Origin of the sequence: Mycobacterium sp., assembly GCF_035570115.1 — a bacterium.
Classification (GTDB): Bacteria; Actinomycetota; Actinomycetes; order Mycobacteriales; family Mycobacteriaceae; genus Mycobacterium.
The window spans coordinates 1-56,481 of sequence record NZ_DATMLH010000255.1 but is presented as its reverse complement, the minus strand read 5'-3'; the positions used below and the strand labels follow the sequence as shown (position 1 = coordinate 56,481).

53 protein-coding genes and 2 pseudogenes are annotated in these 56,481 nt (G+C 65.9%); 44 read left to right on the top strand and 11 right to left on the bottom strand.

The window, feature by feature from the left end:
- The first annotated feature begins 122 nt into the window (after positions 1 to 122).
- On the top strand, positions 123 to 413 hold the full coding sequence (locus tag VNW74_RS24110) for a DUF1330 domain-containing protein (RefSeq protein ID WP_325681494.1): 291 nt from the start codon (positions 123 to 125) through the stop codon (positions 411 to 413).
- Positions 410 to 1,093 carry a uracil-DNA glycosylase gene (locus tag VNW74_RS24105; RefSeq protein WP_325681492.1) on the top strand — a complete coding sequence of 228 codons (684 nt, stop codon included), beginning with the start codon at positions 410 to 412 and terminating at the stop codon, positions 1,091 to 1,093. The genes VNW74_RS24110 and VNW74_RS24105 overlap by 4 nt, the downstream gene beginning before the upstream one ends.
- Before the next feature lie 20 nt (positions 1,094 to 1,113).
- Here the strand turns inward: VNW74_RS24105 and rpmB are convergent, their stop codons facing one another.
- On the bottom strand, positions 1,114 to 1,308 hold the full coding sequence (rpmB, locus tag VNW74_RS24100; protein ID WP_325681490.1) for a 50S ribosomal protein L28: 195 nt from the start codon (positions 1,306 to 1,308) through the stop codon (positions 1,114 to 1,116).
- A gap of 252 nt (positions 1,309 to 1,560) precedes the next feature.
- On the opposite strand from rpmB, the gene VNW74_RS24095 reads away from it, so the two are divergent.
- The 3 genes from VNW74_RS24095 to VNW74_RS24085 all read left to right on the top strand — a co-directional run bounded on the left by VNW74_RS24095 (position 1,561) and on the right by VNW74_RS24085 (position 6,264).
- Positions 1,561 to 3,249: a DAK2 domain-containing protein gene (locus VNW74_RS24095; RefSeq protein ID WP_325681506.1), complete on the top strand. Its 1,689-nt coding sequence runs from the start codon at positions 1,561 to 1,563 to the stop codon at positions 3,247 to 3,249.
- A 2-nt stretch (positions 3,250 to 3,251) separates the two neighbouring features.
- On the top strand, positions 3,252 to 5,471 hold the full coding sequence (recG, locus tag VNW74_RS24090) for an ATP-dependent DNA helicase RecG (RefSeq protein WP_325681488.1): 2,220 nt from the start codon (positions 3,252 to 3,254) through the stop codon (positions 5,469 to 5,471).
- Positions 5,472 to 5,550: 79 nt separating this feature from the next.
- A complete protein-coding gene (locus VNW74_RS24085; RefSeq protein ID WP_325681486.1) occupies positions 5,551 to 6,264 on the top strand; it encodes an HNH endonuclease family protein in 714 nt (237 codons plus the stop codon).
- Positions 6,265 to 6,268: 4 nt separating this feature from the next.
- Here the strand turns inward: VNW74_RS24085 and VNW74_RS24080 are convergent, their stop codons facing one another.
- Both VNW74_RS24080 and VNW74_RS24075 read right to left on the bottom strand, forming a co-directional pair.
- Positions 6,269 to 7,114, bottom strand: coding sequence for an aldo/keto reductase (locus tag VNW74_RS24080; RefSeq protein ID WP_325681504.1), 846 nt, complete (start codon positions 7,112 to 7,114; stop codon positions 6,269 to 6,271).
- A 6-nt stretch (positions 7,115 to 7,120) separates the two neighbouring features.
- Positions 7,121 to 7,962 (bottom strand): annotated as a pseudogene (locus VNW74_RS24075) (aldo/keto reductase).
- Here VNW74_RS24075 and VNW74_RS24070 point away from each other — a divergent pair.
- The 6 genes from VNW74_RS24070 (at position 7,961) to coaD (ending at position 15,107) form a co-directional block, all read left to right on the top strand.
- Positions 7,961 to 9,079: an alpha/beta hydrolase gene (locus VNW74_RS24070; protein ID WP_325681484.1), complete on the top strand. Its 1,119-nt coding sequence runs from the start codon at positions 7,961 to 7,963 to the stop codon at positions 9,077 to 9,079. The pseudogene VNW74_RS24075 and the gene VNW74_RS24070 sit on opposite strands and share 2 nt — an antisense overlap.
- Before the next feature lie 156 nt (positions 9,080 to 9,235).
- A complete protein-coding gene (locus tag VNW74_RS24065; protein WP_325681483.1) occupies positions 9,236 to 9,994 on the top strand; it encodes a DsbA family protein in 759 nt (252 codons plus the stop codon).
- A 95-nt stretch (positions 9,995 to 10,089) separates the two neighbouring features.
- Positions 10,090 to 10,638: a vitamin K epoxide reductase family protein gene (locus tag VNW74_RS24060; RefSeq protein WP_325681481.1), complete on the top strand. Its 549-nt coding sequence runs from the start codon at positions 10,090 to 10,092 to the stop codon at positions 10,636 to 10,638.
- A 22-nt stretch (positions 10,639 to 10,660) separates the two neighbouring features.
- Positions 10,661 to 14,044 (top strand): pyruvate carboxylase, encoded by a 3,384-nt coding sequence (locus VNW74_RS24055; protein ID WP_325681479.1) that lies wholly within the window; start codon positions 10,661 to 10,663, stop codon positions 14,042 to 14,044.
- Positions 14,041 to 14,607: a 16S rRNA (guanine(966)-N(2))-methyltransferase RsmD gene (gene rsmD, locus VNW74_RS24050; RefSeq protein WP_325681502.1), complete on the top strand. Its 567-nt coding sequence runs from the start codon at positions 14,041 to 14,043 to the stop codon at positions 14,605 to 14,607. Before VNW74_RS24055 ends, rsmD begins: the two co-directional genes overlap by 4 nt.
- A gap of 11 nt (positions 14,608 to 14,618) precedes the next feature.
- Positions 14,619 to 15,107 carry a pantetheine-phosphate adenylyltransferase gene (coaD, locus tag VNW74_RS24045; protein ID WP_325681477.1) on the top strand — a complete coding sequence of 163 codons (489 nt, stop codon included), beginning with the start codon at positions 14,619 to 14,621 and terminating at the stop codon, positions 15,105 to 15,107.
- Positions 15,108 to 15,136: 29 nt separating this feature from the next.
- Here coaD and VNW74_RS24040 read toward each other — a convergent pair whose 3' ends face one another.
- The gene (locus VNW74_RS24040) at positions 15,137 to 15,748 is read right to left on the bottom strand and encodes a hypothetical protein (protein ID WP_325681476.1); all 612 of its coding nucleotides are present in this window, start codon (positions 15,746 to 15,748) and stop codon (positions 15,137 to 15,139) included.
- A 211-nt stretch (positions 15,749 to 15,959) separates the two neighbouring features.
- Between VNW74_RS24040 and VNW74_RS24035 the strand changes: the two genes are divergently transcribed.
- Entirely contained in the window at positions 15,960 to 16,436 is a 477-nt protein-coding gene (locus VNW74_RS24035; protein WP_414686760.1) for a MarR family winged helix-turn-helix transcriptional regulator, read from the top strand.
- Between the two features lie 25 nt (positions 16,437 to 16,461).
- Here the strand turns inward: VNW74_RS24035 and VNW74_RS24030 are convergent, their stop codons facing one another.
- The gene (locus VNW74_RS24030) at positions 16,462 to 17,652 is read right to left on the bottom strand and encodes a permease (RefSeq protein WP_414686759.1); all 1,191 of its coding nucleotides are present in this window, start codon (positions 17,650 to 17,652) and stop codon (positions 16,462 to 16,464) included.
- A 261-nt stretch (positions 17,653 to 17,913) separates the two neighbouring features.
- Between VNW74_RS24030 and sepIVA the strand changes: the two genes are divergently transcribed.
- Genes sepIVA through mutM form a run of 4 tightly spaced genes read left to right on the top strand, consistent with a single transcriptional unit; the run spans position 17,914 to position 20,831 of the window.
- Positions 17,914 to 18,651 carry a cell division protein SepIVA gene (gene sepIVA / locus VNW74_RS24025; RefSeq protein WP_325681470.1) on the top strand — a complete coding sequence of 246 codons (738 nt, stop codon included), beginning with the start codon at positions 17,914 to 17,916 and terminating at the stop codon, positions 18,649 to 18,651.
- Positions 18,652 to 18,703: 52 nt separating this feature from the next.
- On the top strand, positions 18,704 to 19,288 hold the full coding sequence (locus VNW74_RS24020; RefSeq protein WP_325681468.1) for a DUF177 domain-containing protein: 585 nt from the start codon (positions 18,704 to 18,706) through the stop codon (positions 19,286 to 19,288).
- Positions 19,234 to 19,974: a ribonuclease III gene (rnc, locus tag VNW74_RS24015; protein ID WP_414686761.1), complete on the top strand. Its 741-nt coding sequence runs from the start codon at positions 19,234 to 19,236 to the stop codon at positions 19,972 to 19,974. Before VNW74_RS24020 ends, rnc begins: the two co-directional genes overlap by 55 nt.
- 5 nt (positions 19,975 to 19,979) lie before the next feature.
- Complete coding sequence (gene mutM / locus VNW74_RS24010; RefSeq protein ID WP_325681464.1) at positions 19,980 to 20,831, top strand: DNA-formamidopyrimidine glycosylase; 852 nt, start codon at positions 19,980 to 19,982, stop codon at positions 20,829 to 20,831.
- 58 nt (positions 20,832 to 20,889) lie between these two features.
- On the opposite strand, the gene VNW74_RS24005 is transcribed toward mutM, so the two are convergent.
- A complete protein-coding gene (locus tag VNW74_RS24005) occupies positions 20,890 to 21,468 on the bottom strand; it encodes a hypothetical protein (RefSeq protein ID WP_325681462.1) in 579 nt (192 codons plus the stop codon).
- 345 nt (positions 21,469 to 21,813) lie between these two features.
- Between VNW74_RS24005 and VNW74_RS24000 the strand changes: the two genes are divergently transcribed.
- The 13 genes and pseudogenes from VNW74_RS24000 to VNW74_RS23945 all read left to right on the top strand — a co-directional run bounded on the left by VNW74_RS24000 (position 21,814) and on the right by VNW74_RS23945 (position 40,396).
- Entirely contained in the window at positions 21,814 to 22,227 is a 414-nt protein-coding gene (locus tag VNW74_RS24000; RefSeq protein ID WP_325681460.1) for an OsmC family protein, read from the top strand.
- Positions 22,214 to 22,510 carry an acylphosphatase gene (locus VNW74_RS23995; RefSeq protein WP_325681458.1) on the top strand — a complete coding sequence of 99 codons (297 nt, stop codon included), beginning with the start codon at positions 22,214 to 22,216 and terminating at the stop codon, positions 22,508 to 22,510. Before VNW74_RS24000 ends, VNW74_RS23995 begins: the two co-directional genes overlap by 14 nt.
- Before the next feature lie 11 nt (positions 22,511 to 22,521).
- Entirely contained in the window at positions 22,522 to 26,121 is a 3,600-nt protein-coding gene (gene smc / locus VNW74_RS23990) for a chromosome segregation protein SMC (RefSeq protein ID WP_325681456.1), read from the top strand.
- An 11-nt stretch (positions 26,122 to 26,132) separates the two neighbouring features.
- Positions 26,133 to 27,458, top strand: a complete 1,326-nt coding sequence (gene ftsY, locus VNW74_RS23985) for a signal recognition particle-docking protein FtsY (RefSeq protein ID WP_325681454.1) — start codon at positions 26,133 to 26,135, stop codon at positions 27,456 to 27,458.
- A gap of 148 nt (positions 27,459 to 27,606) precedes the next feature.
- Positions 27,607 to 28,656, top strand: coding sequence for an ABC transporter permease (locus tag VNW74_RS23980; protein ID WP_325681500.1), 1,050 nt, complete (start codon positions 27,607 to 27,609; stop codon positions 28,654 to 28,656).
- 2 nt (positions 28,657 to 28,658) lie between these two features.
- Positions 28,659 to 29,651 carry an ATP-binding cassette domain-containing protein gene (locus VNW74_RS23975; protein ID WP_325681498.1) on the top strand — a complete coding sequence of 331 codons (993 nt, stop codon included), beginning with the start codon at positions 28,659 to 28,661 and terminating at the stop codon, positions 29,649 to 29,651.
- Positions 29,652 to 29,736: 85 nt separating this feature from the next.
- Complete coding sequence (locus VNW74_RS23970) at positions 29,737 to 33,075, top strand: adenylate/guanylate cyclase domain-containing protein (RefSeq protein ID WP_325681452.1); 3,339 nt, start codon at positions 29,737 to 29,739, stop codon at positions 33,073 to 33,075.
- A gap of 44 nt (positions 33,076 to 33,119) precedes the next feature.
- Positions 33,120 to 33,245 (top strand): annotated as a pseudogene (locus VNW74_RS31975) (hypothetical protein); the annotation flags it as partial.
- Between the two features lie 137 nt (positions 33,246 to 33,382).
- Positions 33,383 to 34,825: an ammonium transporter gene (locus VNW74_RS23965; protein ID WP_325681450.1), complete on the top strand. Its 1,443-nt coding sequence runs from the start codon at positions 33,383 to 33,385 to the stop codon at positions 34,823 to 34,825.
- Entirely contained in the window at positions 34,764 to 35,102 is a 339-nt protein-coding gene (locus VNW74_RS23960) for a P-II family nitrogen regulator (protein ID WP_325681448.1), read from the top strand. The genes VNW74_RS23965 and VNW74_RS23960 overlap by 62 nt, the downstream gene beginning before the upstream one ends.
- Before the next feature lie 51 nt (positions 35,103 to 35,153).
- Positions 35,154 to 37,601: a [protein-PII] uridylyltransferase gene (locus tag VNW74_RS23955; protein ID WP_325681446.1), complete on the top strand. Its 2,448-nt coding sequence runs from the start codon at positions 35,154 to 35,156 to the stop codon at positions 37,599 to 37,601.
- Between the two features lie 138 nt (positions 37,602 to 37,739).
- A complete protein-coding gene (gene ffh, locus VNW74_RS23950; RefSeq protein WP_325681444.1) occupies positions 37,740 to 39,317 on the top strand; it encodes a signal recognition particle protein in 1,578 nt (525 codons plus the stop codon).
- 8 nt (positions 39,318 to 39,325) lie between these two features.
- Positions 39,326 to 40,396, top strand: a complete 1,071-nt coding sequence (locus tag VNW74_RS23945; protein WP_325681442.1) for an amidohydrolase family protein — start codon at positions 39,326 to 39,328, stop codon at positions 40,394 to 40,396.
- Between the two features lie 112 nt (positions 40,397 to 40,508).
- On the opposite strand, the gene VNW74_RS23940 is transcribed toward VNW74_RS23945, so the two are convergent.
- Positions 40,509 to 41,114: a muconolactone Delta-isomerase family protein gene (locus tag VNW74_RS23940; RefSeq protein ID WP_325681440.1), complete on the bottom strand. Its 606-nt coding sequence runs from the start codon at positions 41,112 to 41,114 to the stop codon at positions 40,509 to 40,511.
- Positions 41,115 to 41,774: 660 nt separating this feature from the next.
- Between VNW74_RS23940 and VNW74_RS23935 the strand changes: the two genes are divergently transcribed.
- From VNW74_RS23935 to VNW74_RS23915, 5 genes are all read left to right on the top strand, one after another.
- Positions 41,775 to 42,263, top strand: coding sequence for an NUDIX domain-containing protein (locus VNW74_RS23935; protein ID WP_325681438.1), 489 nt, complete (start codon positions 41,775 to 41,777; stop codon positions 42,261 to 42,263).
- Between the two features lie 18 nt (positions 42,264 to 42,281).
- On the top strand, positions 42,282 to 43,697 hold the full coding sequence (locus VNW74_RS23930; RefSeq protein WP_325681437.1) for an MmgE/PrpD family protein: 1,416 nt from the start codon (positions 42,282 to 42,284) through the stop codon (positions 43,695 to 43,697).
- Between the two features lie 36 nt (positions 43,698 to 43,733).
- A complete protein-coding gene (locus VNW74_RS23925; protein ID WP_325681436.1) occupies positions 43,734 to 44,312 on the top strand; it encodes a 4-carboxymuconolactone decarboxylase in 579 nt (192 codons plus the stop codon).
- Between the two features lie 71 nt (positions 44,313 to 44,383).
- Positions 44,384 to 46,192 carry an amidohydrolase family protein gene (locus tag VNW74_RS23920; protein WP_325681435.1) on the top strand — a complete coding sequence of 603 codons (1,809 nt, stop codon included), beginning with the start codon at positions 44,384 to 44,386 and terminating at the stop codon, positions 46,190 to 46,192.
- 2 nt (positions 46,193 to 46,194) lie between these two features.
- Complete coding sequence (locus tag VNW74_RS23915; protein WP_325681433.1) at positions 46,195 to 46,791, top strand: TetR/AcrR family transcriptional regulator; 597 nt, start codon at positions 46,195 to 46,197, stop codon at positions 46,789 to 46,791.
- Positions 46,792 to 46,795: 4 nt separating this feature from the next.
- Here VNW74_RS23915 and VNW74_RS23910 read toward each other — a convergent pair whose 3' ends face one another.
- Together VNW74_RS23910 and VNW74_RS23905 are read right to left on the bottom strand one after the other, a co-directional pair.
- Entirely contained in the window at positions 46,796 to 47,194 is a 399-nt protein-coding gene (locus VNW74_RS23910; RefSeq protein WP_325681431.1) for an STAS domain-containing protein, read from the bottom strand.
- A 195-nt stretch (positions 47,195 to 47,389) separates the two neighbouring features.
- Positions 47,390 to 48,259: a D-alanyl-D-alanine carboxypeptidase family protein gene (locus tag VNW74_RS23905; protein WP_325681429.1), complete on the bottom strand. Its 870-nt coding sequence runs from the start codon at positions 48,257 to 48,259 to the stop codon at positions 47,390 to 47,392.
- Positions 48,260 to 48,339: 80 nt separating this feature from the next.
- Here VNW74_RS23905 and VNW74_RS23900 point away from each other — a divergent pair, with 80 nt between their 5' ends.
- The 5 genes from VNW74_RS23900 to trmD all read left to right on the top strand — a co-directional run bounded on the left by VNW74_RS23900 (position 48,340) and on the right by trmD (position 50,974).
- Positions 48,340 to 48,759 carry a nuclear transport factor 2 family protein gene (locus VNW74_RS23900; RefSeq protein ID WP_325681427.1) on the top strand — a complete coding sequence of 140 codons (420 nt, stop codon included), beginning with the start codon at positions 48,340 to 48,342 and terminating at the stop codon, positions 48,757 to 48,759.
- Positions 48,760 to 48,949: 190 nt separating this feature from the next.
- A complete protein-coding gene (gene rpsP, locus VNW74_RS23895; RefSeq protein ID WP_325681496.1) occupies positions 48,950 to 49,468 on the top strand; it encodes a 30S ribosomal protein S16 in 519 nt (172 codons plus the stop codon).
- 19 nt (positions 49,469 to 49,487) lie between these two features.
- A complete protein-coding gene (locus tag VNW74_RS23890) occupies positions 49,488 to 49,730 on the top strand; it encodes an RNA-binding protein (RefSeq protein ID WP_325681425.1) in 243 nt (80 codons plus the stop codon).
- Between the two features lie 24 nt (positions 49,731 to 49,754).
- Positions 49,755 to 50,276, top strand: coding sequence for a ribosome maturation factor RimM (gene rimM, locus VNW74_RS23885; RefSeq protein WP_325681423.1), 522 nt, complete (start codon positions 49,755 to 49,757; stop codon positions 50,274 to 50,276).
- Between the two features lie 8 nt (positions 50,277 to 50,284).
- Positions 50,285 to 50,974, top strand: a complete 690-nt coding sequence (gene trmD, locus VNW74_RS23880; RefSeq protein WP_325681421.1) for a tRNA (guanosine(37)-N1)-methyltransferase TrmD — start codon at positions 50,285 to 50,287, stop codon at positions 50,972 to 50,974.
- Between the two features lie 53 nt (positions 50,975 to 51,027).
- Here trmD and VNW74_RS23875 read toward each other — a convergent pair whose 3' ends face one another.
- On the bottom strand, positions 51,028 to 51,954 hold the full coding sequence (locus tag VNW74_RS23875; RefSeq protein ID WP_325681419.1) for a hypothetical protein: 927 nt from the start codon (positions 51,952 to 51,954) through the stop codon (positions 51,028 to 51,030).
- 275 nt (positions 51,955 to 52,229) lie between these two features.
- Here VNW74_RS23875 and rplS point away from each other — a divergent pair, with 275 nt between their 5' ends.
- The 4 genes from rplS (at position 52,230) to VNW74_RS23855 (ending at position 54,545) form a co-directional block, all read left to right on the top strand.
- Positions 52,230 to 52,571 carry a 50S ribosomal protein L19 gene (gene rplS / locus VNW74_RS23870; protein ID WP_325681417.1) on the top strand — a complete coding sequence of 114 codons (342 nt, stop codon included), beginning with the start codon at positions 52,230 to 52,232 and terminating at the stop codon, positions 52,569 to 52,571.
- Between the two features lie 78 nt (positions 52,572 to 52,649).
- Positions 52,650 to 53,492: a signal peptidase I gene (lepB, locus tag VNW74_RS23865; protein ID WP_325681415.1), complete on the top strand. Its 843-nt coding sequence runs from the start codon at positions 52,650 to 52,652 to the stop codon at positions 53,490 to 53,492.
- A gap of 2 nt (positions 53,493 to 53,494) precedes the next feature.
- Positions 53,495 to 54,235, top strand: a complete 741-nt coding sequence (locus VNW74_RS23860; protein ID WP_325681413.1) for a ribonuclease HII — start codon at positions 53,495 to 53,497, stop codon at positions 54,233 to 54,235.
- 4 nt (positions 54,236 to 54,239) lie between these two features.
- Positions 54,240 to 54,545, top strand: coding sequence for a DUF2469 domain-containing protein (locus tag VNW74_RS23855; protein WP_219066156.1), 306 nt, complete (start codon positions 54,240 to 54,242; stop codon positions 54,543 to 54,545).
- Between the two features lie 4 nt (positions 54,546 to 54,549).
- On the opposite strand, the gene VNW74_RS23850 is transcribed toward VNW74_RS23855, so the two are convergent.
- The gene (locus VNW74_RS23850; RefSeq protein WP_414686758.1) at positions 54,550 to 55,317 is read right to left on the bottom strand and encodes a GAF and ANTAR domain-containing protein; all 768 of its coding nucleotides are present in this window, start codon (positions 55,315 to 55,317) and stop codon (positions 54,550 to 54,552) included.
- Between the two features lie 150 nt (positions 55,318 to 55,467).
- Here VNW74_RS23850 and VNW74_RS23845 point away from each other — a divergent pair.
- A partial coding sequence (locus tag VNW74_RS23845) for an APC family permease (protein ID WP_325681407.1) occupies positions 55,468 to 56,481 on the top strand: 1,014 nt, incomplete at its 3' end.

Sequence of the window (56,481 nt, the reverse complement as noted above, 5' to 3'; positions counted from 1 at the left end):
GCGCGGATACGCCGGCTGGCAGTCCTTCACGCCCGGTGACGATCCGGGCGGCTGAGCAGCCCGAGGTGGGGGCACCTCCCGCTTGCGGGGGAGAGGCGGGCACCGGGCAGTAGGGTGACCCGGTGACCGTCTACGCCATCGCCCAGTTGCGGTTCACCGACCGCGCCACCTACGACCGGTACCAGACGCGGTTCATGGATGTCTTCCGTCGTCACCGTGGCACGTTGCTGGTTGCCGACGAATCCCCGCAGGTGGTTGAGGGCCAGTGGGATCGGGACAAGGTCGTGTTGATGTCCTTTCCCGACGAGGCGGCATTCCGCGTGTGGTCGGAATCGCCTGACTATCAAGAAATTTCAAAGGATCGCCGTAAGGGCGCGGACAGCGTGGTGCTGTTGGCGAAGGGGCTGGCGTGACCGCGCGGCCGTTGCGTGAACTCGTCGAGGACGGTTGGGCCAATGCACTGGAGCCCGTCGGCGACCAGGTGGCCAAGATGGGTCAATTTCTGCGCGCGGAGATCGCAGACGGCCGAAGTTACCTGCCGGCTGGACCGAATGTGTTGCGCGCATTCACGTTTCCGTTCGAACAGGTCCGAGTGCTGATTGTGGGTCAGGACCCGTACCCGACGCCAGGGCATGCAGTTGGCCTGAGCTTCTCAGTGGCCGCCGCTGTACGGCCGCTGCCGAGAAGTCTTGAGAACATCTTCGCCGAATATGCCAGTGACTTAGGTTATCCGGCGCCATCCTGCGGCGACCTCACGCCGTGGGCAGAGCGTGGAGTGCTGCTGCTCAACCGCGTGCTCACGGTCCGGCCGGGCAACCCGGCGTCTCACCGCGGCAAGGGATGGGAGGCCGTCACCGAGTGCGCGATTCGCGCTCTGGTGGATCGCCGGCAGCCGGTGGTGGCTATTTTGTGGGGCCGCGACGCCTCGACGCTGAAGCCGATGCTGGCGGGCAGCGAGTGTGTCTCGATCGAATCGCCGCATCCCTCGCCGCTCTCGGCATCGCGAGGGTTTTTCGGCTCCCGCCCGTTTAGCCGCGCCAACGAGCTGCTGGTCGGGATGGGTGCCGAACCGATTGACTGGCGCCTGCCGTAATGCTGCAGCCGGGCTATCCGTTAGCCGCGGGTGACCTTACCGGCCTTGATGCACGACGTGCAGACGTTGACGCGGTGCTTATTGCCGCCGGGGCGGGTGGCAACGCGCACGCTCTGGATGTTGGGATCCCATCGACGGCTGGTCCGGCGATGGGAGTGCGACACCGACTTGCCGAAGCCCGGGCCCTTTCCGCAGATATCGCAGACGGCAGCCATACCTAACTCCTCAAAGCTCTGGGGCCATGGGCCGATTGCCCTGCTCCTCCTCAGGCCCGTCAGGCCTGCATCGTCGCAGCGCGCGACCTCACGGGTGGCCCGGCGACCTGCCCAGGATAGCGGCCGGCGGGCGGAACCGCCAAAACGATCAACACGCGCCGGGCGCCTTGTGACCTGTGCTGTCGGCCGCAATAGATAGGCTGGCGCCCACCGACGGCGGCGTGAGGAGGTGGGTTCTAGGTGGGGTCGGGGCTGGCTGGACCGGATCGCGCATTGGACGCATCGGCACTGCGGGACTGGGCGCACACAGCCGTTGGCGACCTGATCACCCACATCGACGAGATCAATCGGCTCAACGTGTTCCCGGTCGCCGATTCTGACACCGGCGTCAATATGCTGTTCACCATGCGTTCGGCGCTAGCCGAGGCCAACACCGTTGCTACGTCCAAGGCCGGGCCTGGCGACGTCGTCCGGGTGGCAGCCGCCCTGTCGGCGGGCGCGCTGAACGGCGCGCGCGGCAACTCCGGGGTGATTCTGTCGCAGATTCTGCGCGGTTTCGCCGACGTCACCGCCGACGCCGCCGCCAAATCCGGCGCCGAACTGCAGATCATTGACGCGGCGCTGCTCGGTGCGGCACTGCACCGCGGCGTTGACCTGGTTGTCACCTCGATGGGCGGCCAGGAGGTCTCGGGGACGATCGTCTCGGTGCTGCGGGCGGCGGCCGATGCCGTCGAGCAGCGCGCCGGGGAGGGGCTGGCCCGGGCGGTCACCGCCGCAGGCGACGCCGCGGTGGTCGCGCTGGAGAAGACCCCCGAGCAGCTTGACGTGCTGGGCGACGCCGGGGTGGTCGACGCGGGCGGGCGGGGTCTGCTGGTCCTCCTCGACGCGTTGCGCTCGACGATCACCGGCCAGGCGCCCAACCGCACGTTGTATGCGCCAGCACCGACACAGCCGCGTCGGCAAACCACAGAGCTGGCCGCGCAACCCCCGGCGCCGCAATTCGAGGTGATGTACCTGCTGGGTGGGTGCGACACCGAGGGCGCCGATCTGCTGCGCGAGCGGCTCGATGAGCTCGGTGAGTCGGTGGCCATCGCGACGTCTGGCGTGGTCGGCGGTTACTCGGTCCATGTCCACACCGACGACGCCGGGGCCGCCATCGAAGCGGGTCTGGCGTTCGGCAATCCGCGGCGGATCCAGATCTCCGCGCTAACCGGTGCCGCGAGCGGGCTGCCGCCCGGCAGCTGGACCCGGGAACGCGCGGTGTTGGCGGTCGTCGACGGCGACGGCGCCGCAGAGTTGTTCGCCGACGAGGGCGCCTGCGTGCTGCGTCCGGGCCCGCACGTCGCCGACCCGATGACGGCCATCAGCGCCCAGCAGCTGCTGCGCGCAGTCGTAGATACCGAAGCCGCGCAGGTGATGGTGTTGCCCAACGGCTACCTGGCCGCCGAGGAACTGGTGGCCGGCTGCACCGCTGCGATCGGGTGGGGCATCGACGTGGTGCCGCTGCCGACCGGATCGATGGTGCAGGGGCTGGCTGCGCTCGCGGTACACGAACCGGGCCGGCCAGCCGTCGACGACGGCTTCACGATGGCCCGCGCCGCCGGCGCCGCCAAGCATGGATCGGTGCGCATCGCGACCGAAACGGCGTTGACCTGGGCGGGTGCCTGTGAACCCGGCAACGGGCTGGGCATCGCGGGCGACGAGGTGCTGATCGTGGCCCCCGACGTCGCGTCGGCCGCAATCGGCCTGATCGATTTGCTGTTGGCCGCCGGGGGTGAACTGGTGACGGTGCTGGTGGGCGCCGATATCGACCGGCACGTCGACGCGACGGCGGTGACCGACAGGCTGCAGGCTCATGTGCACGACCGCCACCCGGGAACCGAGCTGGTGACCTACCACACCGGGCACCGCGGCGACGCGCTGCTGATCGGGGTGGAGTAGCCATGGTGACGCTGAGCGACCGCCTGGATTACATCATCGGCGCCAAAGCCGCGAACCCCCTCGACGAGGTGTTCGGCATCCGCACCGTCGACGATCTGCTTCGCCACTACCCACGCAGCTACGTCGAGGGCACCAGTGTGCGCGGCGCCGCCGACGAGCGGCCGGCCGAAGGTGAGCACGTCACGCTCGTCGACGAGATCACTGATGTTGTCGAGAAGCCGATCAGAAATCGCCCACGAGACAAGATATTGCTCGTCACCCTCGGCTCCGGGCGTGGCAAGGTCACTGCCACGTTTTTCAACCCTCGCTACCTCAAGAAGGGGCTGACCAAGGGGACCAAGGTGATGCTCTCCGGCGAGGTTGGGTTCTTCCGCGGCGCAATGCAACTGACGCATCCGGCGTTCCTTATCCTCGACTCCCCGGACGGCAGGAACCACGGCAGCGCGTCGCTGCGCAACATCGCCGACGCGTCGCGGGCTGTCAGCGGTGAGGTGCTGCAGGAGGCGTTCGAACGCCGCTTCTACCCGATCTATCCGGCTAGCACCAAACTGCAGAGCTGGGACATCTTCAACTGTGTACGTCAGGTGCTCGAGGTCCTCGACCCGGTGGCGGACCCACTGCCGAAAGCGCTGTGCGCCAAGCACAATCTGGTCTCCGAAGATGAGGCGCTGCGCGCCATCCACCTGGCCGAAAATGACGCCGACCGCCGGCGTGCCCGAGAACGGTTGACGTTCGACGAGGCCATCGGGCTGCAGTGGGCGCTGGTGAGCCGTCGCCACGGCGAACTGGCCCAGTCTGGGCCGGCGGCGTCAATGCGTTCGGACGGGCTCAAGCAAGAGCTCTTGCAGTGTTTGCCATTCGAGTTGACAGCTGGCCAGCGCGAGGTGCTGGAGGTGCTTTCCACCGAACTGGGCTCGACCCGCCCGATGAACCGGCTGCTGCAAGGCGAGGTGGGGTCGGGCAAGACGATCGTAGCGGTGCTGGCAATGCTGCAGATGGTCGATGCAGGCTACCAGTGCGCACTGTTGGCGCCGACGGAAGTACTTGCCGGACAACATCTCCAGTCGATCAACGATGTGCTTGGGCCGCTGGCGATGGCTGGGCAGCTCGGCGGTGCTGAGAACGCCACGCGAGTGGCGCTGCTCACCGGCTCGATGTCGGCGGCCCAGAAAAAACAGGTTCGCGGCGAGATCATCAGCGGCGAAGTCGGCATCGTGGTAGGCACCCACGCGCTACTGCAAGACGCGGTCGAATTTCACCAGCTCGGCATGGTCGTCGTCGACGAGCAGCATCGGTTCGGTGTCGAGCAACGAGACCAGTTGCGGGCCAAGGCCCCTGCCGGGATTACACCGCATCTGCTGGTGATGACGGCGACCCCGATACCGCGGACCGTGGCGCTCACCGTCTACGGCGACCTGGAGACATCGACGCTGCGTGAGCTTCCCCGCGGTCGGCAACCGATCACCACCAGCGCCATCTTCGTCAAGGACAAGCCGGCATGGCTGGACCGGGCCTGGCGACGCATCATCGAGGAGGTTGCCGACGGGCGTCAGGCCTACGTGGTGGCGCCGCGGATCGACGAGACCGACAGCAGCGGCGAGACCGACAACGGTGGAAGGCCATCGGCGACAGCTGAAGAGCTATTCGCCCGGCTGCGCCGAGACCAGCTCGCCGGTCTACGGCTGGGACTCATGCATGGCCGGCTGTCCGCCGAGCAGAAGGATGCCGTGATGACGGCTTTTCGCGCCGGTGAGATCGATGTGTTGGTGTGCACCACAGTCATCGAAGTCGGCGTTGACGTCCCGAACGCGACCGTGATGCTGGTCATGGACGCCGACTGGTTCGGGATCAGCCAGTTGCATCAATTACGCGGCCGCATTGGCCGGGGCGCGCATGCGAGCCTATGTCTGCTGGCGAGCTGGGTGGCGCCGCAGTCCCGGGCAGGTCGGCGACTGAATGCCGTCGCCGGGACGCTCGACGGGTTCGCTCTCGCCGACTTGGATCTCAGGGAGCGCCGAGAAGGAGATGTGCTGGGCCGCAGCCAGTCCGGTCGTAGGATCGCGCTACAACTGCTGTCGCTGATCGATCACCAGCATGTGATCGAGGCGGCCCGGGACTTCTGCGAGAAGGTCTACGACGACGAGTCCTCGCATCCCGGATTGGGCCTACTCGCGGCACCATTCACCGGAACCGAGCGCATCGCATACTTGGATAAGTCATGACCGCCGACGACGATGCAGTGGGGGCACCCCCAGCCGCTCAGCGGCGAGGGGGACGTGGCGATGCTGAGGAGCGGCGCATATGAACCGCACAACGCTGCTGTGGTTGTCGGCGATCGCGTCGCTCGCGGTGCTGGTCGCCTATCAGGTGGTTGCCACGTCGGCGGGAGACCGCGCCCGGGAGTTCGCGGCGCGAGCCGACGTTCCCACCGTGCACACCGGTGTCGACGTTCTAAGCGGAATCGTCTTGGTGCCGACCAGGATCCGTCGCTATGACTACCGTCGTCCGGCGTTTGGCGACGCCTGGACCGACGACACCGACGCGCCCGGCGGACACAACGGATGCGACACCCGCGACGATATTCTCAACCGCGACCTCGTCGACAAGACGTATGTGCGGATCAAACGGTGCCCCGACGCCATCGAAACCGGCATCCTGCGCGACCCGTACACCAATGCCACCATCAACTTTCACCGTGGCGCCGGGGTCGGTGCGTCGGTGGAGATCGACCACATCGTGCCGCTGGCGCTGGCCTGGGACATGGGGGCCTACGGCTGGTCGATTGCCGAACGGGCGCGGTTCGCCAACGATCCGGCTAACCTGCTGGCGGTGTCCGGGAAGGCAAACGAGGACAAGGCCGATTCCCAGCCGGCGTCATGGATGCCGCCCAACAAAGCGTTCTGGTGCCAGTACGCCATGCAGTACGTCGCAGTGTCGCGCGGTTACGCGCTTCCCGTCGACGGGGCTTCGGCGGATGTATTGCGTCAGGCCACTGCCACGTGCCCGGCCGGGTAAGGCCTTAGATCCCGGTGTAGGTCAGCGGATCCTCACGCACCCGGGTGCCGTCATTGAGCCCGTTGAGCGTGTCCATGTGTTCGGCGGCCAACTCGAAATCGAAGACGTCGAGGTTCTCGGCGATGCGTTCCGGTTTGGCCGATCGCGGAATCACCACATTGCCCAGCTGCAGGCTCCACCGGATCAGCACCTGCGCGGGGGTGCGGCTGTATTCGGCGGCGACGGACGCGACCGCCGGGTTATCCAGCAACCTGCCGACCGCCAGCGGGCTGTAAGCCTCGGTGACCACGTCGTGTTCGGCGTTGGTGGCGCGCAGCTCGGTCTGATTGAGCAGCGGGTGTAGCTCGATCTGGTTGACCGCTGGGGTGACGAAGGTCAGGTCGATGACGTTCGACAGGTGCTCCTCGGTGAAGTTGCACACGCCGATCGAGCGCACATGACCTGCGGCGCGTTCCTGGATCAGGCCGCCGAAGCTGTCCACGTACTTGCCCAACTGCGGTGCCGGCCAGTGGATCAGGTAAAGGTCGAGGTAGTCCAGGCCGAGCCGCTCCAGACTGGCCGCGCAGGCGTTCTGGGTGGACGTGATGCCCTGGTCGGCGTTGGCCAGCTTGGTGGTGATGAACAACTCGGCACGGGGAATCCCCGACGCCGCGATCGCGCGGCCGACCGCGGCTTCATTGCCGTAGACCGCAGCGGTATCGATCAGCCGATACCCCATCTCCAGCGCCGCCGAGACCGCGCGCTCGGTCTCGGCGTCGGACAATTCGGCGACGCCAAGGCCAAGCGCCGGCATCGTGTTCTCGTCATTGAGTGCTATGGAGGGGACCAAGGCGCCCGACTCGCCGGTCAACGTCATTCACCTGCCTGTGAAGTCGAAGGTTCGTGGATCAGGACCGAGCCGATTGCCGTCGTCGAGCGAAGAGATCGACGCCATGTCGTTGCTGCTGAGTTCGAAATCGAACACGTCGAAGTTACTCGCAATCCGCTCAGGGGTCACTGACTTGGGGATCACGATATTACCGAGCTGAATATGCCACCGAATCAGAACCTGAGCGGGCGTTCGGCCGCGGTTTTCGGCAACCCCGGTGATGGTCGGATGGGTCAGCAACGATCCCCGCCCGAGCGGTCCCCATGCCTCGGTCGCGATGCCCAGGCGGGCATGGACCTCCCGCAACGCGGTCTGCGGCAGCCGGGGTGCAGCTCGACCTGGTTGACGGCGGGCACAATCCCGGTGGCATCGATAAGGACATGGAGGTGCTCGAGTTCGAAATTGCTGACCCCGATCGACCGGATCCGGCCCTGATCGCGCAGGTGAGCGAACGCCTTGAAGGTGTCGACGAACTTGTTCCGCTGCGCCATCGGCCAATGCACGAGATAAAGGTCCAGATATTCGATCCCCAGCCGATGCATGCTGGCGTCGAATGCCGCCAGCGTGCTCTCGTAGCCCTGGTCGGCGTTCCACAACTTGGTGACCAAGTAGAGTTCGTCTCTGGGCACGCCGGACGCGGCGACCGCGCGGCCGGTTTCGCGTTCGTTGCCGTACATCGCCGCGGTGTCGACATGGCGGTAACCGGTGCGCAGCGCGGTGCCCACCGCCCGCTCGGTGTCCGCGGGCGAAATCTTGAATACGCCGAATCCGACCGCGGGAATGCCATTACCGTCGTTGAGTGGGATCAAGGGGCCTAAGGAACTAGCTATGACACGAAGTCTGCCAGGCGCGCCGGACCTGCAGCTCAAAGCGCCGAGCGGGTGGGCAGGTCGGCTGCAGAGCGTCGCCACCAACGTCGGTCTCAAGGTCCTTCCCTGGGTCCCGACCCGCGCCAAGCGGTTGCTGGCCGCGGGCCGCTCGGTCACGATCGACGGCAACACGCTGGACCCCACGTTGCAGCTGATGCTGTCCACGCAGCGAGCTGTCGGTGTCAACGGCTTGGTCGTCGACGAGGACCTAGTGGCCTCCCGGAGCCAAGCACGAGAGATCGCGCTGGCCTTCGCCGGCCCGCAGGTGCACGTCGGCGTCAGCGACCTGTCGATACCCGGGCCCGCCGGTCAGATCCCGGCTCGGCACTACCGCCCGACGACCGCCGAGCCGACACCATTGCTGGTCTTCTACCACGGCGGCGGCTGGACGATCGGCGACCTGGACACCCACGATGCGCTGTGTCGGCTGACCTGTCGCGACGCCGACATCCACGTGCTATCGATCGATTACCGTCTCGCGCCTGAGCACCCCGCGCCTGCTGCACTCGACGACGCTTACGCGGCGTTTCGGTGGGCTTACCAACACGCCGGCGACCTGGGGGCGATCCCGGGCAAGGTTGCTGTCGGCGGCGACAGCGCCGGCGGCAACCTTGCGGCCGTGGTGTCCCAGCTGGCGCGCGACGACGAAGACCCGCATGGCCCTAAGCCGGTGCTGCAGTGGCTGATCTACCCGCGGACCGACTTCACCGCGAAGACCCGATCGCAGTCCTTGTTCGCCGACGGTTTCGTGCTGACCAAGCACGACATCGAGTGGTTCGAGACCCAATACGTGGGCGGTTCCGGAATCGAGCCGACGGACCCGCGGGTGTCGCCGCTGCTGGCCGAAAGCCTGTCGGGACTTCCGCCCGCGCTGATTGCGGTCGCGGGTTTCGACCCACTGCGCGACGAAGGTGAGCAGTACGCGGCGGCGCTGCAAGCGGCCGGTACTGCCGTCGATTTACGCGCCATGGGATCGCTGACTCACGCCTTCGCCAACTTCTTCCAGCTCGGCGGCGGCAGTGCCGTCGCGACCACCGAGTTGATTTCGGCGTTGCGCGCTCACCTCAGCCGCATCTGAGTTCGATTGCCCGTCTTCTTCGCGGGCCGTAACGGCCCGTATCGTCGCCGGGCTGCCCTGGAGCTACTACACCGCCGGTACGCTTAGACGCTATCGCCGGCCGCGCCGCGGTCGGAGAGTGAAGTCGACTATCGCATAACGGAGTGTGAGCAAGCCGTGGCCGCCAAATCGAAACGTCCAGCCAGCTACGACCTGAATGCCGCCGGGCGCCGACGCGATCTACTGGTCAGAATCGGACTCACCGCGATCGTGCTGATCTTCGCCGTGGTCCTGGTCGGCTACATCGTGATCTCACATAACAAAAAGACGTCCGGTGCGGAGCGCGCCATACGTGTGACGTCGAGCAAGCTGATCACCAAAGACGGCAGCAAGGACCCCAAAGCGCTCGTGTCGTTCTACGAGGACTTCCTCTGCCCGGCCTGTGGGAACTTCGAGCGACACTTCGGAGCGACGGTGGCGAACTTGATCGACACCGGCGCGATCGCCGCGGACTACTACATGGTGGGTCTGCTCAGCAGACCGCAAAACGATGATTACTCCTCGCGGGCCGGCAGTGCGGCCTACTGCGTCGCCGACGAATCGGTCGACGCCTTCCGCCGATTCCACACCACGCTGTACCGCAGCAACCTGCAGCCCTCCGAAACCGGCACGACATTTCCCACCGATGCTCAGTTGATCGAGTATGCGCGGGTGGCCGGCGTGGTCGGCAAGGTGCCCGACTGCGTCAACAGCGGCAAGTACTTGCCGATGGTCGATGGACTGGCCCAGGCCACCGGCATTCACGCCACCCCGACGATTCGCATCAACGGCCAGGACTACCAATGGTCGACGCCTCAGGCGCTGGTGGACAAGATCAAAGAGATCGTCGGCGATGTCCCGGGCCTCGATGCGGCGGCGACCCCAGCGGCGTCGTGACCGTCGCGGCGTCAGCGCAAACTGGCGAGCCAGTTGAGGATTCGGCTTCGCTGTCTCGGCGTGCGGCGACGGTGCCGCCGGCGAGCGCATGGTGGATGCTGATAGCCGGTGTGATCGGGTTGATCGCCTCGTTCACGTTGACCGTGGAGAAGATCAAGATCTTGCTCAACCCGTCGTACGTGCCGTCGTGCAACATCAACCCGATCGTGTCTTGCGGTTCGGTGATGACGACGCCACAAGCCTCGGTGCTGGGTTTCCCCAATTCGCTCATCGGCATTGCCGGGTTCACTGTGGTAGTCGTCACGGGTGTCTTGGCTGTGGCGAAAGTGCCACTGCCGCGCTGGTATTGGGTTGGATTGACCGCCGGGATCCTGGTCGGGGCCGCGTTTGTGCATTGGCTGATCGTCCAAAGCCTTTACCGCATCGGGGCCCTGTGCCCGTATTGCATGGTGGTGTGGGTGGCGACCATCTCGCTGTTGGTGGTGGTCAGCGCGGTCGCGTTCCGGCCAACCGGTGAAAGCCATCACAGCGCAGTGATCGCTGAGCTCTACCGTTGGCGTTGGTCGATTGCCGCGCTGTGGTTCACCGCGGTCTTTCTGCTGATTCTGGCCCGGTTCTGGGACTATTGGTCGACGCTTCTATAAACAGCCGAGGTAAGGGACGCGCGTGATCTCAAAAGTGTTGGTGGCCAACCGCGGCGAGATCGCCATTCGTGCGTTCCGCGCCGCCTACGAGCTCGGTGTCGGCACCGTCGCGGTCTATCCCTACGAAGACCGGAATTCGGTGCACCGCCTCAAGGCCGACGAGTCCTACCAAATCGGGGAGATCGGCCACCCGGTGCGGGCTTATCTGTCGGTCGACGAAATCGTCGACACGGCTCGACGTTCCGGCGCCGATGCGGTTTATCCCGGGTACGGGTTCTTGTCGGAGAACCCCGAGCTGGCGGCCTCCTGCGCGGACGCGGGTATCACATTCGTCGGCCCTAGCGCCGAAGTGCTTGAGCTGACCGGCAATAAGTCCCGCGCGATCGCGGCCGCGCGCGAGGCCGGTCTACCGGTCCTCAGGTCGTCGGCACCGTCGGCATCTGTCGAGGAACTGGTGTCCGCCGCCGCGGACATGCAATTCCCGTTGTTCGTCAAGGCGGTGGCCGGCGGCGGGGGCCGCGGGATGCGGCGTGTCAGCGATCCGGCCGCGCTGCCTGAGGCCATCGAAGCCGCCAGCCGAGAAGCCGAGTCGGCGTTCGGGGATCCGACGGTCTACCTCGAGCAGGCGGTGATCAACCCACGCCATATCGAGGTGCAGATCCTCGCCGACAATCACGGGAACGTGATCCACCTCTACGAGCGAGACTGCAGTGTGCAGCGACGCCACCAGAAAGTCGTCGAACTGGCCCCCGCCCCCAACCTGGCCGAGGAGTTGCGCGCCAAAATCTGTTCCGACGCAGTGGCTTTCGCCCGCCAGATCAACTACAGCTGTGCGGGCACCGTGGAGTTCTTGCTGGACGAGCGCGGGCATCACGTCTTCATCGAGATGAATCCACGTATCCAGGTTGAGCACACCGTTACCGAGGAGATCACCGACGTCGATTTGGTTTCCAGCCAGCTGCGGATCGCGTCCGGGGAGACCCTCGAGGATTTGGGTCTGCGCCAGGAGACGGTCCGGCCGCATGGCGCTGCGCTGCAGTGCCGCATCACCACCGAAGATCCGGCCAACGGGTTCCGGCCGGACACCGGCCGGATCAGCGCCTACCGCAGCCCGGGCGGCGCGGGTATCCGGCTGGACGGCGGAACGAATCTGGGCGCTGAGATCAGCGCACACTTCGATTCCATGCTGGTCAAGCTGACTTGTCGGGGCCGCGACTTCCACACCGCTGTGAACCGGGCACGGCGCGCGATCGCCGAGTTCCGGATCCGTGGCGTGTCGACGAATATTCCGTTCTTGCAGGCGGTTCTGGACGATCCGGACTTCCAAGCCGGCCGCGTCACCACGTCCTTCATCGACGAGCGCCCGCAGCTGCTTACGGCACGATCGTCGGCCGATCGCGGTACCAAGATCCTCAACTACCTCGCCGACGTCACCGTCAACAAACCACATGGCTCACGAGCGTCGACGGTGTATCCGCAGGACAAGTTGCCCGACGTCGATCTGGAGGTCGCGCCACCGCCGGGCTCTAAGCAACGGCTGGTCGAGTTGGGACCTGAGGGTTTCGCGCGCTGGCTCAGGGAGTCGCCGGCGGTGGGCGTCACCGACACGACGTTTCGCGATGCCCACCAGTCGCTGCTGGCGACACGAGTACGCACCAGCGGTCTTGTGATGGTCGCGCCCTACATCGCCCGGACCATGCCGCAGCTGCTGTCCGTGGAGTGTTGGGGGGGTGCGACTTACGATGTGGCGCTGCGCTTCCTCAAGGAGGAGCCCTGGGAACGGCTGGCCGCACTGCGTGAGGCGATGCCCAACATCTGCCTGCAGATGCTGCTGCGGGGCCGCAATACCGTTGGCTACACACCGTATCCGGAGCTGGTTACGTCGGCGTTCGTGGACGAGGCGACGGCCACCGGTATTGACATCTTCCGGATTTTCGACGCGCTGAACAACCTAGAGTCGATGCGTCCAGCTATCGACGCGGTGCGCGAAACAGGCTCTGCGATAGCCGAAGTCGCGATGTGCTATACCGGCGACCTGTCCGACCCGGGTGAGCAGCTTTACACGCTCGACTACTACCTGAAATTGGCTGAGCAGATCGTGGACGCCGGCGCACATGTGCTCGGTATCAAAGACATGGCCGGATTGCTGCGGCCGCAGGCGGCACGGCAATTGGTCAGTGCGTTGCGCAGTCGCTTCGACCTGCCCGTGCACCTGCACACGCATGACACACCGGGCGGCCAGCTGGCCAGCTACGTGTCTGCCTGGCAGGCGGGCGCCGACGCAGTGGACGGTGCCGCCGCGCCAATGGCGGGAACGACCAGCCAGCCGGCACTGAGTTCGATCGTCGCCGCCGCCACGCACACCGAATACGACACCGGTCTGTCGTTGTCGGCGGTGTGCGCGCTGGAGCCTTACTGGGAGGCGCTGCGAAAGGTCTATGCGCCCTTCGAATCTGGGCTGCCCGGCCCAACGGGACGGGTCTATCACCATGAGATTCCGGGCGGGCAATTGTCGAATCTGCGCCAGCAGGCCATTGCGCTGGGGCTGGGGGATCGGTTCGAGGAGGTCGAAGAGGCCTACGCCGGTGCCGACCGGGTGCTGGGCCGGCTGATCAAAGTCACGCCATCGTCGAAGGTGGTCGGTGATCTGGCGCTGGCGTTGGTCGGCGCGGGTCTGAGTGCCGACGAATTCGCCGCAGATCCCGGGCGATTCGATATCCCGGAGTCAGTATTGGGATTCTTGCGGGGCGAGCTGGGTGACCCGGCAGGTGGGTGGCCCGAACCGCTGCGCACCAAGGCCCTGGCCGGCCGGGGCCCGGCCAAGCCTGTCGAGCAACTCACGCCGGAAGACGAGGCCACCCTCGCACTGCTTGGCGCGAAACGCCAAGCCACCCTCAACCGGCTGCTATTCCCAGGCCCCACAAGGGAATTCGAGGCGCACCGGGAAAGCTACGGCGACACGTCACAGCTGTCGGCGAACCAATTCTTCTACGGCCTGCGCCAAGGCGAAGAACACCGGGTGCACCTGGAGCCCGGCGTGGAACTGCTGATCGGCTTGGAGGCCATCTCCGAGCCCGACGAACGCGGCATGCGCACGGTGATGTGCATCATCAACGGTCAGCTGCGCCCGGTGGAGGTGCGTGACCGCGGCATTGCCAGCACGGTTCCGACCGCGGAGAAGGCTGACCGGGCCAACCCCAACCACGTCGCGGCACCGTTCGCCGGGGTCGTCACCGTCGGCGTCTCCGTCGGCGACCGGGTGAGCGCCGGCCAGACCATCGCGACCATCGAGGCAATGAAGATGGAAGCGCCGATCACTGCGCCCGCCAACGCCACCGTGGAGCGAGTGGCGGTGTCCGCCACCGCCCAGGTAGAGGGCGGGGATCTGCTGGTGGTGCTCACCTGACGCGCATCATCGGCGGCGTCGCCGGGGGACGGCGGATCGCGGTACCGCCGCGCGGAACCCGGCCGACCACCGATCGGGTTCGCGAATCGCTGTTCAACATCGTGGCCGCCCGGCGAAACTTCAACGGTATGTCTGTACTGGACCTATATGCCGGCTCGGGTGCGTTCGGCCTGGAGGCGCTGTCGCGCGGTGCGACGTCGGCCCTGTTCGTCGAGTCCGACCACCGCGCGGCGGCCGTGCTCGCGCGCAACATTGCCACCCTCGACCTGCCCGGCGCGACGCTGTGTCGCGGGTTGGTGACGGCCGTGCTGGCGACCGGTGCCGCAGCGCCGGTCGATCTCGTGTTGGCCGACCCGCCTTACGACGTCGAGACGGCCGACGTTCAGGCCGTTTTGGCCGCTCTGACCAGACACGGCTGGGCCCACGAAGGGACGCTCGCCGTTTTTGAACGCGGTGCCGGCAGCACGCCGCTGAGTTGGCCGAGTGGGTGGCATCCCTGGCAGCAGCGGGTTTACGGCGACACCCGTTTGGAGCTGGCCGAACGGCTGTCGGTAGGCGTGTAGCGTCTTCGCACATGAGCGGCGCGGTCTGCCCAGGGTCATTTGATCCGGTGACGTTGGGCCACATCGACGTTTTCGAACGCGCTGCGGCCCAGTTCGACGAAGTGGTGGTGGCGATTCTGGTCAACCCCGCAAAAAAGGGCATGTTCGACCTCGACGAGCGGATCGCGATGATCAAGGAGTCGACGACGCATCTGCCCAACCTGCGAGTGGAGGCCGGGGAAGGTCTGGTCGTCGACTTCGTCACCGCGCGTGGGATGACGGCCATCGTCAAGGGGCTGCGCACCGGCACCGACTTCGAATACGAGCTCCAGATGGCGCAGATGAACAATCACGTCGCCGGTGTCGACACCTTCTTCGTGGCAACCACACCGAGGTATTCGTTCGTGTCGTCATCGCTGGCGAAAGAGGTCGCGCTGCTTGGCGGTAATGTCTCCGAGCTGCTGCCCGAGGCGGTCAACCGCCGGCTGGCCGAAAAACTGCGCCAGCGCGGCCGGGCGTAAGCCACGGCCGCGCTGGCGGATTGGTTTCGTCAGCTCTCGGCGAGCGCGCTGTGCAGTGACTGCTTCGCTTCGGTGATCGCAGTCAAGACCTTGGTTCGAGCCTCGGCCAATTTGGCCTTCTGCGCGTCCGTGCCCGACCAGACGATGGTCCGCGCCAGTCCAGCAAGCTCGACGAGTCCCCAACGGATCTTGATGACGTCGCCGAACTTTGCGACCTGAGCGAGCCGGGCGTGGATGCCTTCACTCGTGACGCCCTTCCACGACAACACATTGGTGCCTTGCTCGGTCAGGGTGGCCACCCCGTCACTGACGGTCACGAAGCCGCGACCCGCGAGGTGTCCAATTGCAAGCTCGACGATCCCTTCCGGGGGAGTGAGAGCGCCGTCGGTCGCCTCGGATACGCGCTGCACAATCTGCGCGGCGTTCGCCGGCCCATCGAGCAGCAGGGCGGCGGTGCCGATCACCACCCGCTTGCGCGGCCCGCCGAAACCGTGTCCGCCGAAACCGGGCCCGCCGAAACCGGGCCCACCAAAGCCGGGCCCACCAAAGCCGGGCCCACCAAAGCCGGGTCCACCCCAGCCGTGTCCACCGAAGCCGGGTCCACCCCAGCCGTGTCCACCAGTAAATCCACCACCGAACACCCTTGTTCTCCTTCAGTTAACGGCGACTAGTCAACCGACTCAGTCGCCGAGGTTTATATCTAGTTCCTTGATACGCGGCCCGCCGATACGTGTCAAGTAACTTGATATGAAGGTTGGATGCGGACGCGGGCGCCCGTCCGATACTGACTCACCGGGCAACGCGCTGGCTAATCGGCGCCTTGGACCACGCATCCATGCCAGCATGGACGAGATGAGCGAACCCGATGATCAACCGCTGGGCTTTCTGGTGCGCCGGTTGATGGGGCGACTGCGACCCCAGGCGGCGACGGCGTTGCGACCGCTGGGGCTCGGATTGCCCGAATTCGTCTGCATGCGCATTCTCGATGCGTATCCGGGCCGTACCAGCGCCGAGCTGGCGCGGCACACCTACGTCACTGCGCAAGCGATGAATCAGGTTTTGCAAGGACTGCAAGAGATGGGCGTCGTTACCCGCCCCGCGACGGCGCCGTTAGGCCGCGCACTGCCGGCCCAGCTCACCCGCAAGGGCAGGGCGCTGCTCAAGCGCGCGGAAGCGGCCGTCGACGCGGCCGATGAACAGATGCTGGCGCATCTCAGCCCGGCCGAACAACGCCAACTCAAGCGGCTGCTCTACCGCGCCGGGAATCCGTCAACTGACGATGCCTCACCGTGCGACTCTGCCGCCGAATTACGGGTCGACCAGAAGTAGCCGCCCGCGGCTGCCGGCCACGCTACTAATGGCAGTGATCGTGATGGTCGTGCTCCGTGTCCGGAGAGCCGCCCATCATGCGCAGCATCGGGATGCCGCCCGTCGTCACGAACCGTACGACGAGCACCGTGGCCAGCGCGAGGAAGGCGATATTGAGCCAGGTGGTGTAGTTCAACGAAATCCCGGCGTGCATCACCGTTGCATTGCGTTGCGACGGAATGAGACTCGCTGCGCCGAAAACCAATTCGACGAGGTAGCCGGCCACGACCATCGCAGCGTAGAAGGTGCCCAGCAGCGTCAGCATCATCGCCGTGCCGTAGTACTTGCGGTAGATATTCAAGATCGGCAGGATCAACAGGTCGGCGAAGATGAATGCGACGACGCCGCCGAAGCTGATGCCGCCGTTCCACAACACCGCGGCCAGCGGAACGTTGCCGATCGAGCAGACGAACGAGACGATCGCGACGACGGGCCCCACGATCGGTCCCCACAGCGTCGACAAAACTGGATGGTCGACGAAAAAGAAGTGTTGCCAGAATGATTCGGGCACCCAGGCCGCGATGGCACCCGCGATCAGCAGCCCCAGAATCAGATCACGAAGGATCGCGCTCCATTCCATGACAAACACGTGGGAGACCGAGGTAAGACCTTCCCGCGAAAACAGCCGCCGCCAAAACGGGCCATCCCCTTGAATCGACATGTCCATGGCCGCATGGCCTTCCATCGACCCGGCTAACCCCCGATCGGCCTGTCGACGGGCGGCGTCGACGAGCCGCGTGCGCACGAACAGCCGGAACAACACGGCCAGAACCACGATCATCAACGGACCACCGATGAATTCCGCCGCGGTGAACTGCCAGCCCATCAGCAGAGCCAGGATGATGCCCAACTCCACCACCAGATTGGTGGAGCCGATCTCGAAGGCCATGGCGGCGGTGAAATTGGCGCCCTTGCGGAACAGCGACCGGGCCAGGGCCACCGCGGCATACGAGCACGACGACGACGCGGCGCCCAGTCCGGCCGCGATCGCCAGCGTGCGGGGCCGGTCGTCGCCCAGCAGAGCCACCACGGTCGATCGACGCACGACGGCCTGTACCACCGCCGAAAGGGCGAAGCCCAGGATCAACGCCCACAGGATCTCCCACGTCATCGACCCTGCCAGCGCCAACGCATGCCCAACCGCTCCCGCCGCTTCCTTTAGCACCAGACCCTCCACTTCGGCCGTTGTGCCTATCTTGGCCCATTCAAGGTACCCCCAGGGGGTATCTTCGCATCTTTGTGCGGTCGTCGGCCCCTTTAGGCTCGCGTCGATCCATAATTGCCGTAAATCCGCCCGAGCCGACATAATGACGCCAAGTGTGCAGGTGAGTGGGCGCAGCTCCGGTCGCATAAAGCCCGACACACCGGGCTCGCAACTCAGTCACAGGTGTAACACCAGGCACACTGGTAACAACAACGATGCCGGGAGGGTGTTGCCGTGTACCGAGTATTTGAGGCGCTCGACGAGCTGGGTGCCATTGTCGAAGAAGCTCGTGGTGTGCCGATGACCGCGGGCTGCGTGGTGCCCCGCGGCGACGTGCTCGAACTGATCGATGACATCAAGGACGCGATCCCGGGCGAGCTCGATGACGCCCAGGACGTGCTCGACGCCCGCGACTCGCTGCTGCACGAGGCCAAGGCGCATGCGGACTCCGTGATGTCCTCGGCCAATACCGAGTCCGACTCGATGCTCAACCACGCCCGAACGGAGGCCGACCGGGTCTTGGCCGAGGCGAAAGCGCAGGCCGATCGGATGGTGGGCGAGGCGCGCCAGCACAGCGAACGAATGGTTTCCGAAGCACGTGAGGAAGCGATCCGTATCGCGGCGGCGGCCAAACGCGAGTACGAGGCCACCACAGGCCGCGCCAAGACCGAATGCGACCGGCTTGTCGAAAACGGCAACATCTCCTACGAGAAAGCCGTGCAAGAGGGCATCAAGGAACAGCAGCGCCTGGTCTCCCAGACCGAGGTCGTGCAATCGGCCAACGCCGAGTCCACCCGGCTCATCGACGCGGCGCACGCCGAAGCCGACCGGCTGCGCGGTGAATGCGACATCTACGTCGACAGCAAGCTGGCCGAGTTCGAGGAGTACCTCAACAGCACCCTGCGCTCGGTCAACCGCGGCCGCCATCAACTGCGGACGGCGGCGGGCGTGCACGACTACGCGCAGCGCTAACCCTGGCACCGGCGACACTGGGCGGCTGTTGGGCGCCCGTAGGATTGCGACTATGGCCCGGCAGCACAGCCAAACGGCGCAGCCGAATCCGGCCTCGCCGCTAGCCGTCAACATCGCGCGGCTGGGACGACGCCCGGGATCGATGTTTCCCCTGCACGACGTCGTGCCCAGCCCGTCGCGCATCGGCCTGGAAATGATCGGAATCCAGGCCGACGCGCCATTGGAGCTCGATCTCCGCGTCGAATCGGTGTCCGAAGGCGTGCTGGTGACCGGGACGCTGACCGCGCCCACCACCGGCGAATGTGCCCGCTGCCTGACGCCGTTCAGCGGGCGCGTCGAAGTCGCGCTGACCGAGCTGTTCGCCTATCCGGACAGCATCACCGACGCGACGACCGAGGAGGACGAGGTCGGTCGGGTCGTCAACGACATCGTCGATCTCGAGCAGCCGATCATCGATGCAGTGGGACTGGAACTGCCGTTCTCGCCGGTGTGCCGGGCGGATTGCCCGGGGCTGTGTCCGCATTGCGGCATCCCGCTGGCAACCGCCGAGCCCGGTCATCACCACGACGAGATCGATCCGCGCTGGGCCAAGCTGGCCACCATGATGCGGACCGACGACGACGGGGGCGCGGAGTGAATGACCTCCTCGACGCGCTCGGCGTCGATCTGCCCGATGAGCTGCTGACCTTGGCGCTGACCCACCGCAGCTACGCCTACGAGCACGGCGGTCTACCCACCAACGAGCGCTTGGAGTTTCTCGGCGACGCGGTCCTCGGGCTGATCGTCACCGACGAACTGTTCCACCGGCACCCCGACCGCTCGGAGGGGGATCTGGCCAAACTGCGGGCCAGCATCGTCAACACCCAGGCGTTGGCCGAAGTCGCGCGGAATCTGACCGAGCAAGGCCTCGGCGCGCATCTGCTCCTGGGACGGGGCGAGGCCAACACCGGTGGGGCCGACAAATCCAGCATCCTGGCAGACAGCATGGAATCGCTGCTGGGAGCGATCTACCTGCACCACGGTATGGACAGCGCGCGGGGGGTGATCCTGCGGTTATTCGGTCCCCTGATGGACGCCGCGCCGACCCTGGGCGCCGGATTGGATTGGAAGACCAGCCTGCAGGAGCTGACCGCAGCCCGCGGCCTTGGCGCGCCGTCGTATCAGGTCAGCTCGACCGGACCCGACCATGACAAAGAGTTCACCGCCGTCGTGGTCGTGACCGACACCGAATACGGTTCGGGTGTGGGCCGATCGAAGAAGGAAGCCGAGCAGCATGCCGCGGCTGCCGCCTGGAAAACCCTGAGCGTGCTCGACAGCGCGTGATCTAGATGCCCGAACTACCCGAGGTTGAGGTGGTGCGGCGCGGCTTGCAGGCCCATGTGGTGGGCAGGACCATCACCGCCGTCCGAGTGCATCACCCCCGCGCAGTGCGCCGCCACGAGGCCGGCCCCGCCGACCTGACCGCGCGGCTGCTGGACGCCCGGATCACCGGCACCGATCGGCGCGGAAAGTATCTGTGGCTCCTGCTGGACGAGGGCGACTGCGCGCTCTTGGTCCACCTTGGCATGAGCGGTCAGATGCTGCTCGGGACGGTGCCGAACGTGGGCCACCTGCGGATCGCGGCGGTCCTCGACGACGGTACGACGCTGAGCTTCGTCGACCAGCGCACTTTCGGCGGGTGGCTGCTCGCCGAGATGGTGACGGTGGACGGCAGCGTGGTTCCGGCGCCCGTCGCCCACTTGGCGCGCGATCCTCTCGACCCGCGATTCGACATTGAGGCCGTGGTCAATGTGTTGCGGCGCAAGCATTCCGAAATCAAACGCCAGCTGCTCGACCAGACGGTGGTGTCGGGCATCGGCAACATCTACGCCGACGAAGCGTTGTGGCGGGCCAAAGTGAACGGCGCGCGTCTTGCCGACGCCTTGACGCGGCGGCAGCTGACCGCGGTGCTGGAGGCGGCCGCCGAGGTGATGCGTGACGCGCTGGCGCAGGGCGGCACGTCGTTCGATTCGTTGTACGTCAACGTCAACGGCCAGTCCGGCTACTTCGACCGCTCGCTCAACGTGTACGGCCGCGAAGGCAAGGCCTGCCGCCGCTGCGGCGCGGTGATCCGCCGGGAGAAGTTCATGAACCGCTCGTCGTATTACTGCCCGCGGGATCAGCCGCGGCCGCGCCGGTAAGCGCGCCGGGTGCGTGGCGGATCGCCCGCTGACTGGCGGGGCCCGCCGGTGCCGCCAGTCAGAACGCCATCATCCCGCCGCCGCCAACAAGCTCGATCAGGGGGGTGTATATGTCGGTGACCAGGAGGCCTTCGACCTCAACCCCGTCCGTTCCATTCCCGCCTCCTGGCAGGAGGCCGAGCAAGAAGTCGGTGAATTGGATGTCGGGGCCGGCGCCGGATGGATCGTGTAGGTCGTCAAACAAGGTAGTTATATGGTTGTTGAGAACCGCCTCCTCAGTGATGGGGGCCCTCGCCGCGGGCTCGGCGTCCGCCGCTGCCGCGTCTAGCATCCGCATCCCGCCGCCCCCGTCAAGAAGGTTGATCCCGTCGGTTGCAAGGTTGGCCACGGTGGTTTCGGCGTCGATCCCGAGCGTTCCGTCGGCGCCTCCCGGCAGGGAGGCATAGATGGAGTCGAGGAGTCCGTTTTCGGGGCCAGCGAGGAATTTAAGCCCTAGGTCGTCATCGAGGGCAATTACATCGCCGTTAGCAATCGACTCCGGGCTCCGACCGGTGATATCGGACACGGAGTCGCCCGCGGCGGCGGCCCCAATGGCATCGTCCGTGGTGTCGGCGTAGGCGAGGGGCGCCGGGATCATCGCGGCGGCCAGCGCAGCGCCGGCAGCCGCGCTGAGAACGGCAGCGTAGGCGCCCCGTCGGCGGCGCCGCTGGCAAACATCGCGGTCACTGCGGTGGTCCTTATTCATGATTGAGCCCCCAATCGGTTGATGGTCTTGCTAACTCAGGTTGAGCTGGTGAATACATTAGACACGCATAGAATGCTAGTAATAGGACACTGATAGAGTAATTAAAACGATACATTACTGTTATGTAAACGTGACTTTCTGTCGGCGGTGGTGCCGCCGACGCGAGCGGGGCGGCCACTCGAACTTCTCCGCGCTACCCTCGATCTCGCTCCAAACCAAGGCCGGTAGAAAGAACCCATGACTGAACTGTGGGTGGAACGCACCGGGGTGCGCCGCTATACCGGGCACAGCTCGCGCGGGGCCCAAGTACTCATCGGCTCCGAGGACGTCGACGGGGTATTCACTCCCGGCGAGTTGATGAAGATCGCGCTCGCGGCCTGTAGCGGGATGTCCAGTGACCACCCGGTGGCCCATCGGCTTGGCGACGACTACCAGGCGACGATTCGGGTGTCCGGCGACGCCGACCGCGAGCAGGAGCGCTATCCGCTGCTGCAGGAGACCCTCGAAATCGACATGTCAGGGTTGTCGGACCAAGAGAAGGAGCGCCTGCTGGTTGTGGTCAACCGAGCCGTCGACCAGGTGTGCACGGTCGGTCGAACTCTGAAATCTGGCACGACGATCACCTTCGAGATAGCCGATGTCGGAGCCTGACCCGGAAGCTGACGGCGTACGCCTGACCGCGTGGGTGCACGGGCGGGTGCAAGGTGTTGGCTTCCGGTGGTGGACTCGCTCGCGGGCGCTGGAACTCGGGCTGACCGGCTACGCCGCCAACCGTCCCGACGGCCGGGTGCAGGTCGTCGCGCAGGGCCCCCGTGACGCGTGTGAACGGCTGTTACGCCTGTTGCAGGACGGGAAAACGCCAGGCCACGTCGACAACGTTGTCGTCGATTGGTCGCCGCGCGGCGAACCGATCAGCGGCTTCACCGAGCGGTAGTCTGGCACGCCGTGTACCTCAAGAGCCTGACGCTGAAGGGCTTCAAATCCTTCGCCTCGCCGACGACGCTGCGGTTTGAGCCCGGCATCACCGCGGTCGTCGGGCCTAACGGGTCGGGCAAATCCAACGTGGTGGATGCGTTGGCCTGGGTGATGGGGGAGCAGGGCGCCAAGACGCTGCGGGGCGGCAAGATGGAAGACGTCATCTTCGCCGGAACGTCGTCGCGGGCTCCGCTGGGCCGCGCCGAGGTCATTGTCACCATTGACAACTCCGACAACGCTTTGCCGATTGAATACTCCGAAGTATCGATTACCCGCCGGATGTTTCGCGACGGCGCCAGCGAATACGAAATCAACGGCAGCAGCTGCCGTTTGATGGACGTCCAGGAGCTGCTGAGCGACTCCGGCATCGGCCGCGAGATGCATGTCATCGTCGGACAGGGCAAGCTGAACGAGATCCTGGAGTCACGGCCGGAGGATCGTCGGGCATTCATCGAAGAAGCCGCCGGTGTGCTCAAGCACCGCAAGCGCAAGGAAAAAGCCGTCCGCAAGCTTGAGGCGATGTCGGCGAACCTGGCCCGGCTCACCGATCTGACCACCGAACTGCGCCGCCAGCTCAAACCGCTGGGCCGCCAGGCCGAGGTGGCTCGCCGGGCCCAGACCATCCAGGCCGATCTGCGTGATGCCCGGTTGCGGCTGGCCGCCGACGACGTGGTCGTGCGGCAGGCCGAGCTCAACGACACCAACCAGGCCGAGGCCGCGTTGCGCCGCGAACACGACGAAGCCGCGGCCCGGATGGCGGTGGCGTCCGACGAGCTGGCCGCCCAAGAAGCCGCGCTGGCGTCCCTGTCTGAACGTGCGGAGTCAGGTCAGCAGACCTGGTTTCGGTTGTCCGCCTTGGCCGAACGGGTAAGCGCGACCGTGCGCATCGCCAGCGAGCGTGCTCAGCATCTGGACGTCGAGCCGACCACGACCGGCGGACCTGACCCCGATGCGTTGGAGGCGGAGGCTCAGCAAGTGGCTGCCGCCGAGCAGCAGCTGCTGGCCGAGCTGGCCGCAACCCGCACCCGACTTGACGCCGCGCGAACTGAGCTCGCCGGCCGTGAGCGCGATGCCGCCGAAGCCGAACAGGCCCACCTGGCGGCGGTGCAGGCAGAGGCCGACCGCCGCGAGGGCCTGGCCCGGCTGGCCGGCCAGGTCGAGACCATGCGCGCGCGCGTCGAGTCGATTGATGACAGCGTGGCCAAGTTGTCGGAGCGCATCGAGGAGGCCGCCGCCCGCTCCCATCACGCGCAGGTGGAGTTCGAAACCGTGCAGGGCCGGGTCGGTGAGCTCGACCAAGGCGAAATCGGCCTCGACGACCACCACGACCGGATGGTGGCGGCCTTGCGGCTGGCCGACGAGCGGGTCGCCGAACTGCAGTCGGCCGAGCGTGGCGCCGAACGCCAAGTGGCTTCGTTGCGGGCCCGGATCGACGCGTTGTCGACCACGCTCGAGCGCAAGGACGGCGCTGACTGGCTCACCCGAAATCGCGGCGGCGCAGGGCTTTTCGGGTCCGTGGCAAAACTGGTCAAGGTGCATTCGGGTTATGAAGCCGCGCTCGCTGCGGTGCTGGGCGCGGCCGCAGATGCGCTGGCCGCCGACAGCTTCAGCGCGGCGGCTTCCGCGGTGAGCGCGCTGAAGCAGGCCGACGGCGGTCGCGCGGCCATTGTGCTCGGCGACTGGCCGGCCATAGAAGACCCAGCGCCGGCGACGTACCCCCTGCCCGACGACGCGCGGTGGGCGCTCGACCTGGTCGAGGCGCCGGCGAGGCTGCGTGGCGCGATGATCGCGTTGCTCTCTGGCGTCGCGGTGGTCGGCAACCTCACCGAGGCAATGGATCTGGTGGCCGCCCGCCCGCGGTTGCGCGCGGTCACCCGCGACGGCGATCTGGTGGGTGCGGGCTGGGTCAGCGGCGGGTCCGACCGCAAACCGTCCACGCTGGAGATCACCTCCGAAATCGCCAAGGCGCGTAGCGAACTGGCGGCATCCGAGACGCAGGCCAGCCAGCTCGCAGCGGCGTTGTCCGGGGCGCTGAGCGAACAGGCGGCTCGCCAGGACTCCGCCGAACAGGCGTTGGCCGCGCTCAACGAGTCCGACGCCGCGATCTCGGGGATCTACGAGCAGCTCGGTCGGCTCGGCCAGGACGCCCGGGCCACCGAAGGGGAGTGGCGCAGGCTGCTGCGCCAACGTGAGGAGTTAGAGGCCGGACGCGCTGAAACCCTGGCCGAGCTGGGTGAACTCGAGACCCGGCTGCGCAACGTCGAGCAGACACAGCACGTCGCGGCCGAGCCGGGCGACCGGCAGCAGATCGCTGCGGCGGCCGAGGCGGCTCGCGGCGTCGAGGTGGAAGCCCGGTTGGCGGTGCGCACCGCCGAGGAGCGCGCCAATGCCGTTCGCGGACGCGCGGATTCGCTGCGTCGCGCCGCTCTTGCGGAACGCGAGGCGAGGCTACGTGCCCAGCAGGCCCGCGCCGCGCGTGAGCACGCAGCCGCAGTGGCCGCGGCGGTGGCCGCCGCCGGGCGGCGGCTGGCCGGGCGGCTGGATCAGGTGGTCGCGGCCGCGTCGCACAACCGCGACGTGCTCGCCGCCGAACGCCAACAGCGGTCGGTTGCCATGGCGGCGGTTCGCGAAGAGGTGAACGCACTGGGCAGCCGGATCACCGCGCTTACCGAGTCGTTGCACCGGGACGAGGTGGCCAAGGCGCAGGCGGCGCTGCGGATCGAGCAGCTCGAGCAGATGGTGCTCGAGCAGTTCGGGATGGCGCCAGACGATCTGGTCGCCGAATACGGCCCACAGCTTTCGCTGCCGCCGACCGAGCTGGAGCTCGCCGAGTACGAGCAGGCCCGCGAGCGTGGCGAACAGGTGACCGCGCCGGCACCCATGCCGTTCGACCGCCCCACCCAGGAGCGTCGCGCCAAACGGGCCGAGCGAGAGCTGGCCGAACTGGGCCGGGTCAACCCGTTGGCGCTGGAGGAGTTCGCGGCGCTGGAAGAACGCTACAACTTCTTGTCCACCCAACTCGAGGACGTCAAGGCCGCACGCAAGGATCTGCTTGACGTGGTGGCCGACGTGGACGCCCGCATCCTGCAGGTGTTCGCCGACGCTTACGCCGATGTGGAGCGCGAGTTCCGCGGGGTGTTCGCCGCCCTGTTCCCCGGCGGTGAGGGCCGGTTGCGGCTCACCGACCCCGACGACATGCTGACCACCGGCATCGAGGTCGAGGCCCGCCCGCCCGGTAAGAAGGTCAAGCGGCTCTCGCTGCTATCCGGCGGGGAGAAGTCGCTGACCGCGGTCGCGATGCTGGTGGCGATCTTCCGGGCCCGCCCGTCGCCGTTCTACATCATGGACGAGGTGGAAGCGGCGCTCGACGACGTGAACCTGCACCGGTTGCTGAACTTGTTCGAGCAGCTGCGCACCCAGTCGCAGCTGATCGTCATCACGCACCAGAAGCCGACGATGGAAGTTGCCGACGCGCTCTACGGCGTCACGATGCGCGACGACGGCATCACCGCGGTGATCTCCCAGCGGATGCGCGGCCAGCAGGTCGACCAGCTGGTCACCACTACTTAGCGAGGAACACGTTGTCGCAAGGTCTCTGGATCGCGATCGCAGTCGCCGCGGCGCTGATCGTCATCGCCGTGTTGGTCCTGGGTCTGCTCCGATATCGCCGGCGGCAGATCAGCCTCTCAGCCCGCGAGCAAACCGACACCCTCGATCGCTCGGGGGGCTACACCGCGTCGTCAGGAATCGCCTTCAGCCGCACCGAAACTCCGGAACGGATCGATACCACCGGCCTGCCCGCCGTCGGCGACGACGCGACCATTCCGCGCGATGCCCCGAAGCGTCCGATCTCCGATGTCCAACTGCCCGAACCGGATACCGTAGATATCGCGGCGCCTCCACCGGTGCAGGCGCCTGCACCGTCAACGCCTCCGCCCGCAGCCGAGCCCGCAGCCGAGCCGACGGCACCGGACGTTGAAGCCATCGCACCGCCCGAAGGACGGTTGGAGCGACTGCGCGGCCGGCTTTCCCGGTCACAGAATGCGTTGGGCCGCAGCCTGTTAGGACTCCTTGGCGGTGGCGATCTCGACGAAGGCTCCTGGGAGGAAGTAGAGGACACCCTGCTGATCGCCGACTTGGGCCCGACGGTCGCCACGTCGGTGGTGACTCAGTTGCGCAGTCGGCTCGCGGGCAAAGACGTACGCACCGAGGCCGATGCCCGTGCGGTGCTGCGGGAGGTGCTGATCACCGAGCTGCAACCCGACCTGGACCGGTCCGTTCGCGCGTTGCCGCACGACGACCACCCCTCGGTGCTACTGGTCGTCGGCGTTAACGGCACCGGCAAGACCACCACCGTCGGCAAACTGGCGCGGGTATTGGTCGCCGACGGCCGGCGGGTGGTGCTGGGCGCCGCCGACACTTTCCGGGCCGCCGCCGCCGATCAGTTGCAGGCCTGGGCCGCGCGGGTGGGCGCCGAAGTGGTGCGCGGAGCCGAAGGCGCCGACCCGGCGTCGGTGGCGTTCGACGCCGTCGACAAGGGCATCGCCGTGGGCGCCGACGTCGTGGTGATCGACACCGCAGGCCGGCTGCACACCAAAACCGGGTTGATGGACGAGCTCGGCAAGGTCAAACGGGTGGTGACGAGGCGCGCGGCGGTCGACGAAGTGCTGCTGGTGCTCGACGCCACCATCGGTCAGAACGGGCTGGCGCAGGCGCGGGTCTTCGCCGACGTCGTCGACATCACCGGAGCGGTACTGACCAAGCTGGACGGAACCGCCAAGGGTGGCATCGTTTTCCGGGTCCAGCAGGAACTGGGGGTGCCGGTGAAGCTGGTCGGGCTCGGGGAGGGACCCGACGACCTTGCGCCGTTCGAACCCGCCGCCTTCGTCGACGCCCTGCTCGGTTGATCGAAGGGTCGGGCTCAAGCAGCGCGAGCTCGCATGCATACCGCCGAAGAGCGATGCAACATCTTTCCGGGCGGAGTTGCGCTTTTCACCGAACGAGCATCGCGAGGCGCGTGCGGTCGCTACCGTGGCGAGTATGGCGCCGAGCGGCGTGCTGATCACCGCGTTGCGCGATCTGCAGTGGCGACGGCGGCGCTTCGTTATTGCGGTCATCGGCACCGGCGTGGTGTTCGCGATGACCCTCGTCCTGACCGGACTGGCGAATGGCTTTCGCTTCGAGGCTCGGCACACGGTTGATTCGCTGGGCATCGACACCTACCTCATCAAGGCGGGCGCAGTGGGCCCATTCCTGGGTGCGGCGATGTTCCCCGTGGCAGAAGCACAGGCCGTCGGCAGGGTCCCGGGCGTCGAATCGGCGATCCCGCTGGTCTTCGCCCAAGAGGCACTGCAGGACCGCGGTTCATCGCAGAACGTCAACGTGTTCGGTATGCCCGAACACGGACCGGGGATGCCGACAATGGCGGCTGGGCGGGCACCCTCGAGCCCCGGCGAGGTCGCGATATCGAAGACCCTCGGGCGCGCTGTCGGCGACCATGTCGAGATCGGGTCGCGCGTAGTGCGGATCGTCGGACTCGTCGACAAATCCACCGCGCTCGCGGGCCAGGCCAACGCATTCCTTACCGTCGAAGGGGCGCAGCAAGTGCTGTTTTCGGGGCAGCCGCTAATTTCCGCCGTCGGCTTGCGCGGCACAGCGGCGGAGATACCCGACGGCTACCGCATCGTGGGTCGCGACGCTGCGATAAACGACCTGTTGCGCCCGCTGCAAAAGGCCTTCGGGGCGCTGTCCTACCTGGCGATTCTGCTGTGGGCGGTTGCGGCGCTGATCGTGGGATCGCTGATCTATCTGTCCGCGCTGGAGCGGACCCGCGACTTCGCGGTGTTCAAAGCGGTCGGTGTCGCCACTCGCTCGGTGCTCGCCGGTCTGGTACTGCAGGCGGTGATCGTGGCGGTGCTCGCGGCGGCGCTCGGCGCGGTGCTGTCGCTGGGGCTCGCTCCGACGTTCCCCATCCCCGTGGTGGTGCCCACCTCGGCCTTCGTGTTGCTTCCGGTGATCGCGGTGGTGATCGGTCTGCTGGCCAGCGTCGCGGGAATGCGGCGCGCGGTGACCGTGGACCCGGCGCTTGCGTTCGGAGGCCCGTGACCGTGGGTGATCTGCGCATCAAAGATCTCGTCGTCGAATACTCCAGCGACCGGTACGCGGTCCGCCCGATCGACGGCCTTGACCTGGAGGTCACCGCGGGATCGCTGGTAATCCTGCTGGGCCCGAGCGGGTGCGGGAAGACCACGTTGCTGTCGTGTCTGGGCGGCATCCTCAGCCCAACTGGCGGCCGCATCGGGTTTGGCGACGTCGAGGTCACCGCGCTGGATCGCCGCGCGCTTGCCGCGTACCGACGCGACACCGTCGGCATCGTATTCCAGGCGTTCAACCTGGTAGCGAGCCTCAGCGCGGTTGAGAACGTGATGGTGCCGCTATGGGGGGCCGGATGGTCGCGTCGCGCGGCGCAAGAGCGCGCCGAGGAGTTGTTGACGCGCGTCGGACTGCAGGACCGGATGAGGCACCGACCCGGCGACTTGAGCGGCGGTCAGCAGCAACGGGTGGCGGTCGCCCGCGCGATCGCCTTGGACCCGCCGTTGATCTTGGCCGACGAACCCACGGCGCACCTGGACTTCATCCAGGTAGAAGAGGTACTGCGGCTGATCCGCGAGCTGGCGACGGGTGAGCGGGTTGTCGTGGTCGCTACGCACGACACCCGGATCCTCCCGCTCGCCGACCGCGTCGTCGAGATGGTGCCGCAGTTCATCTCGATCCACCGGGAGCCCGAAACAGTCAGTCTCACAAGCGGTTCCGTGCTATTCGAGCAGGGCAGCATAGGGGACCTGATCTACATTGTCTCCGAAGGCGAACTCGAAGTCGTACGCGAGCTGGCGGCCGGCGGTGAAGAGCTACTCAAGGTCGCCACGTCCGGCGACTACTTCGGCGAGATCGGACCACTGTTCGGTATGCCCCGCTCGGCGACGGTGCGTGCCCGTACCGATGCGACCGTCGTCGGCTACACCGTGCAGGCGTTCCGGGAGCGACTCGGCGCCGCCGGCTTGCGCGACCTCATCGAGCATCGCGACATCGCAATAAATTAGCGGCGCCGGCAACCCAAAACTTCGTGTCGGAGATGGCAACGGTGATATGGCGGACATCGTTGACCAACAGTGAAACGATACTGACGTGGACCCCAGCGGGGACGGTGGCGGTGGACCGACCCCGACGGGGTTGATCTGCGGCTCTTGCGGCGCGCAGTCCAGCTCGACGGCCAAGTTCTGCGGCGAGTGCGGTGTGCGCCTTACGGAGGCCACCCGGTCGGCTGAGTACAAGCAGGTCACGGTTCTCTTCGCCGACGTGGTCCACTCGATGGATATTGCGGCAGCCGTTGGGGCGGAGCCGTTGCGGGAGATCATGTCCGGCCTGGTAGACCGCGCTTCGGCGGTGGTGCAGCGCTTCGGCGGCACAGTCGACAAGTTCACCGGGGACGGCATCATGGCCGTCTTTGGCGCACCGATGGCGCTGGAAGATCATGCGCTGCGCGCCTGTCGGGCGGCGCTCGGTATTCAGGATGAGGTCAAGCGCTGGGCGGTTGAGGTGGAGCGCGACCACGGCGTGGATCTGCGGCTGCGGGTGGGTCTCAATTCAGGTCAGGTCATTGCCGGTGAGATCGGTTCGGGCGCTAGGGGTTACACCGCGATTGGTGAGCAGGTGGGCATGGCGCAGCGGATGGAGTCGGTGGCGCCGCCGGGTGGGGTGATGCTCAGTGCGTCTACCGTGCGGCTGGTTGAGGGCGCCGCGGTGTTGGGTGAGCCGGAGATGGTGCACATCAAAGGCGCCAAGGATGCGGTGTCGGCGCGGCGGCTGCTGGGGGTGGCGTCGCAGCCAGGGGGGATCGGTCGCTTTGAGACCACGTTGGTGGGACGTCAATGGGAAGTGAACACCGTCACAGCCATTTTGGATCGATCGATCGGTGGCCACGGAGGTGTGGTGTGTGTGGGGGGAGCGGCGGGCATCGGCAAGAGCCGGCTAGTTCACGAGGCCGCCGCCATCGCGCGCCGCCATGGTGTCCAGGTGTTTTCGACCTTTTGTGAGTCGCATGCCGGTGACATTTCGTTTCATGTGGTGGCGCGGCTGCTGCGGGCCATCGGCGGGATCAGCGATCTTGATGGTGAGGCCGCGCGGGCGCGGCTGCGCAGCCGATTTCCTGTCGACGTCGATCCGCAGGATCTGGTGTTGCTGGATGACCTGTTGGGCATTCGTGATCCGGATACCGTGCTGCCCTCTATCGACCCGGCCGCGCGGGGGCGCCGGTTGACCGCGCTGATCAATTCCTGGTCGCTGGCGCGCACCGAGCCGGTGGTCTACATCGTCGAAGACGCGCATTGGATCGACGCGGTCAGCGAATCCATGCTGGCCGAGTTCTTGAAGGTGATTCCGCACACCCATTCGATGGTGTTGGTCACCTACCGCCCGCACTACCACGGGGCGCTCGCGCAGGTGCCCGGTGCGCAGACGGTGGCGCTGGCGCAGCTGGGTGATGCGGACACTTCGGCGTTGGTCGGTGAGTTGGTGGGCGCGGATGCCTCGGTGGGCGCGGTGGCCGCGTTGATCAGCGAACGGACCGCCGGTAACCCGTTTTTCGCGCAGGAGATGGTGCGCGAGCTTGCCGAGCGCGGTGTGCTGGAGGGTCAGCGCGGTGGTTATCGGTGCGGCGCTGATGTGGCCGAGGTCAGTGTGCCGGCCACGGTGCAGGCGGTGATCGCCGCGCGTATCGATCGGCTCGAGTCGGGGGCCAAGCAGACGTTGAGCGCCGCGGCGGTGATCGGATCACAGTTCGGCCCGGATCTGTTGGCCAGCCTGGGGATCGATCCGGCCCTCGAGGCGCTGGTCGAGGCGGAGTTGATTGATCAGGTGAGGTTCACCCCGCGCGCCGAGTACGCATTTCGGCATCCGTTGATCCGCGCGGTGGCCTACGAGTCGCAACTGAAATCAGATCGGGCCAAGCTGCACCGGCGCCTGGCCGCGGCCGTCGAGGCCGGCGACCCGGGATCGGTTGAGCAGAACGGGGCGGTGATCGCTGAGAATCTGGAGGCAGCCGGCGATGTGCGGCTCGCCTATGGCTGGCATATGCGGGCAGGCGCGTGGTCGACGCACCGCGATTTGGCCGCGGCGCGGCTGAGTTGGGAGCGCGCGAGCGAGATCGCCGACGCGTTGCCCATCGACGATCCGGCGCGCACCGGGATGCGTATCGCGCCGCGAACGCTGCTCTGCGGCACCGCTTACCGAGTCCATGCCGAAGACTCCCTGACGCGCTTTGAGGAGCTGCGTGAACTGAGCACGCTGGCCGGCGACAAGGCATCGTTGGCGATGGGCATGGCCGGGCAGGTGATGGACCACTGGATTCATGCCCGCGTGCGGGAGGCCTCGGCGCTGGCGGACGAACTCATGGCCCTGGTCGAGGCGATCGCCGATCCGGAGCTGATAGTCGGGCTGTCGTGGATCCCGACACTGGTCAAGATCGAGACCGGCGAACACTCCGACGTGGCGCGCTGGTCACAGACCGTCATCGAGCTGGCCGACGGTGACCCCACCAAAGGCAACTTCATCATGGGCTCTCCGCTTGCGTTCGCCCACGGCACGCGCGCGGTTGGCCGAGCGGGGGTGGGCCGCCCGCTGGCGGAGGTGCTGCCTGCCCTCCCCGTCGCCGTCGCCATGGCCCGTGAGACGGACCCGACGACCCATGCCATGGTCGTCGCCTTCACATACGGACTAGGGATAGGCGTAAAGGCGCTGTTGGCCGACGACGCCGCGCTGGAGCTCATTGAGGAGGCGGTGCAGATCGCCGAACGGTCCGCTGACGATTTCGCGCTGGGCCACGCCCGATACGCGCTGGGCCTGGCGCTGATGCACCGCGACGCCCCAGCAGATCGCGAGCGTGGACTGACGGCACTCGAACAACTTCGCGATATGTGCCAACGCGACCACTGGACCCTATCCGAGGTACCGGAGATCGAGGCTTTCATCGCCTTCGAGCAAGCCAGCCGTGGAGACCCCGATGGTGCCATCGCGACGTTGCGGGCAGCCGTGGACGACCTGTTCGAGGCCGGACAGTTCGGCTGGTGCATCCCTCCCACCGGCATGTTCGTGGAGACGCTGCTGACCCGCGGTGGCGAGGCTGATCTGCAGGAAGCCCAAACCGCGATCGAGCGGTTGGCGGCCGCCCCGAACCACGAAATGGTGGACCGCGAGATCTGGCTGCTGCGGCTCCGCGCGCTGCTGGCCGGCGCCCGCGGCGACGAGGCCGCCCACCAAGATTTCAGCCGGCAATACCGCGCCATGGCCACAAAGCTTGGCCGACTGGGGCATATGGCGATGTCTGACTCGTGGACTGTCCGCGCTGCGGCGGCAGGCGCAAGCCGAATATTATCTGCTTCGGCGCGAATGTCCCGAAAGCCCGTGTGGAATAAGGTTATTCAATGGTCGACAGCGCCGAGGCGGCGCACGAAGTCAGATCCGAGGTAGTTGGCCCCGAAATCGCCCCGATGGCAGCCGTCGGATTCTGACCCAACCCCCGTGCCCAGGCGCGGGTCTTCTACGAGGTCGTCGACATCACCGGAGCTGTGCCGACCAAGCTGGACGATGATCTTGCGCCGTCCGAACCCGCCGCCTTCGATGACGCAGTTCGCGGTTGAGCGGCGGGAGAAAATTCTGTAACACGGGCGAAACCTGCCAGCGTGTTATTTCGAAACAACGACTTTGCATTGTCTTGACCACGGGTCATCGGTCGCTCCCGCGCTGGACGCGGCCTTGCCAAAGGAGGTTAGGGGCAGTGGACCAATTCCCCACGATGGGAGTGCCAGACACCGGCGATACCGCCTGGATGCTGGCGAGTTCCGCGTTGGTGCTGTTGATGACCCCCGGACTGGCGTTCTTCTACGGCGGGATGGTTCGCGTCAAGAGCGTGCTCAACATGATCATGATGAGCGTCATCGCCATGGGCGTCGTCACCGTGCTGTGGGTGCTCTACGGATACTCCGTTGCCTTCGGCGACGACGTCGGCAACATCGCCGGCAATCCGACCCAATACTGGGGCCTGAAGGGTCTGATCGGAGTCAACGGTGCCGCCGCCAGCGGCAGCACGGCTGCGACCACCATCCCATTGGCGGGCACGCTCCCGCAGACCGTCTTCGTGGCATTCCAGCTGATGTTCGCCATCATCACGGTGGCGTTGATCTCCGGAGCCGTCTCCGACCGGTTGAAGTTCGGCAGCTGGACGATATTCGCCGCACTGTGGGCGACCGTCGTCTACTTCCCGGTCGCGCACTGGGTGTTCTGCAGCGACGGCGTCACCGGAGCCCACGGCGGCTGGATCAACAACAAACTGCACGCGATCGACTTCGCCGGGGGCACGGCGGTCCATATCAACGCCGGTATGGCGGGGTTGGTGTTGGCGATCGTGCTGGGCAAGCGCAAAGGCTGGCCGGCTACCACGTCGCGACCGCACAATGTGCCATTCGTGATGCTGGGTGCGGGTCTGCTGTGGTTCGGTTGGTACGGGTTCAACGCCGGTTCGGCTACCAGCTCAAACGGAGTCGCCGGGTCGACGTTCATCACCACCACGGTGGCCACCGCCGCAGCAATGCTGGCCTGGCTGCTCACCGAGCGCATCCGAGACGGGCATGCGACAACGCTCGGGGCGGCGTCGGGCATCGTGGCCGGACTGGTCGCGATCACCCCCTCGTGTTCGTCGGTCAATGTGCTCGGCGCACTAATAGTGGGTGCAGTGGCCGGTGTGCTATGTGCTTTGGCGGTCGGTCTGAAGTTCAAGCTCGGCTTCGACGACTCGCTTGACGTGGTCGGGGTCCACCTGGTCGGAGGAATCGCGGGCACACTGCTGGTGGGCCTGCTGGCGGCCCCGCAGACCATCGCCATTGCCGGGGGTGGGGGTCACACGTCGGCAGGATTGTTCTACGGCGGCGGCTTCGCTCAGCTGATCCGACAGACTATCGGGGCCTCGAGTGTTCTGGCGTACTCGGGAATCGGCACACTTGTCATAGCCTTGCTTCTGAAGTACACGATCGGGCTCCGTCTGAACGCCGAGGACGAAGCCACGGGCATCGACGAGGCGGAGCACGCTGAGAGCGGCTACGAGTTCGCGCTTGTCGGCACCAGTTCGGTTGTTGTCCATTCGGCTGAAGAGGGAAAAGGAAATGAAGCTGATCACCGCGATCGTGAAGCCGTTCACGCTCGAGGACATCAAGGCCAGCCTTGAACAGGTGGGAACCCTGGGCATGACGGTCAGCGAAGTTCAAGGGTACGGCCGGCAGAAGGGGCACACTGAGGTTTACCGCGGTGCTGAATACTCGGTGGACTTCGTGCCAAAAGTGCGGATCGAGGTCTTGGTCGAAGACTACGACGCAGACAAGGTCCTGGACAGCATCGTGCGCGCCGCACGTACCGGTAAGATCGGCGACGGCAAAGTGTGGGTCAGCGCCGTGGAAACGGTGGTGCGGGTGCGCACCGGCGAACGCGGGGCCGACGCGATTTAACACACGCCGTATGAAGACTCCTCCGGAGTAGCCGATCCGACCTGGACGGGAATGAAACAGCGCGGAGCAGAGACGCCCGATCCGTCTTCGTCGGAGGCCGCGTCAGTCGGTAGTGCCGACCCGGTAACCGATCTACCCGCAGCCCGCGAAAGCCTGCTTGCCCGCGGGGCGGGTGAACTCGATTCGGCTGCTTTGCGCCAAGCCTGGGGTGATCTGCACGAATCTTGGTTGACCGCAAAGGCCACCCAGATCGGTATCACGGCCGGCAGCGGCTTTTCGATCGTGGCGACCGGCTCACTGGGCCGTCGTGAGCTGGTGCCCTACTCTGACCTGGACCTCCTGCTGTTGCATGATGGCATGCCCACGGACACCGTGCGGCAGATCGCGGATCAGCTGTGGTATCCGTTGTGGGACGCGAACATTCGTCTTGATCACAGCGTGCGCACGGTTGCCGAGACGCTTCGGGTTGCCGCTGCCGACGTATCGGCCGGCCTGGCCATGCTGGATGCGCGGCACATCGCCGGCGATGAGCAGCTGTCGGCCCGGCTGATCGAGGGCGTGCGGGGGCAGTGGCGGACCGGAATCCGTTCGCTGTTCGGCGAACTCGTCGAAGAGACGCATGCCCGGTGGCGGCGCATAGGTGAGATCGCACACCGCGCCGAACCCGACCTGAAGTTGGGCCGCGGCGGCCTGCGCGATCTTCAGTTGCTCGACGCGCTGGCTATCGCCCAGCTCGCCGACCGTCTCACCGTCGGCCGACCGGAGAATCCACTGGGTTCGCTGACCGACGCCCATATGACCCTGCTCAACGTCCGGACCGAACTTCACCGGGTGTCCGGCCGCGGGCATGACCTGGTGTTGGCCCAATTCGCCGACGAGATCAGCGCGGCTCTGCACATCGGCGACAGATTCGACCTGTCCCGCACGCTCTCCGACGCGGGCCGCACCGTCAGCTATCGCGTCGACGCCGGGCTTCGCACTGCCGGTAACGCGCTTCCGCGGCGTGGGATTTCGGCAATCCGGCGGCGGCCGCGTCGACCGCTGGACGAGGGGGTGGTCGAGTATGACGGGGAGATCGTGCTGGCCCGCGACGCCCGACCGCAAAGCGACCCCGTGCTGCTGCTGCGAGTGGCGGCGGCATCGGCGAGTAATGGTCTGCCGATTGCGATGTCTACGCTGAGCCGGCTGGCCGACTCCGCGGCGGAACTCCCGACGCCGTGGCCGCGCGAGGCGTTGGACAACTTACTGGTCCTGCTGGCCGCCGGCCCGGACACGATAGCTGTCATCGAAACCCTCGACCGGACCGGGTTGTGGGTCCGTCTTTTTCCGGAATGGGCGGCGATCCGCGACCTTCCGCCCCGTGACGTTATCCATATCTGGACCGTCGATCGCCATTCGGCCGAGGTCGTCTCCCGAGCAAGGATTTTCACTACCCGGGTGGCTCGTCCCGACTTGCTGCTGCTCGCTGCATTGGTGCACGACCTGGGGAAGGGACGGGGTGTCGACCACAGCGTGCTGGGCGCTGAGTTGATCACCCAGATCGGTACCAGGCTCGGTATCTGGCCGTCCGACATCGAATTGCTTGCCAAGCTGGTGCGCCACCACTTGTTGTTGTCGATAGTCGCGACCCGCCAGGACCTCAACGACCCACAGACCATCGCCACCGTCTGCGAGACGTTGGATGGAGATCCGGTACTGCTCGACGTGCTGCATGCGCTGACCGAGGCCGATTCGCTGGCCACCGGGCCAGGGGTGTGGAGTGACTGGAAGGCATCGTTGGTCGGAGACCTGGTGCGCCGCAGCCGGATGGCGATGATCGGCGAGCCGTTGCCGCACGCCGATCCGCTTGACCCCGAGTATCTTTCGCTGGCGGCCGACCACAAGGTGCATGTGGAGCTGCGACCCGGCAGCAGCCAGCGCCTCTACCACGTGGTGGTGATCGCCCCGGACCAGCGTGGGCTGCTGTCCAAAGCGGCCGGCGTGTTGGCGTTGAACTCGCTGCGCGTGCATTCGGCGTCGGTGAACATTCACGAGGGTTCGGCGATCAGCGAATTCGTGGTCTCGCCGCACTTCGGTTCACCGCCCGCCGCCGGATTGTTGCGTCAGCAACTCGTCGGCGCACTGGGCGGCGAGGTTGATGTGTTGGGCACGCTGGAGCATCGGAACAGCACGGAGAATCCCAAGCCCGTCGGTGAGGCGCCGACAGCGGTTCCGGTTCACGGGCTGACCGCCCCGCCCCGGATTCTGTGGTTAGAAGGCGCACCCGACCGATCGCTCGTCGAAGTCCGCGCGTCCGACCGTACCGGTTTGCTTGCGTTGCTTACCGGAGCGCTGGAGCGCGCCGGAGCGGACATCGACTGGGCCAAGGTGACCACGCTGGGGTCGATGGTGGACGACGTGTTCTGTGTCGGCTTGCCTGACGATGCGGACGCGCGAAATGTGGTGGAGCAACACTTGTTGGCCGTGCTGGGCGCGCCGGGGGGCGTCGCGGCCGTCTAGCCACCGGCAAAGAAGTCCAGGAAGTTAGCCCAATACCTCGACGAGTGTGCGGCCAGCTTCACACTGGCTGACGAGTGTGCGGCCAGCTTCACAGTCGCGCTTCGCGCTCTGCATCGCCGCCCGGCTAGGCTGGGCGGCGTGTTTGAATCGCTGTCCGACCGGCTGACCGGCGCCCTGCAGGGGCTGCGCGGAAAGGGCCGGCTGACCGACGCCGACATCGATACGACCACCCGAGAAATTCGGCTGGCGCTGCTAGAAGCCGATGTCTCGCTGCCGGTGGTGCGCGAGTTCGTCGCCCGGATCAAAGACCGGGCCAAGGGCGCCGAGGTGTCGGGTGCGCTCAATCCAGCGCAGCAGGTCGTCAAGATCGTCAACGAGGAGCTCGTCGGAATCCTGGGTGGGCAGACCCGCCGGCTGGCGTTCGCGAAGACGCCGCCGACCGTGGTGATGCTGGCCGGCCTGCAAGGCTCCGGTAAGACCACGCTGGCCGGCAAGCTGGCGTTGTGGCTGCGCGGCCAAGGCCATACTCCGCTGCTGGTGGCCTGCGACCTGCAGCGGCCGGGCGCGGTGAACCAGTTGCGCATCGTGGGGGAGCGGGCGGGTGTGGCGGTGTTCGCGCCACACCCGGGCGTGTCGGGCGACGCCGATGCCGAGCAACAAGCCGGTCCGGGTGATCCGGTCGCCGTCGCCTCGGCCGGACTCGCGGAGGCTCAGGCCAAACACTTCGACGTGGTGATCGTCGACACCGCCGGTCGGCTGGGCATCGACGAGGAGCTAATGTCGCAGGCCGCGGCCATCCGGGAGGCCGTCGACCCCGACGAGGTGTTGTTCGTCCTGGACGCGATGATCGGCCAGGACGCGGTCACCACCGCCGAGGCGTTCCGCGAGGGTGTGGGCTTCACCGGGGTGGTGCTGACCAAGCTGGACGGTGACGCCCGCGGCGGCGCCGCGTTGTCGGTCCGCGAAGTCACCGGTGTGCCAATTCTTTTCGCGTCGGCCGGCGAGAAGCTCGAGGACTTCGACGTCTTCCATCCGGACCGGATGGCCAGCCGCATCCTGGGCATGGGCGATGTGTTGAGCCTCATCGAGCAGGCCGAGCAGGTCTTCGATGCGCAGCAGGCCGAAGCCGCCGCCGCCAAGATCGGGTCCGGCGAGCTGACGCTGGAGGATTTCCTCGAGCAGATGCTGGCTATCCGCAAAATGGGACCGATCGGCAACCTGCTGGGGATGCTGCCCGGCGCGGGCCAAATGAAGGAGGCGTTGGCCGCCGTCGACGACAAACAACTCGATCGGCTGCAGGCCATCATCCGCGGAATGACGCCGCAAGAGCGCGCCGATCCGAAGATCATCAACGCCTCGCGACGCCTGCGCATCGCCAACGGATCCGGTGTGACGGTATCTGAGGTCAATAACCTGGTCGACCGATTCTTCGAGGCCCGCAAGATGATGTCGTCGATGGTCGGCAGCATGGGCATACCCGGATTGGGACGAAAGTCGGCGACCCGAAAATCCGCGAAAGCCAAAGGCGGTAAAGGCAAGAAGGGTAAGAAGCGCGGCCCGACACCGCCCAGGGTCCGCGGACCGTTGGGCGCGGGGATGCCGGGCATGCCGGCGGGATTCCCCGATCTGTCCAACATGCCCGAGGGTCTGGACGAGCTGCCGCCCGGCTTGGTCGACTTCGATCTGTCCAAGCTGAACTTCCCGGGCAAGAAGTAGCCGCACCCGTGCGTCTGCACCTTCGAGGGGTGGGGCTGCCCGATGAAGAACCGGTCGAGCTGTGGATCGTCGACGGCCGTATCAGCCGCGAACCGGTCACCGGCGCTGACACGGTTTTCGACGGTGGCTGGGTTCTGCCCGGGCTGGTCGATGCGCACTGCCACGTCGGGCTGGGGTCGCATGGCGGCGGCGTCGAGATAGACGAAGCGATCGTCCAGGCCGAGACCGAACGCGAGGCCGGCGCGTTGCTGCTGCGCGACTGCGGCTCGCCGACCGACACTCGCACCCTCGACGACCGCGCCGATCTGCCGCGCATCATCCGTGCCGGGCGGCATCTGGCCCGTCCCAAGCGGTATTCGCCGGGCCTGGCAATCGACATCGAAGACGAGTCGCAGCTGCCGGACCTGGTGGCCGAGCAGGCGCGCCGCGGTGACGGCTGGGTGAAGCTGGTCGGAGACTGGATCGATCGCGAATTAGGCGATTTGGCCCCGCTGTGGTCCGATGCAGTGCTCAAGGCGGCGATCGAGGTCGCGCATGACCACGGGGCACGCGTCACGGCCCATGTCTTCGGCGAAGACGCGCTGCCCGGACTGATCAACGCGGGGATCGATTGCATCGAACACGGCACCGGGCTGACCGACGACGCCATCGAGCTGATGGTCGAGCACGGAACCGCCCTGGTGCCCACGCTGATCAACATCGAAAACTTCCCCGGCATCGCCGATTCCGCGGTCCGCTACCCGAAGTACGCCGCGCATATGCGCGACTTGTATGCCACGTGCTATCCGCGGATGGCCGCAGCCCGGGACGCCGGCGTACCCGTATATGCCGGTACCGACGCCGGCAGCATGATTGCCCACGGGCGGATCGCTGACGAGGTCGAGGCGCTCAGGGGCATCGGGATGAGCGCGACCGACGCGCTGGGCGCGGCATGCTGGGATGCTCGTCGCTGGCTGGGCCGCCCGGCGCTGGACCACGGTGCTTCCGCAGATCTGTTGTGCTACAACGACGATCCACGTCAGGGCCCGGCCGTGCTGAATCGGCCCGACGTGGTGATCCTGCGCGGACAAACGTTCTGAACGACAGGCTCTCGCCGGCCATCGATCCGGCTCGGGTCGAACGGAAAACCGCGATGGCGCAGCTTAATTCACCGTCGAGCTAGGGAGTGCAGCCCGTCGTCGCGCATCATCGTCAGTGCGAGTTAGCGGGGTCACTGGGATGCACGGTGAGTGGAATAATCACGAGCGTCATCCAGGAATACAGCGGAAGTGATTCCACGATGCCGTCCATTTCTCTGACATCGCTCGCATTCCATAAACCGAGGGTGCGCCGGTCGCCGGTCTGGGTGGTGGCCATCGCCCACAACCGCTTGAGGTGACCGCTCGCCGCGAGCTCACGAGCGCGCTGCGCTTCCCGCTTCATGGCGTCATCGACAGCAGCGGAGGAGGTCCCTTCGGGCACGGCAATGGTCATGGTGATCAGAAACTCTTGCCCGCTGCCTGGTCCGGAAAGTGCGGGGTCGTTCGAGTGCGGTGAGAGCGGCGTGACCTCGTCGGTGCGCCACACCCGCAACGGCATTGATGCGAGCAGTCGCTCCAGTTCGTCGGCATCGTCGGCGGCGAACAGGCCAAGCGTGCGCCATTCACCGGGCTTCAGCGGGGGGCGCCACAAGCGGCGCAGGTTTCCGCCGACCGCGAGTTCGCGCGAGCGGGCGGCCTCTCGACCCCGGACCTCGTCGATCGCTTCGTCGGGCGTACCCGCCGGAACATTGGTGGTCATGGTCACGAGGAACTCCACGGCAGCCGCGCCCTACGCCACCGGACCGCGGACCATGCTGCGGGCCTTCGCGGGGCTCACCCTACGCGAGGTAACGATCATTCGACGGCGCCGCTTGCCACGGCAAAGACTGTACTTGCTGGCCAAGCGATCTGTGCGCGCGCCATCATTCTCGGCGGTGACCAGGCTTGCCCACGCGACGTGCCGATAACGAAAAGGCAATGGGCCAAACGACGGTCGCCTTGCCGAACTGTTCGGCAAGGCGACCGTCTTGGGCAATTGCAGCGGTATATCGCTTCGTTAAGCAATCGCTGAGTCGCAAGACTCGGATGCACATACCCAAAGGACACGGCGTAGGCAGCGGCGGGCCACCCCAGCCTGCTCCCCAACCGGGTCCGCCCCAACCGGGTCCGTGCCGGCCGGGTCCACCCCAGCCGGCCAACTGCGCATGTTGAATCACAGCCGGAGCTGCCGGTGGTGTCGGGGCGGCGTTGGCGACACCTGCCAGTCCGACCGCCGAAAAGCCCAGCGCGCCGGCGATTGCGCCGGTGCCACGTGGCCCTTGTCGATACCTTGCGCTGCAGCTCACAAGTGTTGTTGCGGCTTCGAACGCGCGCGATCATAGCGTCGGTCCGCGGACGCAGATGTGTCCTGATCGCGGTCTGGTGTTAAACACGTGATATGCCGATTCCCCAATTCATCGTCGAGCTTCGTCGGCACATCGGACATGCGCCACTGTGGTTACCGTGTGTGACCGCGGTTGTCATTCGCGATCAACACGTGCTGCTGGTCAAACGCGCCGACAACCAGGCATGGACCCCCGTCACCGGCATTGTGGAACCCGGCGAGAACCCCGCGGACTGCGCCGTTCGAGAAGTGTTTGAGGAGGCCGGCATCCACGCGGTCGCCCGACGATTGGCGTGGGTACACGTGACTCGCTCAATAGTTCATGCCAACGGTGATCACGCGCAGTACCTCGATCATGTGTTCCGGATGGATTGGGTTGCCGGAGAACCGTTTCCCGCCGACGACGAAAGCCTCGACGCGCGATGGTTCGACCTCTCAACGATGCCGCAGATGTCGGGCGGCATGCATCGCCGCATCGAGCTGGCGGGCAACGACAGTCCCAGTGCCACAACGATTTTCGACACAAACGATACTCATCACTAGGCGAGAGGTGAACCAGGCATGGCCGACAAAAACCAGACATGCGTCGTAGACCAGCTGGCGGACTTCGTGGTCAGAGCCGACCAGACTGATCTGGGCGGGAATGTCGCCCCCACGCTGAAGCGCAACGTTCTCGACAGCATTGCTTGCGCGGTTGGCGCCCTCGACGGAGAACTCATCACCGCCATCCGCGCCCACGCCGAGCAGTTCAGCAGCCGGCCGACAGCGACCTTCGTCGGCGGAGGACGCGCGTCGGTCGATCAGGCGGCTTTCTTCAACGCGGTGCTGGTGCGCTACCCCGATCTGCTCGACACCTATCTGACTCCCGGCGGTCTGTGCCACCCAGCCGACAATTTCGGTGCTGTTTTCGCCGTCGCCGAACACGTCGATGCAAGCGGAGCGGACTTTCTGCTGGCTCTGGCAATTGCCTACGAGCTTCAATGTCGTTTCAGTGCAACGGTTCCCGTGATGACCCGCGGTCTCAACCACGCGCTGCAATTGGCCATGTCGGCGGCTGCCGGCTCGGCCAAGCTACTCGCGCTCGACGTCGCGCGCACCGCCGACGCCATCGCCGCCTCGGCCGTGGACAACGTGTCACTCGCCGCGGTGCACGCGGAGCCTGTTTCGACCTGGAAGGGCATTTCGCCGGCCATCACCGGGATGCGCGCGGTCTATACCACGATGCTCGCGAGCCGCGGAATCACCGGCCCCAGAGCAATTTTCGAAGGGCCGAACGGCCTTGAGGGGCTGTTCGACCAGCCGATCGACTTGCACACGTCCGACCGGTCGCTGACTGCCGTCGAGCAGACCTATCTCAAGCAGTACTGTTCATTGATTCACGGCCAGGTGATCATCGACGCGACATTGGCGCTACGCGATGAGCACGACATCACCGGCGCCGACGTCGCGACCGTGAAACTCGAGGTTTTCCAGGGCGCGTTCGACTTTGCCGGCGGTGGCCATTACGGCAACAAGGACCACCCGTCGACCAAGGAGCAGGCGGACTACAACCTCAAATACCTCGTGGGCGTGGCCCTCATCGACGGTCAGGTGGGCCCGGAGCAGCTCGAGACCGAACGGGTGCGCCGCGACGACGTCCAAGACCTGCTGGCGCGGGTGGAGGTCGAAGCCGCAGCGGACCTTACCGAGGCCTACCCCGAACGGACGGAGGCCCGCGTCTGCATCACCTTGAACGACGGCCGAGAACTACACCGCGCACAATCCGACTTCGAAGGATCACTCACGCGGCCGATGTCGTGGGACCGGGTCGTGCGGAAGTTCCATTGGCTTGGCGAACCGTTCGCCGATGCGGCGCTGCGCGCCGAGATCATCGACGCCGTGCAGCGCCTCGACGAGATCTCGGTGGCCGACCTCGCCGGGCTGCTCGGCGCGGTGAGTCCGCAGGCCCAACGTCCGCGAAGCAGGGGGAGGCTATGACTAAGGGTGTTACCGATCGAGAATTGAGGACTGGAGATGCGCCTTCCGTTGTTGCCACCGGCCGGCCTGAGCCCGGATCAACAGAACCTCTATGACGACATGGTGGACGTCATCGAGGAGAACTTTGGTGAACTCGTTGCGCGCCGCAGCGATGGTGCGCTGATTGGCCCGTTCAACGCCTGGCTGCACTTCCCGCAGTTCGGCAAGCCCGCGTGGGCGTTTAACCGGGCAATGTGGGAGCACAGCGTGTTGCCCGCCGCGATCCACCAGCTGGTCATCCTGGTTACCGCCGCCAAGTTAGGCGCACGCTACGAGATCTACGGCCACGAGTATTTCGCCGGCCGGGCGGGCCTCGCCGATCAGAAAATCGCCAGCATCGTCGCCGGGGAACGCCCGGATGACCTCACCCACGAGGAACGTGTTGCCTACGACATGGCGGCCGCGCTGAACCGTGGCGGGCCGCTTCCCGAGACGACCTACCGCGCTGTCCTGAGCACCTTCGGAGAGCAGGGCCTCGCCGAAATCGTCTTTCTCGTCGGCTGCTTCTGGATGGTCGGTGTCACGCTCAACGCGTTCGATGCTTCGGTGCCCGGACGCGAGGAGGGTCTCAACTAGGTGCCTTTCGAGCTCGGCAGAAAAGATTGCGAGTACTCGCTATCTATGCTAGCTTCGCTGCAACCCCAACGATGTGGAGGAAGACAGTGACCTACGACGTGATCATTCGCGACGGTTTGTGGTTCGACGGCACCGGCAGCTCGCCGCAGACCCGCACGCTGGGCATCCGCGACGGCGTCGTGTGCGCGGTGTCCGCCGGGCCGCTAGATGAGACCGGCTGCCCCGAGGTGATCGACGCCAAGGGCAAGTGGGTCGTCCCTGGCTTCGTCGACGTGCACACCCACTACGACGCCGAGGTGTTGCTGGATCCCGGATTGCAGGAGTCGGTGCGCCACGGCGTCACCACGGTGTTGCTGGGGATGTGCTCGCTGTCGACGGTCTACGCGCACCCCGCCGATGCTGCAGATCTGTTCAGCCGGGTCGAGGCGGTGCCCCGCGGGTTCGTCTACGGCGCGCTAGAGGCCAACAAGACCTGGTCGACGGCAGCGGAATACATTGAGGCAATCGACAGCCTGCCGCTCGGCCCGAATGTGGGCTCGCTGTTGGGTCATTCGGATCTGCGGACCGCGGTGTTAGGCCTTGATCGTGCGACCGACGAGAGCGTGCGACCCACCGATGCCGAACTCGACAGGATGACGGCATTGCTCGACGAGGCGCTCGAGGCCGGAATGCTCGGGATGTCCGGGATGGACGCCGCGATCGACAAACTCGACGGCGACCGATTCCGGTCCCGCGCGCTCCCGTCCACTTTTGCGACATGGCGTGAACGGCGCAAGCTGATCAAGGTATTGCGCAAGCGAGGTCGGATTCTGCAGAGCGCACCCAACGTGGCCAAGGCGGAGTCCGGGCTGCTGTTCTTCCTGGCCAGCAGCCCAATATTCAAGCTGCGCAAGGCTGTTCGGATGAGCCTGCTGGTATCTGCTGACGCGAAGTCGATGCCGTTGGCGGTGCACGTCTTCGGACTGGGTACCCGGCTGCTCAACTTCCTGCTGGGCTCGCAGGTGCGCTTCCAGCATTTGCCGGTTCCGTTCGAGCTGTACTCCGACGGAATCGACCTGCCGGTCTTCGAAGAGTTCGGCGCGGGCACCGCGGCGCTGCACCTGCGCGATCAATTGGAGCGCAACACGTTACTGGCCGACAAGGAATACCGTCGCAGGTTCCGCCGTCAGTTCGACCGCATCAAACTCGGACCGTCACTGTGGCACCGCGACTTCCACGAAGCCGTGATCGTCGAATGCCCCGACAAGTCGCTGATCGGCAAGAGCTTCGGGGTGATTGCCGACGAGCGGGGGCTGCATCCGCTCGACGCGTTCCTCGACGTCCTCGTCGAAAATGGTGAGCGCAACGTCCGCTGGACCACCGTCGTCGCCAACCATCGGCCCAAGCAACTCAACAAGTTGGCCGCCGAGCCGTCCATCCACATGGGCTTCTCCGACGCCGGGGCGCACCTGCGCAACATGGCTTTCTACAACTTCTCGCTGCGGCTGCTCAAGCGCACGCTGGACGCCCAACGGGACGGCACACCGTTCCTCACCGTCGAGCACGCGGTGCATCGCCTGACCGGCGAGGTGGCTGAATGGTTCGGCCTGGACGCCGGCACACTGCGCAAGGGTGACCGCGCCGACTTCGTGGTGATCGATCCGGCCGGCCTGGACGACTCGGTCGACGGCTACTACGAGGAGAAGGTTCCGTTTTATGGCGACCTGAGCCGGATGGTCAACCGCAACGACGCGGCCGTCGTGGCCACCGGCGTCAACGGTGCGATCGTGTTCCGGGACGGGCAATTCCGCGACGGCTATGGAAAGACGGTGAAATCGGGCCGTTATCTGCGGGCCGCCGCGAGTCGACTGCAGCCCGTCGGCTCGAGCGCGCAGGTGTGACGATGGCGAGGACCCAGCAGCAACGCCGGGAAGAAACGGTTGCGCGACTACTCGAGGCCAGCATCGCGACGATCATCGAAGTCGGATATGCCCGCGCTTCCGCGGCCGTGATCACCAAGCGCGCCGGGGTATCGGTCGGGGCGCTGTTCCGTCACTTCGACACGATGGGCGACTTCATGGCGGCCACGGCGTACGAGGTGCTGCGGCGTCAACTCGACTCGTTCACCAAGCAGGTCGCCGCAATACCCTCCGACCAGCCGGCGTTGGAGGCCGCGCTGACCATCCTGCGGGACATCACCAGCAGCTCCACCAACGCGGTGCTGTACGAACTGATGATCGCCGCCCGCACCGACGCAAAACTCAACGCCACTTTGCAACACGTCCTGGAGCAGTACGGCACGAAGATCTGCGACGCCGCGCGCGCATTGCCCGGTGCCGAGAGCTTCCCGCAGGAGACTTTCCCCGTTCTGGTGGCGCTGTTGACCAACACCTTCGACGGAGCCGCGTTGGTAGGAGCGGTGCTGCCACAACCGGAACTTGAGCAGCGACGGATTCAACTGTTGTTGTCGCTGCTGAGCGGAGTTGGCCTACCGGCCTGAACGTCTACCGATCGGTGAGTTTGCCGACGGCGTCGTCCAACGTCCGGCACAACAACATCATCTCGTTGATCCCCAGCAAGGTGAGCGGCCGGTGGGTGGCCGGCCCGTCGGCCACGACGCAGAACGGCGTGGAGTCGCCCAGGCTATCGCGGGTTTTCATCAGGACGCTGATCCCGGCTGAGCCGAGAAACTCCACTTTGGACAGGTCGACGATCAGACCGTTCGGTTTTTTGGCGAGCGCGGAATCGAGAGATTCGGCCAGCCCTGGGGCGGTCAGCATGTCCACGCTGCCGCTCACCGATACCACCGCCAGCCCATCGACCAGCGATTCGTGCGCGTTGAAGTCGTCCTTGTCAGACTGAGGTGGCAAGCCCGACGCCGCGGGTTGATTTTCGGCCGTCATCGATCTTCACTCCTTGCGGGCACCTGCGTCTGCTGCATGCGGCGCAGGCCTTGGTTGGCAATGGCTGTCGACTCAACCGATGGACAGGGTCGACGCATGTCGACACGATGCCGTGAAAGCTGGTATTGGGCAACTGCAAAATAGGAAGCAACGGCAAAGGAAGACTAGCAAAGCCCGGGGCGTATCGGCATCGGTCTACAGAACGCCGATCGCCGATTGCGGGTTGAGGGCGAAACCCCAGTTGAGCAGGCTGCCGGCTTGATCCCAGTAGGTTGGCCCGCCCTCGTGCACGAGCCCGTACATCATGGCGACCACCAGGCGGCGCCCTCCGCGGGCCGCGGCGCCGACGAACGTCTTGCGCGCGGCGTCGGTGAAGCCGGTCTTGCCCCCGATCGCGCCCGGGTAGCGCTGTAGCAGCTCGTCCTGGTTGCTGATCACGTGATCGCCGTTATCGCCCGGAAACACAGCCGATGGCTCGGCGGTGATCTGGGCGAACACCGGGTTGGCCATCGCGGCCCGGAAGATGACGGCCAGGTCGTGCGCCGTCGACCAGCCCGAGCCTCCCGGCCCGTCCAGGCCGGACGGTGTCGATGCGTGGGTGTTCACCGCGCCGAGCGATGCGGCTTTGGCGTCCATCTTGGCGACGGCGGCCGCCGGCCCGCCCAGCATGTGCGCCAGCGTGTTGGCGGCGTCGTTACCCGACACCAGTAGCAGGGCGTCGAGCAGTTGGCGCGCCGTATAGGTGCGGCCGGCCTTCACGCCCACACAGTTGCATTCGACGTGGCTGTCGGCCTCGTCGGCGACCACCGTGGAGTCCAGGCTCAGCTCGTCGAGGGCCGCCAATGCCAACAGCACCTTGATGGTGCTGGCGGGTGGGTGCTGCACGTTCTCGTCCCGCTCGGCCAGCACCTGACCGGAATCGAGATCAGCGACCAGCCAGGTCTGCGCCGGACCGTCGGGGATCGGTACCGAGCCGACCGGCTGCACACCAGCATCGGCCCACGCTGGTGTGTTGCCGCCAACGAGGGCGAGAACAGCCGCGACTGCGGCGATGAGCATCCGCATGGCCGCTGAGCTTACCGGCTCGGCCGTCGGCTTTCCGGCCCGCGCCGCCCGTCGTGGGAATCGCGGTGTTCAATCGACCCATGTTGAGCCAGGCCGAGATTTCTGACCGGTTGGAAATCCAGCAGCTGCTGGTGGACTACTCGAGCGCCATCGATCTGCGCCGATTCGACGACCTGGACGCGGTGTTCACACCGGACGCATACATCGATTACACGGCCCTTGGGGGCATCGAGGGCCGCTATCCGGAGGTGAAGGCCTGGCTGGCTGAGGTGTTGCCGAATTTCCCGATGTATGCCCACATGCTGGGCAACTTCTCGGTGCGCATCGACGGGGACACCGCGTCGTCGCGAACAATCTGCTTCAACCCGATGGTCCTCGGTGGAGATAAAGGGCAGGTGATGTTCTGCGGGCTCTGGTATGACGACGAGTTCCTCCGCACCCCCGAGGGCTGGCGGATGACCCGCCGGGTAGAAACCAAGTGCTTCCAGAAAATCCTCTAAATCCGAGACCAATCCGGGCGAATTTTCGCTGCGTGGCCATGCTCTGGCACAATGGGCGGCTGTCCGCCCTGCGACAGTGCCCTTTCGGGCGTGGTCCGGCGCGGCACTCACGCGAGGCAAAACCGGATTCTGGCATCCCGCCCGAATCGCTGAATTGCAGCGTGACACCCACAGGAGAAGTCGTTTAACCATGTCTGTAAAGATCAAGCTCAGCCGGCTTGGCAAGATCCGCAATCCCCAGTACCGCATCGCCGTCGCCGACTCGCGGACCCGCCGCGACGGGCGCGCAATCGAGATCATCGGCAGATATCACCCGAAGCAAGATCCGAGCCTCATCGAGATCGACTCCGAGCGCGCCCAGTACTGGCTGTCGGTAGGTGCTCAGCCCACCGAGCCCGTCCTCAAGCTGCTGAAGATCACCGGCGATTGGCAGAAGTTCAAGGGGCTACCCGGCGCTGAAGGCAAATTGAAGGTCGCCGCGCCCAAGCCGAGCAAGCTCGAGCTGTTCAACGCCGCGCTGGCCGCTGCCGACGGATCTCCCGACACCGAGGCCGCGACACCGAAGAAGAAGAAAGCGCCCGCCAAGAAGGCCGCCGCGTCGGACAAAGCCGAGAAGGCTGACGAAAAAGCCGACGAAGCCGCCAAGCCGTCCAATGAAGCCGAGCCGGCTGGCGGCAGCGAGCAGGCCGAACCGGCAACCGAGAGCTGACTGTTGGGATGACTAAGCCATGAGTACCGTCGTCGTCGACGCCGTCGAACATCTGGTCCGCGGGATCGTCGACAACCCTGACGAAGTCCGAGTCGATCTGGTGACCAGCAGACGTGGCAGGACCGTCGAGGTGCACGTCCATCCCGACGATCTCGGGAAGGTGATCGGTCGCGGCGGTCGCACCGCGACCGCGTTGCGCACGCTGGTCGCCGGAATCGGTGGTCGCGGCATCCGAGTCGATGTGGTGGACACCGACCAGTAGCGTGGCCCGGCCCATGGAACTCCCTTGGAGCTAACAGTCGGGCGCGTGGTCAAGGCCCACGGTGTGACCGGCGAGATCGTCGTCGAGGTTCGCACCGACGACCCTGAAGCGCGGTTCGCACCGGGTGCTGTACTGCGCGCCAGGGCTTCCGATCATCGTGAGCGCAACTGCATCGTGGCGGCGGTCCGTCCGCACGGGAGCCGACTTCTGCTGCGGTTGGAGGGGGTGGCCGACCGTGACGCGGCCGACGCGCTGCGGGGCAGCTTGTTCGTCATCGACTCCGACGACTTGCCGCCCATCGACGAGCCGGACACCTACTACGACCACCAGCTGGAAGGTCTTCTGGTGAAAACGACGGACGGCCGCGATATCGGCACCGTCGCCGAGGTTTTGCACACCGCGGCCGGCGAACTGCTGGCGGTCAACCGAGCCGACGCCGACGAGTTGCTGGTGCCGTTCGTGAGCGCGATCGTCACGTCGGTGTCGTTGGACTCTCGAATCGTCGAAATCGATCCGCCCGACGGCTTGCTCGAACTGGAGACCTGAGGGCCAATATGAAGATTGACGTCGTCACGATCTTCCCGTCCTATTTGGATCCGCTGCGACAATCGTTGCCGGGCAAGGCGATAGAGTCGGGTCTCGTCCAGCTCGAAGTGCACGATCTGAGGAAATGGACCCACGATGTGCATCACTCGGTGGACGACGCGCCATACGGCGGCGGTCCGGGGATGGTGATGAGGGCGCCGGTTTGGGGCGATGCTCTGGACGAGATCTGTTCGAAGGAAACACTTCTCGTTGTTCCGACGCCTGCGGGCGCATTGTTCACCCAGGCGTCGGCGCAGCAGTGGAGCAGCGAGGCGCATCTGGTGTTCGCCTGCGGTCGCTATGAGGGGATCGACCAGCGGGTCATAGACGACGCCGCCGCGCGGATGCGAGTGGAAGAGGTCTCGATCGGAGACTACGTACTGCCGGGAGGGGAATCGGCGGCACTGGTGATCATCGAGGCGATACTACGACTGCTGCCCAACGTTCTGGGCAATCCGCTTTCGCACCAGGATGATTCGCATTCCTGCGGCCTGCTGGAGGGCCCGTCGTACACCAGGCCGCCGAGCTGGCGCGGACTGGACGTCCCCGAGGTTCTGCTGTCCGGCGACCACGCCCGCGTCGAGTCTTGGCGACGGCAGGCTGCCGAGCAGCGCACCCGCGAACGCCGTCCCGACTTATGGCATCGAGATCGACCTTAGCGCGGATTTCAGCGAGAAATCCTGCACCATCGTCGATTTCGGCGAGCAACGGCTCAGATTCGGCCGGACGGGAACATCGTCTTGACCGCCTGGGTGATTGTTGCCCGCGCGGTGGCGTCATCGGAGGCCTGCAGCGACTCGATCACCATGACATAGCGTCGGTCGGCGCCGACGATCCCGGTGGACAAGTGCATCCAGCTGCCGCCGTCCATACAGCACATCCATCCCTGCTTGACGGCAACGGGTTCGGCGTACAGGCCGTCGGGAATTCCGAACCGCTGGGGGTAGCCATCGGCCCCGGTTGCGGTGGATCCGGCGAGGTCGCCGACGATGACCAGCGCCCGCTCCTCAGACAGGCCGCCGGACCCGTTGAGCAGCATGTCGTAATAGCGAACCAAATCGGAAGCCGAACTCGTCGTATTCCACCACCGCCCGTCGCTGGGTGGGGCGGTGGACGTCAGCCCGTAGCGGCCCGCGACGTCGGTGATGATCGCCTCACCGCCACGCTCGGCCCAGAACGTCTCCGCGGCGCCGTCGTCGGAGGAGCGCAGCATGCTGTCCAGGGCCTCGCGGTCTGCCGTGGACAACCGGCGATTCTCCTCTGCGCCGCCCGATTCCTGCGACAGCACCTCATCCGCGATGAAGAGCTTGGCCACCGACGCGATGGCGACGAGCTGGTCATTGCCGTTGGAAAGCAGTTGGTTGTTGGCTCGGTCGAGGACCGCAACCGAGACGGTGGCGCCGTTCGCGGCAGCGTCTCGGGTGGCCTGCTCGATGCGGGCCGGCAATCCGTCGAACGCGGCGCCGGGCACTCCGTTCGGTGACTGGGGCGGGGTGCTCGCTCGCACCGGCGGCGTGACGACGTGGGCCGCACCCGATGCGCCATCGGGAGCGCCGTACACCTTCGCTTCGACGCCCGCCACCAACGGCGTCAGTAGCGCTGCCGCGGCGATCAGCAGCATCGGCGCCCGCGCTGGCATGGCTCTCCACTTCACCCATTGGACCTTGGTCCTATGTACCATTCGCCCACGTCACGGCGGGGTAAGCGGGATCGGCGATTCGCGGCGATTTCACTGCCTGGTCCCGATCTGGCACAATTGACCAGTTGTCTCCAGGGGCGGTCGGTCGGCCGGTCCGCTCCCGCCTGCTGCGAGACGCGCCCAGATGCCCGAATCCATCGGCTTGGTTGACTGTCCACGTGTCTACCGCGTGAGCATCAGCCCGCAGCCGCGACTGCAAGGAAGTGTCCGTCGAAATGAACACGCTGGACTTCGTCGACAAGTCGTCGCTGCGGGACGACATCCCGGCCTTCAGCCCCGGCGACACAATCAACGTGCACGTCAAGGTGATCGAGGGCGCCAAAGAGCGCATCCAGGTGTTCAAGGGTGTGGTGCTACGTCGGCAAGGCGGCGGGATCCGCGAGACCTTCACCGTACGCAAGGAGAGCTACGGCGTAGGCGTCGAACGGACCTTTCCCGTGCACTCGCCGAATATCGACCACATCGAGGTTGTTACCCGCGGTGATGTCCGCCGCGCCAAGCTCTACTACCTGCGAGAGCTGCGCGGCAAGAAAGCCAAGATCAAAGAGAAGCGCTGACCTGGTGCGGCGGGGTGGCAGTCCCGTCGCCGCGTGGCGGCTCGCGACGGTGCGGACCCCGCTGGCTAGGCTGACGCAGTGACCGAAACCACCGACTCGTCGCCTGAAGGCCACCCCGAGTCTGATCCGGCCAAGCCAGAAGCCGCGACCAGCGGTTCGGCCAGCACCGAGACCGAGGACGAACCCAAGAAGCGCGCGGCGCTACGGGAAACCGTCGTCCTGGCGGCGATCGCGCTGGTGCTCTATTACGTCATGTTGACCTTCGTGGCACGGCCGTACCTTATTCCGTCGGAGTCCATGGAACCGACGCTGCACGGCTGCTCGGGTTGCGTTGGCGACCGGATCATGGTGGACAAGGTCACCTACCATTTCGGTTCGCCGCACCCCGGTGACGTCATCGTGTTCAAGGGGCCGCCGTCGTGGAACGTCGGCTACAAGTCGATCCGCTCGCACGACACCGTGGTGCGCTGGCTGCAGAATGCGCTGTCCTTCATCGGCTTTGTGCCGCCTGACGAGAACGACCTGGTCAAGCGCGTGATCGCGGTGGGCGGACAGACCGTGCAGTGCCGAAGCAATACTGGGCTGACGGTCAACGGCGCGCGTTTGAAGGAGCCATATCTGGATCCGGCAACGATGAACGCAGACCCGTCGGTGTACCCGTGCCTGGGCCCAGAGTTCGGGCCGGTCAGCGTCCCGCAGGGGCGGTTGTGGGTGATGGGGGACAACCGCACTCATTCGGCGGACTCCCGGGCGCACTGCACCAGCACCCCCACCGACGCAATGGATGGGCTGTTGTGCACGGGTGATCCCATGGCGGGCACCGTGCCGGTGGACAACGTCATCGGTAAGGCAAGGTTCATTGTGTGGCCGCCGTCGCGATGGGGTGGTGTGAGTTCGGTGAATCCGCAGCAGAATCACTAGCCATGGCCACCACTTGGCCGCCACGGACGGTGATCCGTAAATCCTCCGGCTTGCGCACCCTGGAGTCGGCGCTGTACCGCAGCGGTCTTGGACCGGTCGCCGGAGTGGACGAGGTCGGCCGCGGGGCATGCGCCGGGCCCCTGGTGGTCGCGGCCTGCGTGCTGGGTCCCGGGCGACTGGAAAGGCTTAGTGCCCTGGATGATTCGAAAAAGCTCACCGAAAAGACACGGGAGACGCTGTACCCGTTGATTTGCCGGTACGCGCTGGCCTACCACGTGGTGTTCATCCCGTCAGCCGAGGTTGACCGCCGCGGCGTGCATGTGGCCAACATCGAAGGCATGCGGCGGGCGGTAGCCGGGCTCCCGGTGCGTCCCGGCTACGTGCTCAGCGACGGTTTCCGAGTGCCGGGGCTGCCGGTGCCATCGCTGCCGGTGATCGGCGGAGACGCGGCGGCGGCCTGTATCGCCGCAGCCAGCGTGCTGGCCAAGGTCAGCCGGGACCGGTTGATGGTGGCGATGGATGCCGATCATCCGGGCTATGGGTTCGCCGAGCACAAGGGCTACAGCACCGGTGCGCACTCTGCCGCGCTGAACGAGCGGGGCCCGTGTCCCGAGCATCGGTATTCATTCATCAATGTCCGGCGAGTGGCAACCACGCCGGGCACACCGGTTCAACAGGCCGCCAACAGGTGGGGAAAGATGGAACCCGAATGGGCTGAGTGGGGCAACGGAGAAGGACGCTGAGCAGATGAGTGCCGAAGATCTCGAAAAGTACGAAACCGAGATGGAGCTCTCGCTGTACCGCGAATATAAGGACATCGTGGGCCAGTTCAGCTACGTGGTGGAAACCGAGCGTCGGTTCTACTTGGCAAACGGTGTGGAGATGGTGCCGCGCAACGCGGACGGCGAGGTGTACTTCGAGCTGCGGCTTTCTGACGCGTGGGTGTGGGATATGTATCGCCCGGCCCGGTTCGTCAAGCACGTGCGGGTGGTCACCTTCAAAGACGTCAACATCGAAGAGGTCGAGAAACCCGAGTTACGGCTGCCCGAGTAGGCGGCTAGCGCTCGCTCGACGACCGCTGGTCGCCGAATACCGGGTTGCCCCGGTGCTCGATCACTGTCCGCGCCACATCGGCGAGTTTGATGTTCAGATCCTGGGAATACCGCCGTAGCACGTCGAAGGCCTCGTGCTCGTCCACGCCGTTCAACATCATCAGCATGCCCACGGCCTTCCCGATTTCCCGGTTGCTCATCAGGCCACGCCGCAAGGTGGCGACGTCCTCACCCTGAGCGACGGCGTTGATCGCCACGCTGGCGAACGATGCCAGCACGATGGCCTGGCCGGCGGACTCGGCGTCAAAGACGTTGGGCTTGTCGCTGAAGAGATTGAGCGCACCGGTTTTGCGCTTATCGACCAGGATGCGAAAGCCCATCGCACCGCGCACGGGCGTCTCGGCGACCAGACGGGCGGCCAGCTGCGGCCACTCGTTCGGTGTCGTGAGATCCGTTTCGATCTGCGGTGTCTCTTCTTCGATGGCGTCGACGCACGGCCCGTCCCCGGCCGTACGTTCCATGTCATCGATACGCTGCGCGATGCGGTCGCTGGCCCCAACGGTGACGTAGCGACCGTCGCGGCGCACCAGCAAGCTGGCGTGATCGCATCCCGTGACGACCAGCGTCGCGGCCACACAGATAGCCGCATAGACCTGGCTCGAGTCCGAGCCCTGGTAGATGATCTCGGCCAGCGCGGCGAACACCGTGCCGGGGTCGGCCGTCGCGGCTGATCCTCCAGCGCCGTTGTTTCCCTCGTCTGCCACGTCATCCATCATTTCAGGCCGCTTCGGTGCTGGCCAATTTATTGGCGTTTCAGTCCTGGTATCCGGTCCCCACGCCGGTGTAGGGGGCGTAAAGATCCCATGCGTCAAGATCCCGTAAGGATGACGGCGGCGGGCTCCGAGATCGGTTAGGAATAGCGGGTGACCGATTTGCCTGACGAGCAGCGCATCGCGCGGTCATTTTTCGACGGGTGGAAGCGGGTTTTCCTCGGGAAGCCAATGATCACCGACGACCTTCAGCATGAGAAGTTGTCGAATGGCGTTGCGCTCGGGGCGCTTTCACCGGATGCGATCTCGTCGACTGCTTACGGTCCCGAGCAGATCATGGTCGAGTTGCTGCCGGCTGCTGGGATGGCCGCGTTTGTGCTGTTGCTCCCCCTGATCGGCGTGATCCTGCTGATTTTGGTGTTGGTGACGGCGTCGTATCGGCAGGTCGTCATGGCCTACACCCGGGCCGGCGGTTCATACATCGTGGCCAGGGAGAATTTCGGGCCGCGCATAGCGCAGATCGCGGCCGCGGCGCTGTTGATCGACTATGTGGTCACCGTGGCGATCCAGTGTGCGGCCGGCACCGTGGCGGTGGCGTCGGCGATACCGGTGCTGGGCCCCTACAGCCTGGAAATCTCGGTCGGCGCCGTGCTCATCTTCTGTTACGCGAACCTGCGCGGATTGCGGGAGGCGGGCCGCACGTTCGCGGTGCCGACGTACTGGTTTATCGGCATGCTCACGCTGATGATCGTGGTCGGCGTTGCTCGTGAAATCTTCGGGAATCTGCCGCAATACGATCCGGCACACCTTGACGGCGCGGTGCCGATCCACCAGGGCAACGGCCTGGTGATGGGCGCGACGATCCTGGTGATACTGCGGGCTTTCGCCAACGGCGGATCGTCGCTGACCGGGGTCGAGGCGATCTCCAACACGGTCAACCTGTTTCGTAAGCCCGAAGGCCCTAACGCGCGCCGGGTGCTGACCCTGATGGCTACGGTCCTTGGGCTGTTGTTGGCCGGTGTGGCCTGGCTCGGCTACGCCACTCGTTCCGTTCCGTTTTCTGCCGGATATCCGTCGATGCTCTCCGAGATCGGCCGAGCGGTCTTCGGCCACGGCGTGATCGGCAACATCTTGTTCTTCCTGTTACAGGCCGCTAGCGCAGCGATT

Coding starts and splice junctions, on each gene's coding strand:
- rplS (WP_325681417.1), top strand. CDS start 52,230: ATGAACACGCTGGACTTCGTCGACAAGTCGTCGCTGCGGGACGACATC.
- VNW74_RS23995 (WP_325681458.1), top strand. CDS start 22,214: ATGTCGGAGCCTGACCCGGAAGCTGACGGCGTACGCCTGACCGCGTGG.
- coaD (WP_325681477.1), top strand. CDS start 14,619: ATGAGCGGCGCGGTCTGCCCAGGGTCATTTGATCCGGTGACGTTGGGC.
- VNW74_RS24000 (WP_325681460.1), top strand. CDS start 21,814: ATGACTGAACTGTGGGTGGAACGCACCGGGGTGCGCCGCTATACCGGG.
- VNW74_RS23890 (WP_325681425.1), top strand. CDS start 49,488: ATGAGTACCGTCGTCGTCGACGCCGTCGAACATCTGGTCCGCGGGATC.
- VNW74_RS24035 (WP_414686760.1), top strand. CDS start 15,960: ATGAGCGAACCCGATGATCAACCGCTGGGCTTTCTGGTGCGCCGGTTG.
- VNW74_RS23960 (WP_325681448.1), top strand. CDS start 34,764: ATGAAGCTGATCACCGCGATCGTGAAGCCGTTCACGCTCGAGGACATC.
- recG (WP_325681488.1), top strand. CDS start 3,252: ATGGTGACGCTGAGCGACCGCCTGGATTACATCATCGGCGCCAAAGCC.
- VNW74_RS23850 (WP_414686758.1), bottom strand. CDS start 55,317: ATGGATGACGTGGCAGACGAGGGAAACAACGGCGCTGGAGGATCAGCC.
- mutM (WP_325681464.1), top strand. CDS start 19,980: ATGCCCGAACTACCCGAGGTTGAGGTGGTGCGGCGCGGCTTGCAGGCC.
- VNW74_RS23900 (WP_325681427.1), top strand. CDS start 48,340: ATGTTGAGCCAGGCCGAGATTTCTGACCGGTTGGAAATCCAGCAGCTG.
- VNW74_RS24085 (WP_325681486.1), top strand. CDS start 5,551: ATGAACCGCACAACGCTGCTGTGGTTGTCGGCGATCGCGTCGCTCGCG.
- trmD (WP_325681421.1), top strand. CDS start 50,285: ATGAAGATTGACGTCGTCACGATCTTCCCGTCCTATTTGGATCCGCTG.
- rpsP (WP_325681496.1), top strand. CDS start 48,950: ATGTCTGTAAAGATCAAGCTCAGCCGGCTTGGCAAGATCCGCAATCCC.
- VNW74_RS24005 (WP_325681462.1), bottom strand. CDS start 21,468: ATGATCCCGGCGCCCCTCGCCTACGCCGACACCACGGACGATGCCATT.
- VNW74_RS23915 (WP_325681433.1), top strand. CDS start 46,195: ATGGCGAGGACCCAGCAGCAACGCCGGGAAGAAACGGTTGCGCGACTA.
- VNW74_RS23925 (WP_325681436.1), top strand. CDS start 43,734: ATGCGCCTTCCGTTGTTGCCACCGGCCGGCCTGAGCCCGGATCAACAG.
- VNW74_RS23860 (WP_325681413.1), top strand. CDS start 53,495: ATGGCCACCACTTGGCCGCCACGGACGGTGATCCGTAAATCCTCCGGC.
- VNW74_RS23920 (WP_325681435.1), top strand. CDS start 44,384: ATGTGGAGGAAGACAGTGACCTACGACGTGATCATTCGCGACGGTTTG.
- VNW74_RS24070 (WP_325681484.1), top strand. CDS start 7,961: ATGACACGAAGTCTGCCAGGCGCGCCGGACCTGCAGCTCAAAGCGCCG.
- VNW74_RS24060 (WP_325681481.1), top strand. CDS start 10,090: ATGCTGATAGCCGGTGTGATCGGGTTGATCGCCTCGTTCACGTTGACC.
- VNW74_RS23930 (WP_325681437.1), top strand. CDS start 42,282: ATGGCCGACAAAAACCAGACATGCGTCGTAGACCAGCTGGCGGACTTC.
- VNW74_RS23905 (WP_325681429.1), bottom strand. CDS start 48,259: ATGCGGATGCTCATCGCCGCAGTCGCGGCTGTTCTCGCCCTCGTTGGC.
- VNW74_RS23955 (WP_325681446.1), top strand. CDS start 35,154: ATGAAACAGCGCGGAGCAGAGACGCCCGATCCGTCTTCGTCGGAGGCC.
- VNW74_RS23855 (WP_219066156.1), top strand. CDS start 54,240: ATGAGTGCCGAAGATCTCGAAAAGTACGAAACCGAGATGGAGCTCTCG.
- VNW74_RS23875 (WP_325681419.1), bottom strand. CDS start 51,954: ATGCCAGCGCGGGCGCCGATGCTGCTGATCGCCGCGGCAGCGCTACTG.
- VNW74_RS23910 (WP_325681431.1), bottom strand. CDS start 47,194: ATGACGGCCGAAAATCAACCCGCGGCGTCGGGCTTGCCACCTCAGTCT.
- rpmB (WP_325681490.1), bottom strand. CDS start 1,308: ATGGCTGCCGTCTGCGATATCTGCGGAAAGGGCCCGGGCTTCGGCAAG.
- VNW74_RS23935 (WP_325681438.1), top strand. CDS start 41,775: ATGCCGATTCCCCAATTCATCGTCGAGCTTCGTCGGCACATCGGACAT.
- VNW74_RS24020 (WP_325681468.1), top strand. CDS start 18,704: ATGGCCCGGCAGCACAGCCAAACGGCGCAGCCGAATCCGGCCTCGCCG.